We start from the raw sequence: 57,671 nt of genomic DNA on the forward strand, positions 1-57,671 counted from the left end.
CGCGGATAGATGACGTTATCGTACACCCATTTTTGAGTGACTCCCCTGCGTGTATGTTCGAGCGTGATTCGCTGGATCTCGCAGATACGTTCAAGTTTATTGCGTTTATTGTATCCCATGTCACAAAAATACTCTTTAATACCCGGCAATGCACCACAACTACGTGAAAAACAACACTCACAAGCATGATTTTTCGACTTTTGCCTTGTCTTTTCGCGAAAGGCAGAGTTAATAAACGATTGGTCGCGCAGCCAATGTTTGATTATTCATTCTTAATTATTGAATTTGAAAGATGAGTGTAAGTTATTCGCTTGCTCTAATGAGCACTAAGCCCGGTGATAAGGAGGCTAAAAAGATGTATTATGCCAAGGCGCAGGCCGATGGCGTGGTGACGATGGACGAACTGGCTGAAGAGATTTCGTATGCTACGTCGCTGACGGATGGGGATGTGCTGAACGTGGTTCGGGCACTGATCCGCCAGATGAAGGTGCAGTTGGCTGCCGGAAAGATTGTGAAGATGGAGAACTTCGGTACGTTTCAGATACAGCTCTGTAGTGAGGGTGCGGAAACGAAGAAGGGATTTACTGCAAGTAACATTACGGCGGCTCACATCCAGTTCCGCCCCGGCAAGGCGGTGAAAGCGGCTACCCGCAGTGAGGCACTGAGTTTCAGCCGTGTGTATGGCAAGAAGGAGGTGGCAACGGATGATCCTGCCGATCCGACATTACCGGACGACGGTGGGGGTGAATCGCCTGACCCGACGCTGTGAGAAATTACCTCGTAGTAATGTCGTCGTTACTACGAGGTAGATGAGTGACTACCCGGTAGTAATGGACCCACTACTACGGGGTAGTTTTTTTATTAACTTGAAACGATAAACTGAACGTATATGAAAGCTATTTATATGAGTGAACTGGCGCAACAGTATTTTCCACGTTCTACGGTGCGCAGTGCTTCTGCGCAGTTGCACCGCTGGATTGAACTGAATCCCGAACTGATGGCGCGGCTGAAGGAACTGCACTTCGTGCCCCGGCAGAGGGCACTTACACCGATGCAGTATGAGGCTATTATCTACTACTTGGGGGAGCCGGGGGAGTGATGGCGGGAAGCCTTCCTTAAAGGAATGGGAAGGTGGCAAACAAAAAGAGGATGTGTCTTTTAAGAAAGATACATCCTCTTTAAAATATACTTTAAAAGGATTTGTTTACTAATCATTAGAGAGTTTAATCTTTATAGTCATTACCAGACTTTCACTCTCATTTGATAGCTTTGATAACTGAACTGCTGTCAATTACCAATTGTCATTCTCATTTCCAACAAGACCATTCTTTACAGCCTCTTCTATTTTATCTATTACAACATTTGAGTAAGCATGGGCCATTACAAGTGCCTTTGACGAACTCTTTTTGGCTTTATATTGATCTTTTTCCTGGAATGGGAAACATTTTTCAATAGCCCACTTTTCTACGGATTTAACTGGTCTCGTACCACCCATAGCTCCCATAACGCCACCACCTATATATTTATCAACATCGTAGTTCTGAATGGTATAGGTTACGCGAATCTTAGAGTCTTTTATATCTACCCTTATAATGGGGCGAATACTGATTAAATATGAGTTCATCCCTCCCGCATGTGAAGCTATACCGGGAATAAAACCTTTTGCAATAATTACACCTGATTCTTTATCATTTAGCTGAATCACAGCGTCTGCATCATTAAAGGTTGCAGTAAACCAATAATTTAATGCAATATACAGATGTTCTTTGTCCTGGTTTGCACAGTCTATTACTTGGGCATAACTCAATGAATTGTTCTTATCCAATGCAATCTCTTTTCCAAGATTCATTGCTGCATCCGTCCATTTTTCTCCATACTTTTCAACTGCATACTTTTCAAGTTCTTCAGCTCTCATAATTTGCGCACTTGCACTAATTGCCATAACACAAAATAATGCACCAATAATAATTCTTTTCATAATTTTTCATTGTACTTTTAGCTCTCCGGTACGTTTGTCTGTTTGGAATATAACATAAAGAAAGAAAGAGTGAGCCTACTTATCCTTATCTCTTACCGATAAACTTAAAATTATCAATCTCTGCTTATTATGTAAATCCTTTATAGGAAGTTTCATAATTTTGCTATATAGATTCAAAATTTCAGGTATGAAATAAGAATAAACACTTTCTACATATAGTTTTGCGATTTTCAAAGGCGCAAAATTAAAGTTTTTTTTGCATTCAACCAAATATTGCGAGCTATGTTTTTATTTATAATTAGAAAGTCTACCTATTAAGGGCCTATTCTTGTATCTGTTTTATTTGTAATATCACCTTGTATAAATAGATTAATCAAAGAATATTTTCAATTTCCCTTTTTTAATTATCTGTATAAAACAATAATATGGCATATCGAAAAATCAATATGCCATATTATGCCAGATCAGGTGAAAACTTTTAGAGTTTACGCTTTAGTAATTGATGTTAAATCGATCTCTGATCTTGTTCTCCTTGCCTTGTAGCTTTTTGTCCTCTTCCGTCATTTCGGAAGGTGCTCTAAGCCTAGCCAGCTTGTCTCTGGACTGCTCCGCACGGGAATTGAGATTGTGCCACTCTTGTATCAGGTCGTCCGTCCGGCTGGAATGTGTGAGCAGGTCACATTTCACGAGCAATTGGCAGATTTCGTCCATCCGGGCTTCATCTTTCACGATGCGCTCTTCGAGTTGCTCCATTTCGCGTATGCGCAATGTCATCAGAGCAACGGATTCTTTTTGTAATCTTGTCATCTGCCCTCCTCCGGCCGTCTGCGACCGTTTCTTTTCCTCGGATGAGGGATTAATACTTCCAGTTCCAATTTTCCGCTCAAATATCGGGCAGCGTCACGGGCGGCGCAATAGGCGTCTTCGTCTTTATTTTGCTCCGTCGCTTGGCTGACGTAGCGTACAAATACCCATGCTTCGGTCCGATGGCCTTCCAAAACATCTGCCTGAATGATGCTCAACCGGTCGCCTTTTCGGCGCAGCAGCTCGACGGCTGTCGTTATTTCTTTTTCTTTTCTCATGTGTTTCTGCTTTTAATGTTCTGCTTTCAATATTCTGCTTTCAATGTTTCGTCAGATATCCTCTCCCCAATACCTACGGGCTTCTTCGCGCCAGATGTCATAATGTCCCAATGGTCCGATGAAGCGTCCTTTAGAAAAAGCCCTGAAGCCTTCGACGTAGATTTTCAGCGTTGCGTCGAACATGACACTCTTTGCGCTGCGTCCCGTGGGGAGGCGTCCGGTGGCGTGGCTGATGAAGATAAGCAGCTTGTCGCGGTGTTTTTCCTTGAATTCAATGTACTGGCGATAGGTCATCTGTGTGTATTGAAAACTGTCTATCACCACGAAGTCGGGACTTTTCTGGCGTTTGAGGCGAATGCTCAGATGCTCGATACTTTCATTGTCGAGCAATAGGAACCGGCGGTTTACTTCCTGCATATTGAAACGTATCAGCGTGTTCTGCATCGTAAGGCAAGCACCTTCCTCCATGCTATCGTAGGCCACACGCCCGAAGCGGCAAAGGGTTTTGCAGAGTTGCATCACGAAGGAGGTTTTTCCATTCCCGGAGTTACCCCAGATGAACCACACGCCACGGCGTTCGGGAGTGCCGAAAGCTGCTTGCCAGTCGCCTTCAAAAGGCAGGGTACTGAATTTCATCGAAAGTACATCGCGCACCCCTCGGGCACTGCGGATGAAGGCGGGTGCCTTGTCTGTGTTCTTGCTCATTCTCGCAACCCTCCTTCCCGCTTTTTGGCTTCAGAGATGCGCTTGCAAGCGTGTATCACACGTTTCACCCGACGCAGGTCGTACTCGCCCTGCATTGCCTCGCGCAATACTCGCTTTATCTCGGCCGGATCGGTCAGTCCGTTTGCCCGGCAAATGGCATACACATCCTGCTCGGTAGTTGCGCTCACGTCGAAAAACTTGCGACCAATACGGCTGTTTATCTCCTTATAGCCCTTCTTATTGTAACGTATGCCGTTCTCGATGCGGCGTTTGATGTAGTCGGTAGAGAGAAAAACAATTCCACACTTATCCTCCAGCCGGTTGTAGATGGAGATGAAATAGTTGAAAACAGAATCTGTGAGCTTATCGCCTTCGTCAAAGATAAGAATCGGGTTTTTAAGGAAAGCAATCATGCCGATGGCATACTCCAAAATGTCGCGCAAGTTTGTACCGTCCGCCGGAGCTCCCACCTGCTTGGCAATCTCGCGCACAAAGTCGCTCTTCCTCATGTCCTCCGAACAGAGGATGTAGAACACGTTGCGGTGCGCACGGCGGTATTCGATGGCAGCCGTGGTCTTGCCACATCCGGCATCGCCCACAAGCCAGGTGACGTTGCGGAAAGACTGCGCATCGGTCATGGCAAACGTAATTCGGGCAAAAGTCTGACTGTCGTGCAGCGTCCAGCGTTCGAGACTGTAGCCGATCTGCGTGGCGATGCGAACAAACATATCGTCGCTGATATTCAGGTACTTTCCGTTGCCAATCTGCGAAACGGTAGCAGCGCTCACTCCGTTCAGGCTCTCGCTGGCACGGTTCTGCGAAGGATAGTTGGCGCAATACTCCATCAGAGCGTCGCGAATAGCGTCCTTGTCTTGTTTGGTAAGTTCTTTCATTGGTTTGCTTGATATTTAAATAGTAATTAAATACAGATTAATCGGTTCACATCAATTCAGGAAACTCTCATACAGATCGATATCCGTGAGCTGAGAAGCCGCCTTGGTGAACTCTCCCACCGAAGCGATTCCGGGGCTTTCCTCCACGTCGGGCTCTGATGTGCCCGGACCTGTGCCCTGCGGATATTCTACCGGAGCTTTCAGCGTGCCTTCGGCATACGCCTCACGATAGCTGTTCATCGCCTTAGACGATACTCCTACGGGACGAGGAACTGCCAGACGGGTGTAGGCCTCGCTCATGCACTCTTCGAGCAACAACTCCTCGGAAGCAATGTGATGGGCCACCCGTGCACGCTCGTTGTTCCGCAACTGTGTGAAAAGGTAATCATTCTCCTCCTCCGTGCGGTCGGCAGTGGCACGGTGAATCTTGACTTTCGGAGTGGCGGTGGCCACATAGATTAATCCTGCTGCCGTAGGTTGCCACAACTCAATCACAGTCATGTCCTTCGGATCATAGCGATAACGGAAACTCTCGCCCACGTGCTGCATATGAAAATTAAGATCCACCTGCCCGTCGTCGGCATACACCTGATAACGGTACTCCCGCTTATCCATCTCGAAGCAAAATCCCTGCTTGCCATATTTCACGTCCGTGGTGGAGAACATCTTGAAAAGATCTGCCACTTCACAGTCGTCCAGCGTTTCCGCATTGGGGCTGGAGAGCGAGGTGTACATCTCCATCCGCGTCATCCCGGTTTCGGACGTGGGATGCTCCATCGCGTTCCACTCGTCACGGCACTTCACATACTGTTCCTTCATCTCCTCCAGTGTCGGCAAACGGTCGATATTCGCCATAATCAGGTCCAGATTGGCGTGACTGCTCTCCTTGACAGCCGTAATGTTCTGCCCCGTGAAATTATAAAGCCCATGAAGCACCTGCTGTTGGAAACGTCCGAAAGCACTCTCGATTGTTTTCGACTGACCGTTGTGAGGCATCGTCGTCTTGTGCAAACGACAAATCTTACCGAAAAAGGCTTGAGCAGCCTTCGTCTTATGACCACCCTGATTGTCGGTCACAATCTCATGAGGTTTCACCTTCCATAATTCCAAAGCCATACGGTAAGCCTCATATTGAGTAAGAAAGCTCTCACGACCAAACGAATATCCCAAAAAGACTTCTGTACAAGCATCCATCACCTCATAAACGTCGATCGTGCGAGCCACCATCCGCTTCTGACGCTTGTCATAATCCTTATAATAAAGGTTCAACTTCGTTCCGTCGCCATACCAAAGCGTATTGGGCAACTTCGGCAGTTGAGTATCGAACTGAGGCATAAACTCATTCTTGAAAGCCACCTCTCCATGAACAGACGCGTACCACCACAACCTGACAGCCGTCTTATAAAGGAAACCCGTCACCGTGTGAGGAGACTCAATCCGATTCAGTCCCTTTGCGGGAGCCAGACGATTGTACTCCTCAAAAATCTGCATATCTGTGTACACGGGAAACTTGCTGCGTTTCAGTCTCAACAAAAGCCGGCCCTCCTGCGGGCCTACCTTGCGGGCGGACTGATTACCCGTATTGCCATTAACTAAAACGACATAGCCATATTTCTTATAATCATTGAACTTCTCCATCAAACGCGATTTTGGCAAAGTATGTCCATAACGCTCGCGAAGGTGCTCGCACAAGCCGGTAATAGTGTCACGCACCAGTTTCGAATGACGGTATCCACTCTTACCGTGCATACCCTTCATGTCCATCTCTTTAGCCACCATAGCGTTCAACACCTTGGCATTCAGTACATACTCCGTTTGCCGCTCGATAGTAATCCTCGGCGTGTACCTACGGAAGAACTCAACAGCCTTTTCATCTCCTTTCAACCGCTCATTCAGTGGTATTTTAGGTGTTTGAAGCTGCTGCTTCGCCCCGGGATGCCTCGCGTCATAACGCGCACGAATGGCCTCGGGCATACTTTCGTAATCAACCAAAGCTTTACGACCATTGCCGCCTTTCCGCAAAACCGAAAACTTATTCTCACGCACGTGCTTGTCGAAGTTCGGCTTACTCATGATACCGTCTCTTACAAGCTCATCGTATGTCACGCATAATCTCTTCCCAAATATTTCCATAATCACATAGCTTTATAAATAAATGAAATACCGGGCTACATCTCGTCCGGCATCTTTTTAAGAATCATTTTAGAGAATGCTCCTCCGAAAAGAAACTATTAAAACAGATCTCCACTCTCAAACTGCTTTCCCAATCATAGAATTCATATCCTCACATTCCCTCCACATCATCTCCTATCTCCGAAATGCAATAAATATATTATCAAACACAAAGTCCTTTAAATTGGGAATGCGCAGCATAACATCATCGATAAAGAATACAAACTATAAGAAATACAAACTATAAGAAATACAAAAACGTCATCAAGAACAAAAGCTTTTAATCTCCGAATCAATAACAGTCTCCACTTCCTCTCATATATTGTCTGTTCTCTCATACATCCTTCACCCTCATATGCATTGTCTACCTTCTCATGAATTGTCTACTTTCTCATGAATTGTCCATTCTCATGAATTGGCTACCTTCTCATGAATTCTCCATTCTCTCATGCGTTCCTTCATTCTCTTTCACGCATTATCTAGTCCCTCATGAATTTTCCCCAACCCATCATTCAGCTCCTTTTTCGTCTTCCAAAGCTCGACCCAACAACATAGCTATGACCAAGACAATCAGCACACCAGCCGTGCAAGCCTCCTTAAACGTTATATCCAATTTGTCAGTCGTATTAAGAGCCACAATCATCCCAGCCACAGCAGCCACATTCTGAATCCATCTGATCGTTTTCATATTATTCTCTCTTTTAAATTAAGTACCACAACACAATTCAATCATAAGTGACCAATAACGGAGTGATTTTATCTGTCATTCAGACAACCGGAAGAAGTAAAAATCTCCTCTTCTTAAAACACAAAGAAGAAATTCTTCGCTACACTCAGAATGACTAATTATCAGCCAAATCTCAATTCATGAATAACATCCAATTTAGCAACATCTCATGAAACCATTATACTAAAAGGTTACCATCTCTCAACGAAAACCTTCTTTCTCCTCAAACAACTTTCCACCATGATTTAATGCCCAAGCCCGAATAAGCATAGCCAACGCACTACCGGTTTCAAACTTTAATGCGGCATAAACAGTCACAGTAGACACACCTTTAATCTTGGCAATCTCTTTTACTTTCTCTTTATCCAACTTAATGTACCTCTCTTTTTTAGCCATATCCTTGAATTATTAAATTACTATTTCTATCTTTGGAACCATCTTAATTCTTTAAGATATTGCAAACTTAGAAAATAATCTAACATAATACACGCCATTGTTAGGAAATAATCTAATTAATTTATTTTATTTAGAGTAAAATCTATGATAATACAAAGATTAAAAGAATATATCGATGCCAAAGGCATAAGCATATCAGCATTTGAAAAAAGTATTGGGATGTCAAATGCCTCCTTTGGAAAGTCGTTAAAAAACAATGGAGCAATAGGCTCCGATAAGCTGGAAAACATCTTGTCTGTTTATCCTGATATCAATCCGGAATGGCTTCTCACCGGTCGTGGTCTTATGCTCTGTGATCCCCAAACACCTAAAGAAAACAAGTTGGATGCCTCCCTAATCCCTCCCTCGATACCATCAATAGAAGAATCTATTATATATAAAATGTATGAGAAGAAAGATGAAGAAAACAAATCCCTGATTGAAGAACTGGGAGGCTTAAAAGAACGTATCCGTAGCCTCGAATCTAAAGTCCAGGAATACAAATCACTCTCCACCTCTTCAAAAGATAAATCTAAGGGTTTAGCCCTTGCGAAGAATGCTTCTATCGAAAAGCATTCTTCGCAGGATGTGGACAATGCAACCTCTGTGACTGCCCGATAAAAAACTCATTGAAAGAACAGGCACTAAAAAATAAGTACTCGAGAAAAAATTAATCCCTAGCCAGAATTATTATTCTTATCAACTTTAAACAACTAACTACACATTCAAAAAACGACCTAAAAGATATCCTGAGTACATCTGACCTTAATTTTATTTCCAAAAGCCAGTCACTGGTTTTCCTCACTTTGCTAGTCAGTTCTCCTCTTCAGCCTCAGCAACAAATGATATAATAAGCAATCGCACGCACCTTTATGCATGAAAAGCACACTAATTCACCCAATTTACCACTGTCTATTAACAGCTTACACTTTCTTTATAATCAGATAGCTGCCACTATACATCCGTAATATTTCCCAATAAATCAATCCTTAAACAACTAAGCACATATTAATCCGAGAAATACCACTATCAAGACAAGTAATACTAAGAATGTAAAAAGTATGTCCAGCTTTAACAAAACGAATATTTGCAACAAAAAAAGTATATCAACTTAGTATATCCAACAGTATACCCAACTATTTTTTGAATCATTTCCAACGCTCAATACAAATTCCTTAAATTACATCATTCTGATTTTGTTTTAATGACCATTAAAATAATTAAATAGTCACTCCAATAGTGTTGATAAAAAAGAAATCCATCTAAATCGTTATTCCAACTTTTCCAACCTACCTCCACATATATTTCGGCTCTTTTTTAGTTTGATTTCAACTTATGTTCTCTTTGAACCATTTAAATCCTGTTTAGTATAAAAGCACTTTAAAGCCATATAAACAAAATGATTTATTTCTCTTCTTTGTTATATTTCATTCAAACCTTCTATTTATTAGTATTTTAACAAAACTTAGATAAGACAGTAATCTACACAAACTCTTTTGGTTCTTATAGAAACTATATGCTCAACAGTCTATCTTTCGGCTGGTGGTTCGACCGTGTGTACACATTCAATGATGCCGACCATATCTTATTGTATAAACCGGAAGAAGCGGATAATTATAATGAAGGAGCGAATAGGGCAAGAATTACTTCGGCTGTCATCACCGGAATATATATGTTAGGTGATAACTTCAGTTCGAAAGGTTCTTTACCGGGAAATGAAACAGCCAGGAAAAAGGCAAAAGAATCGGTTATTCTCAAAATAAGCGTATCGAAGGAAAAGAATTATGGACCTCCACGCCTATTATTTCAGTTAATAAAAAACTGATCTATTCTGTTCCAACACAGGATGTTAAGACCTATCGAATCGATGCCAACCATAAAAAATGCAGGTAAGTAATAAGATATATAAGTAAACAGCTAAAACCAACCTGTTCAATGAATGAGTGGACTGGTTTTAGCTGTTTACTATAGCGCAGTAATAGTTACTGGTATTGTATTCTTCCTCTTCTCTATTACCTAATTCAATACTAATTACAAGGGGATATTAAGGATTAGAGTCTATTCCCATTTACATGTATAAACGGTTGTATAAGTCTCGGTATTGGTGCTCGACACATTTCTTTCATCTTCACCAATTACTCCATCACCATTTTTATCTTCAAATGAACGGCTACGAATTTCCACATCTTTATCTACTACAGTACAGCTTTCTACATATCCCTCACTATTTAATGTATAAGTAAATTTAATGGTTTCTTCATAAGTAGTTTCATATTTGCAAATTTCCTGGTAATAGTCATCATAATATTCACCTTTATCAATATATTTACTATAAATTTGGTCTGGTAGTTGAGAGTTACGCATTCCTGCCAATTCAGGATGTGCATAGAAAACCACATCCAAATTATCCCATACTTCATTGTCTAAACAAGGGAACCAACCTTTGCAAGTTTTTCCACTGTATGTATATTGATATTCACTTCCACCTTCTGTGGAATATTTCGTTATTTTATTATTCGCCCAAGTAAGAGTATTGGTATAAGATTCATTAGAGGAATGAGAACTAATTTCTTTAATTATAGACAAATTATTGGATGTATTGTAAGTATACGATGTACTATAACCATCTCCCTGACTTGTTCGCACTAAACCACCATTCAGGGTATATATTATGGATCTATTATCCTCTGTTGCTATAATACTATTGTTCCCCCAAGTAAAATTAGTAGTCTCACTACCACTGTTTTCTGAATCTTTTTCAACAGCAGATATTACTCTTCCTTTATTATCATAAGAAAATATCAACGTATTCGTTTCATCATCGTATGTTTCTTTAATCTCTATCAGTTTTTTCTGGTTGGTAATGATTCCGTCATCATTTTTAGCAGGAGTATCATCACCCTCTTCATCATCACTACATGCAACAAAGTTCACACACATCATCACAGCCACTAAAGCCATTCCTAATAACCTAAATGTTCTCATATGTTTTTATTTGTGCTTTCTGTACCCGCAGAATAGCAAATTTATTAAATAAAAAGATGTGGGTACCATATTTTCTTTATTCTACATAAGAATTATGAAGCCTAAATGCAGAATATAGTTTTAATAACACCTTTTCTTAATTATGTCTTTCAAATTCTTTAATACATTCAAAACGTTAATTAGTTACAAAACTAACAAAATATTTTAATACGCGCAAAGAATAACTAAAAGTTTTACACACATTCAAAAATATATAACTATATGAATGCACTATTGATTGTATTTCACTACAATCATTGCACAAGCAAAAGGATTCCGTGCAATATGACTTTCATTGAGATAAAAGAAAATGTAGCTGAATAAAAGACGATGTCCTTATGTAATCTCTTATTTATAACAGAATGGCATATAACTTTTAAAGCACTCCCTCACTACATAGATTATCTACTTTTGTAGCAAAAGCCTATTCGTTCCACAGATATGGAACGAAAGAATAACAGATATGGGACGAAAGGGAAACAACTGTGGAACTAAAAGGAAATATCTGTGGAACGAATTACTATTAACTACTAAACCAATAAACTTCAGTATATGAGTGCAATCTATGACCTTTTCGATACTCCTAGCCCTGACAAAGGAGAAAAACAACCGCTACACGCCCGCATTGTTTCTAAAGGAACTGTAGACAAAGAAGAATTTTTAGACCGCGTACACAAATTTACAGGTATCAGCCACAGTTTATTAACAGGTGCAATGGAAGCCTTTTCAAACGAGGCACGTGATTTACTGGCAGAAGGCTGGACGGTAGAGATCGGTAACTTCGGCTTCCTATCTACCTCATTGCAATGTCCTCCCATCAACGACAAAAAAGAAGTCCGCTCCACGTCCATCAAAATGAAAAACATCCATCTTCGTGCGAGCCGGTCATTCAAAAAAGAAGTAAGTGACAAAATGAGATTGCAACGTGGAGAATCTCTTACCCGACCGAAGAGAAACAGTATCTCCCGTGAAACTTGTCTTGTACATCTTAATCTATATTTAGCAACTCATTTATTCATTAGCCGGACAGACTACTGCCTTTTGACTGGTAGAAATAAAAAAGTCGCCATCACAGAATTGAATTCATTCATCACAGAGGGAATCATCCGAAGAGAAGGGGTAGGAAAATTAAGTGTATATATAAAGGTGTAAATTATTTCACTATTAATCAGCACTTTAGAAATTCATAAATTTGCTGTCGTTCATTGAACGTCATTAAAGCACCTCTGCGGCAATCGGCTGTTATATCTTTGCATCGTGATCACAAAGAGATATGTTAATTAAAAGTATTCATTAAAAAAACAAGATTATGTCATTAAAATATGTCATTAAAAAAAGAACCTTCGGTTTTGATAAAACTAAAACTGAAAAGTATGTAGCTCAAAATGTGATTACCAATACGGTGGATTTTAAAACCTTGTGCGATGAAATCACTAAGATAGGATTAGTTCCGAGCGGAGCAGTAAAATTTGTACTCGATGCCCTGATTGATACCCTGAACATGAACCTTAATAAAGGAATCTCCGTTCAGCTGGGCGATTTCGGATGTTTTCGTCCGGGGATAAATTGTGATAGCCAGGATGCGGCAAAAGATGTAGATAGCGATACCATCCGCAGGGTAAGAATCGTTTTCACTCCGGGATATAAATTCAAAGATATGCTGAATAAAGTCAGTATTCAAAAGTTAGTTACGTCTAATGATGGGACTTTGATTCCCGAAAATCCTGATCCGACTCCGAATCGGGGTGACGACAATGGAGAGTCTCCGGACCCGACTCTGTAATCAATTAATTATGCAAAAAACAGTATTCGCTTAAAAGCGGATACTGTTTGCAAACTCTATCATCAAACTCTTGACAACGCCTTAAAAATGTTGTATCTTTACTGTCTATTAACTTAAATAAAAATCAATATGAATTCAGCTATTTACGAATACGAAGAAGAAAAAAAACCATTTATTGTCAAAACGTATAAGAAAAAAGAATTAGCTTGCCTTTACAATCCGAATATTACTCCACGTTGCGCCATTCGAATGTTTACCAAATGGATCAAAATGAACAAGGAATTGTACACCCGTCTTGTGGCAACCGGCTACAATACACGTACTCGTACCTTTACCCCCTTACAAGTCAGAATCATAACCAATATTCTGGACATTCCTTAGGAATGCCCGGAATGCCTACATAAAGTGAAACTTATTATAGAGTGAGACTCAAACAATAGCCTTTTTAAATTGACGGAACTGCCACCACAACATCATCCCGGCAAGCAAACTCGCAATCAAATCAGAAATAGGCATACTCATCCATACACCTTCTTGCCCGTAAAACTGAGGTAGGATCAGCAGACAAGGAATCAAAATAAGAACCTGACGTGATACAGACAAGAAAATTGCCTTACTTGCCATACCGATACTTTGAAAGAAATTGGAAGCCACCATCTGAAAACCGACAATCGGGAAGAACATGACCACGATACGCAACCCTTTAGTAGAAATACGAATCAGTTCCTCGTCAGTAGTGAAGATAGAGACAGCCAGCCCCGGAATCAGCATTCCCATCAGGAAACCAACAGTGGTAATAACTGTTGCCGCATAAATTGTGATTTTCAATACTTTTGTCACCCGTTCATACTGACGCGCTCCGAAATTATATCCTGCAATCGGCTGCATTCCCTGATTCAGCCCCATGACAATCATTACAAACAGAAAGACCAGCCGATTGACAATACCGAAAGCTCCGATAGCCAAGTCACCGCCAAACTGTTTTAATCCTTTATTAATCAGAATTACGATAAAGCAGGCAGCCAGATTCATCAGAAAAGGAGCCATACCAATTGCAAGAGAATCAAACACAATCTTTTTCTTTAAACGAAAAATACCCTTATGAAAATGAAGCAATTCATTTTTATTAGAAAAAAGTTTGAACTGCCATATCAATGCAATCACCTGTGCTGCAATAGTTGCAATAGCAGCTCCCTGTATTCCCCAGCCAAAGCCATAAATAAACAAAGGATCGAGAATCGTATTAATAACTACTGTAGCAATCGTTGCATACATCGCCTTCTGCGGATGACCAGCAGAACGCAGTACAGCATTCAATCCTAAATAAAGATGAGTGACGACATTTCCCAGTAGAATAACTACCATATAATCGCGCGCATAACCGACAGTTGCCTCGCTACCGCCAAAGAAATAAAGAATAGGATCGAGGAAGATGAGGGCAAGAACAGTAAATACCAATCCAATAATAATATTTAAAACCAGCACATTGCCTAATACCCGTTGGGCTGTGTCATAATCTTTCTGCCCCAGTTTCACAGAAACCAATGTAGCTGCTCCCACCCCGACCAATGATCCGAATGCCGCAGCAAGATTCATCAATGGGAAGGTCAGTGCCAATCCCGAAATGGCCATTGCTCCTACTCCGTGACCAATGAAAATACTATCTACCATGTTGTAAAGAGAAGATGCCGTCATAGCGATAATTGCCGGAATGGCATATTGCATTAAAAGCTTTCCAATCTTTTCCGTACCCAGCGCAGTGGGTGTCTTTTGTCCTGTCATACCTATTACTTTGAGGATGCAAAGATACAAAAAAGAGACAGATTACGGGATATATGAGAAAAGTTTCGTATTTTTGCCTCCAAAATTGAGTTAATACATAACGAAATGAATATATTAGAACTAAGTGAACAGGAAATCATTCGACGCAACAGTTTGAATGAACTTCGTGCAATGGGAATTGAACCCTATCCTGCTGCAGAGTATATAACCAATGCTTTTTCCACAGACATTAAAGCTGAATTCAAAGATGACAGCGAACCGCGTCAGGTTTCTATAGCGGGCCGTATCATGAGCCGCCGCGTAATGGGCAAGGCTTCGTTCATCGAATTACAGGATTCAAAAGGACGTATCCAGGTATATATTACCCGTGATGACATCTGCCCGGGAGAAGATAAGGAAATGTACAATGCTGTATTCAAACGCCTGCTCGACTTAGGAGACTTTATCGGTATCGAAGGTTTCGTATTCCGTACACAGATGGGTGAAGTCAGTATCCATGCTCAGAAACTGACAGTACTTGCCAAGTCTATCAAACCACTGCCAATTGTAAAATACAAGGATGGGGTTGCTTATGACTCTTTTGAAGACCCGGAACTCCGTTACCGCCAACGTTATGTCGATCTGATCGTTAATGATGGCATTAAAGAAACATTCGAAAAACGTGCCACTATAGTGAAAACATTACGTAAAGCTTTGGATGAAGCAGGCTATACGGAAGTAGAAACTCCGATTCTGCAATCTATCGCCGGTGGTGCAAGTGCACGCCCGTTTATCACTCACCATAACTCACTGGATGTAGACCTTTACCTACGTATTGCAACAGAGCTATACTTGAAACGCTTGATTGTAGGTGGTTTTGAAGGCGTATACGAGATAGGAAAGAATTTCCGTAACGAAGGTATGGACAAGAACCATAATCCTGAGTTTACTTGTATGGAACTCTACGTTCAGTATAAGGACTATAACTGGATGATGGATTTCACGGAGAAACTATTGGAACGCATCTGTATTGCCGTAAACGGAAATACGGAAAGCGTAATCGATGGAAAGACTATCAACTTCAAAGCTCCTTATCGCCGTCTACCTATCTTGGATGCAATTAAAGAAAAAACAGGATACGACCTAAACGGTAAGAATGAAGAAGAAATCCGCCAGATCTGCAAGGAGCTTAAAATGGAAGAGATTGATGAGACAATGGGCAAGGGTAAGCTGATTGATGAAATATTCGGTGAATTCTGCGAAGGAACTTATATACAACCTACTTTCATCACCGACTATCCTGTAGAAATGTCCCCATTGACTAAAATGCACCGCTCTAAGCCGGGACTGACCGAACGTTTCGAACTAATGGTAAACGGTAAAGAATTAGCCAACGCTTATTCTGAGTTAAATGATCCGCTCGATCAGGAAGAACGCTTTAAAGAGCAAATGCGCCTGGCAGACAAGGGAGATGACGAAGCAATGATTATTGATCAGGATTTCCTGCGTGCTTTGCAGTATGGCATGCCGCCAACATCAGGTATCGGTATTGGTATAGACCGTCTGGTTATGTTGATGACCGGACAGACTACTATCCAAGAAGTATTATTCTTCCCGCAAATGCGTCCGGAAAAAGTAACTAAGAAAGATCCTACTGCCAAATATACGGAACTGGGTATTGCAGAAGATTGGATTCAGGTAATCCAGAAAGCCGGCTACAACACAGTAGAAGATATGAAAGATGTGAATCCGCAAAAATTACATCAAGATATTTGCGGTATCAATAAGAAATATAAATTAGAATTGACTAGTCCAACCGTGAATGATGTAACCGAGTGGATAAATAAACTTAAATAAATTAAGAATGGAGAATTAAGAATGAAGAATCGTTTCGGCTTTTCATTCATAATTCTTCATTCTTCATTCTTAATTTTTAATTAAAGAAATGAAACTACCCGGTAAGATAGCGATAATGGGCGGAGGAAGCTGGGCTACAGCAATTGCAAAGATGTGTCTGGCTCAAGAAGATTCTATCAATTGGTATATGCGGCGAGACGACCGCATTGCCGATTTCAAGAGATTGGGACACAATCCGGCTTATCTGACAGGTGTGAAATTCGACATGAAGCGTATCAATTTCAGTTCTAATATCAATGATATTGTGAAGGAATCGGATACGTTGATTTTCGTCACTCCCTCTCCTTATCTGAAAGCGCATCTGAAAAAGTTGAAGATGAAGATAAAGGATAAATTCATTATCACCGCTATCAAAGGAATCGTACCCGATGACAACGTAATCGTATCGGAATATTTCACCAAAGAATATGCTGTACCACCAGAAAACATTGCTGTGTTGGCAGGTCCATGTCATGCGGAAGAAGTTGCACTCGAACGGCTTTCTTATCTGACCATCGCTTGTCCGGACAAAGATAAAGCCCGTATTTTCGGTCGCCGTCTGGGAAGCAGTTTCATTAAAACTTCTGTGAGCGATGATGTGGCAGGAATAGAGTACAGTTCAGTATTGAAAAACGTATATGCTATTGCTGCCGGTATTTGTAGCGGTCTGAAATATGGAGATAATTTCCAGGCTGTATTAATCTCAAATGCCATTCAGGAAATGAACCGTTTCCTAAATACTGTGCATCCGTTGAACAGAAACGTAGATGACTCTGTTTATCTGGGAGATTTGCTGGTAACGGGATATTCCAACTTTAGCCGTAACCGGACTTTTGGCACCATGATTGGGAAAGGTTATTCTGTGAAGAGTGCACAAATTGAAATGGAAATGATTGCAGAAGGTTACTACGGTACAAAATGTATCAAGGAGATCAACAAGCATCATCATGTCAATATGCCTATCTTGGATGCCGTATACAATATCCTGTACGAACGCATATCACCAATGATCGAGATAAAACTGCTAACGGATTCTTTTAGATAATAATAAGTAGTAGTCACTACTAAATAAATATAACTATGATTAGCTTGAATATTGAAAAAACTTTTGGATTTATCTTCAAAGAAAAGGTTTTCGCCTACGAAGCTGAGGTAAAAGCCGCACAAGAAATGTTGGAAAAAGGAACAGGAAAAGGTAACGACTTCTTAGGATGGTTACATCTTCCTTCTTCTATCAGCAAAGAACATCTGGCTGACTTGAAAGCTACAGCGCAAGTATTGAAAGATAATTGCGAAGTAGTAATTGTTGCCGGTATTGGCGGTAGCTATTTGGGCGCACGTGCCGTAATCGAAGCTCTTTCTAACAGCTTCACTTGGTTGCAGGAAAAGAAAACTGCTCCTATCATGATATACGCGGGACACAACATCAGCGAAGATTATCTGTTTGAACTCACTGAATATCTGAAAGACAAGAAGTTTGGTGTTATCAATATCTCCAAGTCGGGTACTACTACTGAAACTGCGCTTGCTTTCCGTTTGTTGAAAAAACAATGCGAAGACCAACGTGGCAAAGAAACTGCAAAAAAAGTAATTGTAGCTATCACAGACGCTAAAAAAGGTGCTGCACGTATTACTGCCGATAAAGAAGGTTATAAGACTTTCATTATCCCCGATAACGTAGGCGGACGTTTCTCTGTATTGACTCCGGTTGGTTTATTGCCTATTGCAGTTGCCGGATTCGACATCGAAAAACTGGTTGCAGGTGCTGCTGAAATGGAAAAAGCTTGTGCCGCTGATGTTCCGTTTGCCAAGAATCCTGCCGCTATCTATGCTGCTACTCGTAATGAGTTATACAAGAGTGGCAAGAAGATTGAAATCTTAGTAAACTTCTGTCCGAAATTACATTATGTAAGCGAATGGTGGAAGCAGTTGTATGGAGAATCTGAAGGAAAAGACAACAAAGGTATTTTCCCGGCATCTGTAGATTTTTCTACCGATCTTCACTCTATGGGACAATGGATTCAGGAAGGTGAACGTACAATTTTCGAAACTGTAATCTCTGTAGAGAAAGTAGACCATAAACTGGAAGTGCCTTCTGACGAAGCCAATCTGGACGGTTTGAATTTTCTTGCTGGAAAACGGGTAGATGAAGTAAATAAGATGGCAGAGTTGGGAACTCAGTTGGCTCACGTAGACGGTGATGTACCTAATATGCGTATCGTTCTTCCTGAATTGAGCGAATACAATATCGGCGAATTGCTGTATTTCTTCGAAAAGGCTTGCGGAATCAGCGGTTATCTGTTGGGCGTGAATCCTTTCAACCAACCGGGGGTAGAAGCATACAAAAAGAATATGTTTGCATTGCTCAACAAACCGGGATACGAAGAAGAATCAAAAGCTATTCAGGCAAAGCTGTAAAGAAAACAGGCAAGTACTGAGAATATTTCAAACATAGATGACGCGGATAACCCGTATTTTTAAGAATTTAGATAATAAATTTAATCTTAAAAATCCGCGTCTATCCGCGTCATCTGCGTTTAAAATACAACATTCAGCCTCATTTCGAGCGTTTACTCTTGAGTTTTTTCCTCTTTTATCTTCAGCCCAATCATTTCCTGAGCACCCTCGCACTCTGCTTTTGAAGATAGATAAAAGGTTAATTGCACGTCTCCATTGGACTCAACTTTCTCAACTGTAGCTTGTACCATCACACTTGTTTTCGTTACTCCATCTTTAAAACGTAACTGTCCTTTTTCTGCATCTGTCAGATTCCCTTCGGTAGATACTTCTGTTTTGTTATAATGAAGTTCTGTCTTTACCTCAACGTCATTCTGAAGTTTGAAAGTTTTAAGTTCAGCTCCATTTCCATCCAAGGACAGAAATGCTTCTATTTTGTCACCTACTTTCAAAGCAGGAAGTTCGTCCATCCGATTTGCATAATCTTCCTTCACTACCTCCTCTGCCTGCGGATCAACGTTTATGTACAGCTTTTTAATCTCGATAAAGGGGCTTTCCCCACTATCAGAACAAGCGTAAAAAAACAAGGGCAACAGAAATAATGCTTTCTTTTTCATGCTATTAATATGTTTTATCATGCTATTGAAAGGTTTTACCATGCCACAAAAATACATATAATCTTCCAAACGGCAAATAATCATATTAAATATCCTTCGGTATCCTAATTTGCAATGTTCTTCTGCACGACTTCAGCCTTATCTTTCGTTTTTTATAACTATCTTTGCTACACATATTTTTTAATCGAAAAATACCGAACTCTAAATAAATAGAACTATGCGGAATTTACTGAAAAGATTCAATGGAGTGATGTTAATATTCAGCTTATCACTGCTAGTTATGCTAACGACCAGTTGCCGGGACGCCAAATTAAAAGTAGCAATTGAAAGTGCAAATAAACAATGCCCTGTGAAGATGGGTGAATTCGGAAAAATTACCAGTATTGTTTACGATGGACGTAACGTAATATATACTTTCAATGTGGACGAAATATATACTAATATCAAAGCTCTGAAAGAGCAACCGGAAAACCTGAAGTCATCTATGGCAATCATGTTCCAGAACCCTAATAAAGAGGTAAAAACATTGCTGGATCTTATCGTAAAATGCAATGCCGGGCTGCAAATGGTATATGTTGGCAAAAACTCCGGTGATAAAGTGGAATGCGAACTTACAGCAGGAGAATTGAATGAAGCTATCAATGCCAATATCAACTCATCAAAAAGCGACCTGATAAAACTGGAAACACAAATAAAAATGGCGAACTTACAGTTTCCGTTAAAAGCGAGTGAAGAAATAACTATCGAAAAGATGGAACTCAGTAATGAAGCAGTTATCTATTTGTGTAGCGTTGATGAGAAGGCGTGTAATATAGATTTAATTGAAGAGAACCATGAGACCGTAAAACAAGGTATCGTAGATGAGTTGTCCAATAAAACAGATCAGCCCACACAACTTTTTATAAAGTATTGTACCGATTGCAATAGAAACATCGTTTATAGATATATCGGTAATCAATCTGGCACTCAATATGATGTGGTAGTCACCGTACCGGAACTGAAAGAGTTATTGAAAAATAAATAAATATCACAGGAATTCCATCCAACCAGAAATTATGAAAAAGAAAATAAAAGCCGTCCTATTCGATATGGATGGCGTGCTTTTTAATTCCATGCCTTATCATTCCGAGGCATGGCATCAGGTAATGAAATCGCATGGGCTCAACCTCAGTCGTAAAGAAGCATATATGCACGAAGGACGAACAGGTGCTGCTACAGTGAATATCGTATTTCAACGCGAACTAGGCAGGGAAGCCTCGCAAGAGGAAATAGAAAACATATATAAAGAAAAAAGTATCCTCTTTAATACCCATCCGGACGCAGAGCGTATGCCCGGGGCATGGGAGTTACTTCAAAAAGTGAAAGGAGAAGGACTGATTCCAATGGTAGTGACAGGCTCCGGTCAGCTTTCGTTGCTCGATAGGTTGGAACATAATTTTCCGGGAATGTTCCATAAGGAATTGATGGTTACGGCTTTTGATGTGAAATACGGAAAGCCTGATCCCGAACCTTATCTGATGGCTTTGGAAAAGGGAGGTATTAAAGCCAGTGAAGCTGTTGTGATAGAAAATGCGCCTTTAGGAGTGGAAGCAGGTCACAAGGCAGGTATCTTCACTATCGCAGTAAATACGGGTCCACTGGATGGACAAGTATTATTGGATTCCGGTGCAGATTTATTACTGCCTTCTATGCAAGCACTTTGTGATGTTTGGGATCATCTGGATTTATAGTCAAAGCAAATTTCCGAGAAATAAAAGTCTATAAAAACAGAGTAAAAATCGGAAAGAAAATATATTAATACTATTTTTGTCTAAGTTTAATTCATAAGCAATGCATCATAATTAATTGATAATATACAAAGGGTTCTGTCATGCAAAAATTATTATCCTTACCTCCGAACTTAATCCACTGTTTTCATGAACTGGAAAATGTTGATCATACCAATTGGTTTTGTACATCGGACCCAATAGGAAGTAAATTAGGTTCCGGAGGTGGGGCAACTTGGCTCTTGAAAGCCTGCCATCAAAAATTTGCTCCGCAAGAACCTTTTAATCAATGGATAGGAAAAGAGAAAAGAATATTACTTCATGCGGGAGGACAGAGCCGCCGTCTACCGGGATACGCACCATCGGGCAAAATATTAACACCAATACCGGTCTTCAGTTGGGAACGGGGACAAAAACTCGGACAGAACCTGCTTTCATTGCAACTTCCTCTATATGAGAAGATCATGCAACAAACACCGGACGGTCTGAATACACTGATCGCAAGCGGGGATGTATATATCCGTTCGGAAAAACCTCTTCAAGAGATTCCTCAAGTAGATGTCGTATGCTATGGTCTATGGGTAAATCCTTCTTTGGCAACTCACCACGGCGTATTTGTATCCGACCGGAAAAGTCCGGAGGTGCTCGATTTCATGTTGCAAAAACCCTCCTTGGAAGAATTGGAAAACTTATCCAAAACACATCTTTTCCTAATGGATATCGGTATTTGGATATTGAGCGACCGAGCCATTGAATTACTAACGAAACGCTCATTCAAAGAAGGATCGGAAAATATCTGTTACTACGACCTGTATTCGGACTATGGACCGGCTTTAGGAAACTATCCTAAAATTAAAGATGAAGAGATAAATAAGCTTTCAGTAGCTATACTCCCTCTTCCCGGTGGCGAGTTTTATCATTATGGAACAAGTCGTGAACTAATATCTTCTACTCTGAGCATACAAGATAAAGTACGTGACCAAAGACGGATTATGCACCGGAAAGTAAAGCCCAATCCAGCCATATTCATACAAAATTCATGTACACAAACATCCTTATCTTCGGACAATGCAAATTTGTGGATCGAAAATAGTCATGTAGGAGAAGGCTGGAAACTCGGTTCCTGCCAAATTATCACAGGTGTTCCCAAGAATCACTGGGATATTAGCTTACCGGACGGAGTCTGCATTGATATCGTTCCGATAGAAGACAATAATTTCGTAGCAAGACCCTACGGCCTTGATGATAAATTCAAAGGAGCACGAAGTGACGAAAGGACCACTTTTCTTGGTAAGTCGTTTCTGCAATGGATGAAAGAAAGGGAACTCTTTACGGATGATTTAATCTCTTTTAATAATTTGAAAAAAGACGATATACAGGCCAGCCCCATCTTTCCTATTACGGCTTCGATAGAGGAACTAGGCATATTAGTACGTTGGATGACCGCCGAGCCTCATCTCGAAAAAGGAAAAAGACTTTGGCTGCAAGCAAAAAAACTATCGGCGGATGAAATATCGGCAAAAGCAAATTTAAAACGTCTTTATGCACAACGCACCTCTTTTCGTCGAAATAATTGGCAAAGACTGGCTGTCAATTATGAAAAAAGTATCTTCTACCAACTTGATTTGCAAGATGCTGCAATCGAATTTGTAGAACAGAATCTACCAATTCCCAGCATTGTAAAAGAAGAAACAGCTCCCATGATATGTATCCACAATCGAATGCTACGGGCACGAATCATGAAATTACGTAATGACAATGAGTATAAGGAAGAAGAAAGTGCTGCCTTCCAACTTCTTCGCGACAGCCTGTTAGGAGCAATTGCAGGGCGGAAGTATCAACCAAAGCTCAATGTACATTCAGATCAGATAGTATGGGGACGGAGTCCCGTACGAATCGACATTGCAGGTGGATGGACAGACACTCCTCCCTACTCTCTATATTCAGGAGGAAATGTAGTCAATCTTGCTATTGAGCTTAATGGACAGCCTCCGTTGCAAGTATATATCAAACCATGCAAAGAGTTTCACATTGTTCTCCGCTCCATCGATATGGGAGCTTTGGAAATTATCAGATGCTATGAAGAGTTACAGGATTATAAGAAAGTAGGTTCCCCTTTTTCTATCCCGAAAGCAGCACTTTCTTTAGCTGGTTTTGCTCCAATATTTTCAGCAGAAACTTTTGTTTCTCTAGAAGAGCAATTAAAATCCTTTGGTTCGGGACTTGAAATCACTTTACTAGCTGCTATACCGGCAGGTTCAGGCCTGGGAACGAGTTCTATATTAGCTTCTACCGTACTCGGTGCCATCAATGATTTTTGTGGATTGGCATGGGACAAGAATGATATCTGTAATTATACACTGGTATTGGAGCAACTATTGACCACGGGAGGCGGATGGCAAGATCAATACGGAGGAGTTTTCCCGGGAGTGAAATTACTCCAATCAGAAACAGGATTCGGACAAACACCATTAGTACGCTGGCTTCCCGAACAATTGTTCGTACAACCTGATTATCGAAACTGCCATCTGCTCTATTACACAGGCATCACCCGCACGGCTAAAGGTATTCTATCAGAAATAGTCAGTTCCATGTTTCTGAATTCCGGCACGCATCTTGGACTACTTGCGGAAATGAAAGCACATGCTTTGGATATGAGTGAGGCTATTCTACGCGGAGACTTTAACAGTTTCGGGCATTTAATCGGCAAAACCTGGACACAAAATCAGGCTTTGGACAGTGGTACGAATCCTCCGGAAGTAAAAGCTATCATCAAGCAAATCGAAGATTATACGTTAGGTCACAAGCTACCGGGTGCAGGAGGTGGCGGGTACTTATATATGGTAGCCAAAGACACGGAAGCTGCCGGTAAAATCCGACGGATACTAACGGAGCAAGCTCCAAATCCACGCGCACGCTTTGTAGAAATGTCATTATCTGACGAGGGACTTCAAGTATCCAGAAGCTAATAATAACAAACGGAGATATCCTTTAAAAGTTAAAGTTGAACCAACAAAAATATAATTTGCAACCAAATATAAAAAGTTCTATTTTCGCCTATTACAAATAGGTTTTAAAATAGAACTTTTTCTTATAACTTAATTTTATCCTTAAAAATAAGCAGATGATTTAAAGAAATGCCGTACTAATAAAGCAATGAATTATGCCAAGGCAAATCAGGATTGGCTTTTAGTTCTTGTTCATATTCCATATCTGCCTTAAATCTGCATAACTCGCTTTCTATAAATCCTGGTTCCTGATCCTCTTTTCTCATATCATAACTAATGAAGGTTTTCATGATATAACACCTATGGTGACAATCATCTATTTCTTTGCAAAAAGCAACTCCTTCATTAAAAGTTGCGGTAAGCTCTTCCTTTTCCTGAATGATACGCTTCTTAATGTAAAATGTATCATTCATTTTAATAAACTCTATGATCAGTGGGATGCCTTGAAGATCAATACCCACTCTCTCTGCATATCTTCTAAAAAAATGCGGAGTATAAATCATCAGTGAAGGAACACCCTCTGTTAATTGACGTATTAGCACAAATTTCCCGGCTTTGGTATCCTGAATACATGAACCATGAGTACAAATATCCCTGGCTATATCTTTTTTACTTTTAATATTCCAAACAAGCAGCCAATTGTTTTTTCTTTTAGTAGTTATCAAAGAATGAAGACACATAGGAAATAATTGAGACCTGAGAACTCTCTGCCTTACCTTTTCTTATTTATACTTTAAAACATTCATCATGTTTGGGACATCCGCCATAATCTCATCATATATTTGGTTGGGAGTCATTGAAGATACAATCATTGTAGTTTATCCCTTTATTTCATGAATCATCCCCCTTAAAAATGCATCAAACCCACAGTTAATCAATTGATCACCCATGGGTTTGATGTATTTTTCAAGACTTTATCTATAGTAGTGACCCCGGTGCGATTCAAACGCACGACCTTCAGAACCGGAATCTGACGCTCTATTCACTAAGCTACGGGGCCATTTCTTAAATGCGAATGCAAAAGTATAAAAAATCTTCTCATCTTCCTAATAAAATCCCTATTTTATCAGAATACTTACATTTCTCAAATACACAATAGCAGGAGTTATAAATGTTGCTATCTTTCACAATTTAACTCACTATTTAAACAGACTATTAATAAAAGAACTATTATCAGATGTTATTTATTACATTTACCACAAGTTCATCTTATATATCATATTGATATTTTGAATATATATAAGGTATATACTTTATCATATTGACAATATTTTAGAGAATATGCAATACATATATCGATATTATTTCTATCTTTGCCGACAATTAACATTCAATAAACCTATGAGTTACTTGATAAAACCTAAGAACTATAAACCATTGCTCGACCTTAAACAGACTGAGTTAGGAATAAAACAGATAAAAGAGTTCTTCCAGTTGAACTTGTCATCCGAGCTACGCCTGAGACGTGTGACGGCTCCCCTTTTCGTATTGAAAGGAATGGGTATCAACGATGACCTGAACGGAGTAGAACGTCCTGTTTCATTCCCAATCAAGGACCTTGGAGATGCACAAGCCGAAGTAGTGCACTCATTGGCAAAATGGAAAAGACTGACTTTAGCCGACTACCACATCGAACCGGGATATGGTATTTATACTGATATGAATGCTATTCGCTCGGACGAGGAATTGGGCAACCTCCACTCACTTTACGTAGATCAATGGGACTGGGAACGGGTTATCACCAACGAGAATAGAAACATCGATTTCCTGAAAGAAATTGTTAATCGCATCTATGCAGCTATGATTCGCACAGAATACATGGTCTATGAGATGTATCCGCAAATTAAGCCTTGCTTACCGCAAAAATTACATTTTGTCCACTCGGAAGAGTTACGCCAGCTATATCCAAACTTAGAACCCAAATGCCGTGAACACGCTATTTGCCAGAAATATGGAGCTGTATTTATCATTGGCATTGGTTGCAAGCTAAGTGACGGAAAGAAGCACGACGGACGGGCTCCCGACTATGATGACTATACCTCAAAAGGGTTGAATGACCTGCCGGGACTCAACGGAGACCTTTTACTTTGGGATGAAGTATTACAACGTTCTATCGAATTATCTTCAATGGGGATCCGTGTGGACAAAGAGGCTTTGCAACGCCAACTGAAAGAAGAAAACGAAGAAAAACGATTCGAACTTTATTTCCACAAACGATTAATGAGTGATACACTGCCGTTATCTATCGGTGGGGGTATCGGACAATCCCGTTTGTGTATGTTCTACCTCCGTAAAGCTCATATTGGAGAAATACAGGCTAGTATCTGGCCGGAAGATATGCGTAAAGAATGCGAAGAACTTGATATTCACCTTATATAATACTATAAATGTAATATAAAAGCTATGAATGTACAGATAGAAGATAGTTGGAAAATACATCTACAACCAGAATTTGAAAAAGACTATTTCCATACTTTAACTGAATTTGTTAAAAACGAATATAGTCAATATCAGATATTTCCTCCGGGAAAACTTATTTTCAATGCTTTTGATCTTTGTCCTTTTGACAAGGTAAAAGTAGTTATTATCGGACAAGACCCATATCATGGTCCGGGACAAGCACACGGGCTTTGCTTCTCTGTGAATGATGGAGTTCCTTTCCCTCCTTCTCTGATTAATATTTTTAAAGAGATTAAGGCAGATATAGGAACAGATACACCTACTACCGGAAATCTAACACATTGGGCTGAACAAGGTGTGCTATTACTAAACGCTACTTTAACGGTACGTGCACATCAAGCGGGCTCACATCAAAATCATGGTTGGGAAGCATTCACAGATGCTGCTATCCGCGCATTAGCAGAGAAAAGAGAACATATCGTATTTATCTTATGGGGAGCATATGCTCAACGTAAAGGTGCCTTTATCGACCGTAACAAGCATTTGGTACTTAACTCAGCACATCCATCTCCTCTTTCGGCTTATAATGGTTTCTTCGGAAACAAACACTTTAGTCGTACAAATGAGTATTTGAGTTCACATGGAGAAGCAGAAATTATTTGGTAAAAACATTCTCTACTCTCTCACCTTGCTCAATAATAAACATAAAGAAAATATGTCAGAATCCTACAATCACTATATTTCAGGCACGGATTACGCGAAACACGGTTTCCAGTCAATCAAAGAACCGTAAAATCCGCGTAATATCTCCCTAAATAGTTTTTGAACTGGCTTTTCTACTTCTGACACAGCTCCTTTAAAATTTACTCTTGTCACAAAAATAATAAAGTACCCTTTAAAAGTTGAACAAAAACTTCTAGAGGGTACTTCAATTATATACAATAGGAGGAGTGTTATTTTAAAAAGTTGTTGAGGTATTCTCGTTTTTTTCTAAAAGTAAAATTACTTCATTTTGGATATTTAGTCCATTTGTTTCTAATTACATTCACCTAAGGAAATTCAAAAATATTGGTTCCTCTTTACCCTATCGACAAGAAAATCAATAAGGAAAGTTTAATACCACTGAATATTACTCTGCGTCTGACTTCTCTGTTCATACTTCAAATCTTGCAAAATACTTGCATTGGCACGAATAGTAACATTGTAGTATTTCCAACGGCCGAAGGGAGAAAGGCTGGCTTGTATATTGAAACAGTGCAAGTCACGTGAAATCGTACATGAAGTTTGCGTTATCTCTTTTGCCTGGAAATCGTAACCAGTATTGAATGAAAGCGACCAGTTATTGGAGATCTTTACATTTCCATTTGCATTAATATTATGAGTGTAAGTAAACGGATATCGCATAGAATAACGATTAATAGGTTTTGTACGGTCTTCACGAATATTAAACGAATAACTAAAACTTAGAGACCATGGCAATTTAAATACCTGATAACCATCCGAGTCCGCTTGTGCTTTTTCAACTTTCTTCTCTTTCTTTCCTCCCTCTAAATCTTCAGAATTTTCATCTCCTTCTTCCGTATCATTTTTCTTATCATTTTCTACATCATCTTTCGGACCAAACCACTTTTTCCAGGAATCATTATTGAAAGTATAGTTAAAAGAAGAACCATATCCCTGAAAACGTCCGAAACGTCCATAAGACCATTCTGTACGATTGCCCGTCACTACATTACCATTTTTATCAAAGGTATAAGCATAAGTAGCAAATGATGCGTTCATATTAAAGGTATAGTTCTTAGTTAGCTTCATACGAATATTCATACTCAAATCACTCCAAGGTCTTTCCTTTGCAGCCATATTGTAAGACATACCCATACCAAAATCATCAATCAAACTCACTTTTTTTAATGTATCCTTTTTTGCATCATAATATTTCATTTCCAAGTTGTTCGATACAGAGAAACTAACTGTTCCTGAACCCTCCCGTGAAGGAACTCCGTATGGCTGTCCGCTAAAAGGTGAATAATACTGTGTTGCTCCATTATAATCAGTGTATTCTTCCCAATATTTACTAAAACCCGGTGCACCACTAAGACTAACCTGTGGAGTAAAGACGTGACGAATCTGTATCTCTTTTTTCTTCATGAAAAGAGGTTTATACATACCATAAAGCTTAGTACTCAAACTCAAACTTGCAGAATAGTTAGATACACGATAGAAACCGTTAATCGTATCATTCAATAGCGGATCTAATTTACGATTCTCCATATCATAAACCTGATCTACTTTACGAGTATACCAACGCTCGGTATAATTCACAGATGGAGAAATCTGGAAATACTTGAATAATGTGAAAGTAGCACTAACAGGAATATTATGGTTCATTGAATGCTCCCATTCATTAAAGCCCGCTTTGAATAAACGATCGTCTTTAGTACGAATACTATTCGTCAGACGTCCGGAATAGCTCACAGATATCTTCTCATACCAACGTTCCGCTCCTGCTGCTTTTTTTCGCTTGAATGGAAACAGACGGCTAAGGGATATATTAAGGTCGGGCAAAGTTACGGCGATAGAAGAATCACGCATGGTTTGCGCAATGTTACTGGTTCCTGAGAGTGTCAAACCCAAATCTGGAAAACTACGTGAATAGCTAATACTTGAAGTTTTGGTATTCTGAGTCAGTAACTGTGAATTATAAAGGTTATTGATATTAGAACGTTCGTAACTACTGGTTGAAAAGTTTACACTAGCTGAGAAGGTACTGTTGGGACTTGCCTTGGCATCCTGACGATGATTCCAGACAATCTTAAAGTCTTTGGCAACCGAATAATCAGGCATTCCCTTATCTCCGGTTTTAGTTACCTGATAATCTGCCTGCAAAGTACCGGAATATTTATAGCGTCTATTATAATTTGTCAATGCGGAAAGCCGCCATGAACCTTTAGTAAATATATCTCCCGTCAGCTTTAAGTCCATCATATCACTGATTGCAAAATAATATCCTCCCTCAGCCAAACCAAATCCGCGGCTGGAGTCATCCATATAAGTCGGCATAATGAAACCTGAAGAATAGCTACTGGAAAATGGAAAGAAAAAGAATGGTAGCGCCAAAGGCAAGGGGACATCCTCTACCACAAGATAAGCAGGTCCTGTTACTACATTCTTCTTGGGACGGACTTTAGCCTTAGTCAGCTGCATATAGAAGTGAGGATGATCATGATGGTCACAAGTCGTATACCGACCATCCTGCATAAAGATTTCATCATTAGCTCCTTTCTTTGCCTTATTACCCGTGACGTATCCTTCTCCCTGCTGGGTTACGATATCAGTGATCCCGGCTTTTTTTGACTTGAAGTTATAACGAATCGTTTCTGTATCATAAGCAGTATCTCCATCCTTAAATACAGGTTTTCCCTTTATTGCTTCTGTAGAGTCTTTAATTCCGTAAGCGTGAACAGTACTACTATCCAGATTCATCGAAATTACTTCTGCAGTAAGCTCTATATTCTGATAATTAACCTTTCCACTACCATATAGAGTAGCAGCACCTCCTAAAGTAAAAACAGTAGAGTCGTTAGATTCGTAAACAACCGGTGCGTCGAGCGGCTGCTTTTTCTTTGCTGGTAGTGAGTCAATACGTACTGTCACCGTATCTGCTCTCAGAGAATCATCCCTCTGTAAGGAATCCTTTTGTGCAGTGTTGGAGGTAACCATCCCTCTTCTTCGACGTTGGGACATAGCCTCGTCGGGAAGCATCAGTAAGACAATCAGCAGTATGAATGATATAATTATTTTTGCTTTCAATGGCGCCATTAACTAATAGTTTACGCTTGAAGTGGCAAAAGTACATAATCTTCATCAATAATGCGTGCGAATCTTTGTTATTTAATTATTTTTTAGGGCTATAAAAAGAGAGAACACCATCTATTAAACCGTATAAGACCTTCTTCACCATACTTTGCAATACTCTTCCGCGCCTTCTCCACTGATTTTTCTTCATCCAAACGCGTTTTTGAAAAGAACTTATCGGCAAAACAGATCAACTGCTCTTCCAAACTGACAGGAAGCATATCACGATGAGGGATAGGAAGTCGCTGTTCTATAATATCCTGCAAGGATAATCCCGCTCCCGTATGACGTTCACAAACCAATGCATGACGAGGAAATCCTTCACTACGCAACAAGTCGGCACCTAAATAACCGTGACAGATATAAGGATGGGAACCTAAACAATGTATAGTAGAAGCGTCAGTCTGAAAAATACCAATATCATGCAAAAGCGCAGCCTCTTTCACAAAATTACGATCCAGAGAAAGCTCGGGATGGGCATCTATTATCTTCATCGCTTTATGAACGACCGCATAACTGTGTATCAATAAAATAGACCTCAGGTTACTATCTTGGGGATAATATTTATCAATGATGGAATTTGGATTCATATTCTTTACTATTTATAACTTGGTTTCCTAGGGATAAATGAATATTTTTGTGCAATATTACAAAAAGTTACTGATATGCAAACAAGAATCGTCCTCATTCTTTCATTACTGGCATTCATCGCCTTTCCAACGTTGATTAGTGGCAAGGTAGTAATTACAGGAGCTGAACGTACCGAGCAATATCTGCCGTTACTCAAAGGAAAACGGGTGGGAATGGTCGTAAACCATACTTCTATCGTTGGTCCAAAATACACTCACTTATTAGACACTCTATTGAAGTTAGATGTTCAGGTGGTTCAGGTATTTGCACCAGAACACGGTTTTCGTGGAAACGCAGATGCAGGAGAAACTGTGAAAGACGGTAAGGACAGCCGTACCGGAATACCAATCGTTTCGCTTTATGGAAACAATAAAAAACCTACTGCTGTACAATTGAAGAACATAGATCTTATTTTATTTGACATCCAGGATGTAGGAGCGCGGTTTTATACATATATAAGTACTATGTTTTATGTAATGGAAGCCTGTGCCGAAAATCAAAAAGAACTAATTGTACTCGATCGTCCAAACCCATGTGATTACGTAGAGGGTCCCATATTAAAACCTGCCTATCAGAGCTTTGTGGGTATGTTACCCATTCCGGTCCTGCATGGTTGCACTGTAGGTGAACTGGCGAAAATGATTAATGGGCAAGGATGGATGACAACAACTAAAAAGACATGTCCGCTAACTGTTATTACAATGAAAGGATGGGAACATGGACAACCATACATACTCCCCGTAAAACCTTCTCCCAATTTACCGAATGCACAATCTATCCGATTATACGCTTCCCTCTGTCCTTTCGAAGCAACTCAAATAAGTGTAGGACGCGGAACAATTTTTCCTTTTCAAATATTAGGTGCACCTGATAAAAAGTATGGAAACTTCACTTTTACTCCCCAATCCTTACCCGGATTCGATAAGAATCCAATGCACAAAGGAATACTTTGTTATGGAGAAGATTTACGCAGCGTAGCAGATGTAAATGGATTTACACTCCGATATTTCCTTCATTTTTACCAACTATCCTGCAAAGGAGAATCTTTCTTTTCACGTGCCCGTTGGTTCGACTTACTCATGGGGACAGATTCTGTCCGTAAAGCAATCCTGAAAGGTGAATCAGAACAAGAAATCCAAAACAGCTGGAAAAAGGAACTACAAACGTATCAAATCATGAGGAAAAAATACCTATTGTACTAAAGAACGTTTACGCCATTTTTCAGCACTCTGTTCAAATTCTTCTGCTTTTTTCCCCGTCAGCCAGGGCATCTCTAATATTTCAGGGATGTCCTGACCCCGATCTAAGACCAGAATACCGGAAGCATTTTTTACAATCTGTATATCATCATATAACGAGTCATTTTCCAAGAATGCTTCCAGATGAAGAGTATCACCTTTTACATCAATATTCTGATAGAAACGATGATTGGTTCCGAAACGGTCATATTTATCATTAAATTCCAATCGATACCCTTTCGGAGAAGCATGACTTACTAAATAAACAGGAATAGTCATTTTACCATCACTTTCTTTATTTGTCATACGGGCATAGTTATGTTCATGCCCCTGAAGTACTAAATCAACTCCGTATTCTCTAAATAAAGAATCGAACATCCAACGCACCGGCAGATTATTCGTCTTTCCTTTAATAGAATATACGGGATGATGCAACATTACAATTTTCCATTTCTTATCTGAATTCTTCAATGTTTTTTCCAACCACTCACGTTGTGAAAATAAAAACCAAGGATCACGGTTGGTGTCGAGAGTAATAATGGTAGCATCCTTGTAATCGATAGAAAATACATTGTTATTCTTATATTCGGATTCTAACAAATAAGAAAAGGAATAATTAAAACGTTGCTCCAGAGTCCGTACAATTCCTTTGACATACTCATGATTTCCGGGAGAAACCAATAAAGGCTTACTGGGAGCGATGGAATCAACACTCCGATAGGCTTCCTCCCAATAGCAATTCATTGGACGTTCAACAAAGTCACCGGCAAACATATAAAAGTCTGTTTGTGGAAAACGATTACGTACGTTTTCTATAAAATCACGTGTCTTCCCACGTAATGTATCCTGCACATCACCTATAAAAATAAAAGAAAAATGATCCGTTGAATCAGGCTGCATCGTAAATGAGTACCAATCAGAAGCACGATCATCATTCCATACTCGATAGGAATAAGAGTCTCCATAAGCAAGATTCTTAAACTTTGCCCAATTAGCATAGCCAAAGCCACCTAAAGTTTTGAGAAATTTAGATGAACCATCAATTAGAAGAGTATCTCCTGAACCTATCTTTGTATATTCTAATTTTGCCTCTTTAGAAATTCCTCCACACACCCAACTTACGTTTCGAGAAAGTTCACCGTTATTTCCAAAAGTCAAAATCACCCGTTGTGGCTCATTGGTAAGCACGTAACTTATCTCAGGTATATTATAGAACCATACTTTCCAACGTATTTTACAAAGAATGCCTCCTGCGATTAATATGAGGAAAACAAATCCCCAGATTATTTTCTTCTTGCTTACTCTCATTGTCTTTTTTTTATAACTGGAACAAAGATAAAGATAGTGTTCTAGAAATCAGAGAAAATGTTCTTTTTTTAACCATTTTAATAGAAGAAATAGATCAAAACCAAACTTTCCGAAACAGGTTGTAAACATCATAAAAAGCCCCTATGGCAATTTTCATATTAAAATAAAGCAAATGTACCACAACCTTATCTTAAAAAAAGACTTTCCCGAAGCTTCCATTCGGATACCAATTGTTTTTACTTTTTCTGTAAATAAATTTATCCTTCACATTATTTAAAAAGTATATTAATAAAAATATAACCGTACATCGTTTCCATGAAAAATTAGACAATTGAGATAAAATATCCGTTATTCGGTGAACAAGCCAAACACATTTAAAAAGTCAGCCTTAGATTATCAGGCTATTAACAATATCTGATGTTAGTTGAAGTGATTTCAATAAATATAATCTTTTAAATTTCAGAGCAACATATACAAAAAACAGAAAGAAGAAAAAGGACCACAGAAAATTAAATATCAACAGTTTATCTTTATGATTTCATTTCTTTCTTTCGCTTTTTCCATAGCTGATAGCTATTTATAAGGTTTTGCCACAAGACATAAGATCCCGGGCCAACAGAAGCAAGAGGATTAAGATATGTATAAGCCATCCAAATAGCTAATACCGTATTTTTTTGTCCTAATGCTTGTCCACCACTAATACGTTCTTTATAGTACCCACCAATACGCTTTCCAAAATAGAACTGAACACAACAAGTAACTAATCCGGCCAAAGCAATAAGAAGTTTCACTGATCCTGCTGCATCACTATTAACCAGTGAACGAACAGTCTGACCGGATACAATTGCCAAAGCTATCCCCCAAAGATAAAAAGCCAAATTAGTGAAATTAGCCAAATATTCCCGCACTTTAGGTAAAAAAGTCCGAAGTAAACAAGCTACGATGAAAGGACAAAGTAATAATGGAAAGACTTTAATAAGAATACGTGAACAAGCTGTCAAAAAGCTAATATTTGTATGTACCTCAACAATTGGAAATAACAAAGGAACAATCACTGCTGCCAAAATATTAGACAGTAAAGTATAAGTAGTCAAACTTCCGGCATTCCCACCCAGTTTTCCGGTTATTACAGCTGCAGCCGTAGCTGTAGGGCAGATCAAACAAACCATTCCACCTTCAAACACTTCACGATACACTTCGGGCATCGGGACATAAACCAAAATTACTGCTACAAGCAAACAAGATACAAACTGAAACAGCAGTAACCACCAATGCCATGAAACAGGTTTCAATTCTCTAGGCTCAACTTTGCAAAATGTCAGCAGTAACTGAGCAAAAATTAAAAAGGGAGTCAAGACAGATACACTTGTCCACACTGCCGTTTTTGCCGGAGCCAGAAACGAAACGTGTGCAAACAGGAAATAAATAACTGTTCCTACCAGCATTGCAACGGGTAATGTCCAATTTTTCAAAAACTTAAGCATTGCTGTATTTTTTATCTTCGGGGCGCAAAGTAACGGAGTTTTCAGGAAAAAAGCTACCATTAAACCGAAAAAAACACAAAACTTAATAGTAAATCATAAGTTTTCTGCAAAATTCTACTACATTTGCACCGTATTTAAATATGAAACTAAATAGATCCTACATATTATATATATCTGTTTGCCTTTGGCTACTTACATTTCCCCTATGTACCAGCAACCTATGGGGGCAAAATTTTACTGTCGTTATCGATGCCGGACATGGAGGACATGACCCCGGTGCTATAGGGAAAATATCTAAAGAAAAAAATATCAATCTGAACGTCGCACTGAAACTGGGTAATCTGATAAAAAGGAATTGTGACGATGTGAAATTAATTTATACACGTACAAAAGATGTCTTCATCCCATTGGACCGCCGAGCTGAAATTGCCAATAATGCTAAAGCCGATCTTTTTATCTCCATTCATACCAATGCTTTAGCTAACAATCGAACCGCAAAAGGTGCCTCTACTTGGACATTAGGTTTGGCTAAATCCGAGGCTAATCTGGATGTAGCAAAACGAGAAAACTCTGTAATCCTTTATGAGAGTGATTATCAGACCCGTTATGCCGGCTTTAATCCGAACTCTGCAGAATCATATATTATCTTTGAGTTTATGCAGGACAAATATATGGAGCAAAGTGTGCATTTAGCTTCATTGGTACAGAAGCAGTTTCGTCATACTTGTAGCCGAGTAGACCGAGGAGTACACCAAGCAGGTTTTCTTGTTTTAAAAGCCAGTGCGATGCCAAGTATACTTGTAGAACTAGGTTTTATCTCCACCCCGGAAGAGGAGCGTTATCTAAATTCTGATAACGGAACAAGCATATTAGCAAAAGGGATTTATAATGCTTTCTTAAACTACAAAAGAGAACATGAACTACGACTGACCGGAACTAGTAAAACCATTATCCCGACCGAGCAGGAAGAACATGAAAATGAACCGGTTATTGTTCAAACAACCAATGATTCGGAAAACGTTGTATTAACCGAGGAACTTGTAGCCGAAACTAAAACTCGTCCTGCTACCTCTAAAACGACCTCATATCCTGTGGCATCAGAGAGCACAACAAATGACAGTGAGATAACGTTTAAAGTACAAATTCTCACTTCTTCAAAGCCTATCTCAAAAAACGACAAACAGTTGAAAGGACTAAAAGAAGTAGATTATTACAAAGAGAAAGGGATTTATAAGTATACCTACGGTGCCTCTACTGATTATAATAAGGTATTGCGTACCAAACGTACTATTACTCCACAATTCAAGGATGCATTTATAATTGCTTTCAGGAATGGCGAGAAAATGAATATCAATGAGGCAATTGCCGAATTTAAAAAGAGAAAAAATAAATAAAAAATAAAATGAAGTACATTACAAAAGAAGTCAGAATAGGTATTGCAGGTATCGTAGCTCTATGTGTGCTTGTATATGGAATTAATTGGCTAAAAGGAATCCAGATGTTTCATCCTTCAACCTATTTTTATGCCAAGTTTAATAATGTAAATGGATTGACCAAATCAAGTCCAGTATTTGCTGATGGCGTTCGTGTAGGTATCGTACGAGAAATTTATTATGACTATTCCAAGCCGGGAAACGTAATTGTGGAAGTTGAACTCGATACAGAATTACGTATTCCTAAAGGAAGTACTGCCGAACTTGTATCGGAATTGATGGGAGGTGTCCGCATGAATATTCTTTTGGCAAATAATCCACGAGAGAAATATGCTATAGGAGATACCATTCCGGGAACATTAAATAACGGAATGATGGAAAATGTAGCCAAACTTATGCCCAAAGTAGAGCAGATGTTACCCAAATTAGATTCTATCCTTACTTCCTTAAATAATACTTTAAACGACAAGAGTATTCCTGCGACTCTACATTCGATGGAAACAATTACAGCCAATCTTGCTGTAGTTAGTTCACAAATGAGAGGATTTATGAGCAAAGATATCCCACAGCTCACAGGAAAGCTGAATACTATTGGGGATAATTTTGTAACTGTCAGTAATAATTTAAAGGGTATAGACTATGCTGCCACTTTTAAACAGATAGACGAAACGCTAGCAAACGTAAAAGTTCTTACAGAGAAGTTAAATAGCAAAGACAATACATTAGGTTTATTATTTAATGATCCATCTTTATATAATAACTTAAATGCAACCTCCGTTAATGCTGCAAGTTTGTTGGAAGATCTAAAGGCACATCCTAAACGCTATGTCCATTTTTCATTATTCGGTAAAAAAGACAAGTAGTAGCAGATTTCTTATGTAGAATTACTCTAAATAAAGAAATACTATATAAAAAAAGACTAATAAGCTGAAATGTCTATCTATAAACCGAAACAATATTCTTAAACAAGTATAGAGTAGTAAAAAAAACGAAAGGAAATAAGTATATAACAAAATAGCAATCAAGCACTTACAATAGTACAATTGCGATCAGTCAGAGAGCTTTCAGACAGAGAAAGATAAGTCACTGAAAGTAAACGTATTATTAATTGTTCAATAAAAACAAGAAAAAATTGATTTGTTTATTTCGAATAAGATTCCCAATTTTGCAACCGTAGAAGTTTTGCTTAATTAATAAAATGTATTAAAGTCACTATGATTGAATCAAATCATGCCGTGCTTTGGAACCGCTGTCTCAATATCATAAAAGACAATGTTCCCGAAACGACATATAATACGTGGTTTGCCCCCATCGTTCCATTAAAATATGAGGACAAAACATTAATCGTACAGATCCCAAGCCAGTTTTTCTATGAGATACTGGAAGAAAAATTCGTGGACTTGTTACGAAAAACATTATATAAAGCCATTGGCGAAGGCACTAAGTTGATGTATAATGTCATGGTGGACAAAACTTCGATTCCGAATCAGACCGTGAATCTCGAAGCAAGCAATCGTTCTACAGCTGTCACTCCCAAAAGTATTACTGATGGTAATAAAGCGCCAAATTTCCTGAAAGCTCCTGTTATTCAGGATTTAGATCCACATTTGAATCCGAACTATAATTTTGAGAATTTCATTGAGGGTTATAGTAATAAACTTTCCAGAAGTGTAGCCGAGGCGGTTGCACAAAAGCCTGCGGGCACAGCCTTCAATCCATTATTCCTTCATGGTTCTTCTGGTGTGGGGAAAACCCATTTAGCAAATGCAATCGGAACTAAAATTAAAGAATTATATCCCGAGAAAAGAGTATTGTATGTTTCAGCACATCTGTTTCAGGTACAATATACAGACTCAGTACGTAATAACACTACCAATGACTTTATCAACTTCTACCAAACAATTGATGTCTTAATCATTGATGATATTCAGGAATTTGCCGGAATGACCAGAACGCAAAATACATTCTTCCATATCTTCAATCATCTGCACCAGAATGGAAAACAATTGATATTGACCTCTGACCGTGCTCCTATCTTATTGCAGGGTATGGAAGACCGTCTGCTTACGCGTTTTAAATGGGGTATGGTAGCAGAGCTTGAGAAACCGACTGTGGAATTACGCAAAAATATCTTACGAAACAAGATACACCGTGACGGATTACAATTTCCATCGGAAGTTATTGATTACATTGCAGAGAATGTGAACGAAAGTGTGCGTGACTTGGAGGGTATTGTTATCGCCATCATGGCGCGTTCTACTATTTTCAATAAGGAGATAGATTTAGACTTGGCACAACATATTGTGCATGGGGTAGTTCACAATGAAACTAAAGCAATTACAATTGATGATATCCTCAAAGTAGTGTGTAAGCACTTCGATCTGGAAGCGTCAGCTATCCACACTAAATCCAGAAAAAGAGAAGTGGTTCAAGCGCGTCAGATTGCTATGTACCTAGCTAAAAATCACACAGACTTCTCAACTTCAAAGATTGGTAAGTTCATTGGAAACAAGGATCATGCAACAGTGCTTCATGCCTGCAAAACTGTAAAGGGACAGTTAGAGGTAGACAAAAGTTTCCACGCAGAAGTAGATGAAATCGAATCGCTACTAAAAAAAAGAAATAAAGAATAAATAAGTAATAAAATATTTAGGCACGGAAATATAATTCTTCAGTTTTTTATATTATCCGTGCCTAAATATTACAGAAATGCCACAAGTAAATACTGTCCTACCTGATTCTTATTTCAGAAATCCTTGCTGACGAAGTACCTTTAACAAATTCTCGGACATAAATTCATTATCCTTCTTCGTATAACGAACGTCTGTAAAAACCTGAGCCAGAGTTTTCTTCTTATTTTCTTCTACAAATTGTTTATTTTCCTGCAGCGACTCCCTATAAGTATATATTTGGTTAATATCCTCTGGAGTATAGTCATGGAACACTTCCTGGTGCACAGTTGCTTCTAAAGGCAAACGATCAACCTGTGCAGGAATACCGTCAGGATAACCTACCGTTATCGTTGTAATAGGAAATACCAACTCCGGCAACTGAAGGGTATCAATAATCATTTGGGGATTGTAAGTAGTCGTTCCTAAATAACAGATACCCAGCCCAGCCTCTTCTGCCAATGTACAGAAAGTCTGTGCAACGAGCAAAGTATCCATTGATGCATTCATAAAAGACATTAAATTATTATATCCCGGCACTGCATTCCGTTGTTCGCACCATTTACTAAAACGTCGGATATCCGCACAAAAAGTAAGCACAACCGGTGCATTTTTTACCATGGGCTGATTAAAATGAGCAGGAGAAAGTTTCTCTTTCATTTCAGCATCACGAGTCACAATTATACTATAAAGTTGCATCCCTCCCATCGTAGAAGCACGGAAAGAGGTTTCGAGCAAATCATTTAACATTTTAGGAGCGATATCTTTAAGAAGATATTGCCGGATAGTTCTTCTATTCTTTACGGTCTCAAACATATCTTTTTTTTGCAAAGATAGAAAAAGAAAAAATTATTTCGTCACATCAATGAAAAAGATTAATTTTCTTTTTGGAGAACTTTAGGCATTGAACAAAAACATAATTTCATTGTTAATCAAATACTTAACATTAACAAACAGTAAACTTGCAACCTGTTAATAAAATATTTCATTTTTACTTTGATAGATGAAAAAACATTCTTAGCTTTGCACCCACGTTTGTTAATGATAAGTAAGCTTCTACAAATTACTTATTAAAATAATGAAATCTAAGACACATTGCATCGTGGAAAAACTAATTTATTCTTATGATGAAGCCTTTGAAGAATCTTTACGATATTTTCAGGGTGACGAGTTGGCTGCCAGGGTATGGGTGAATAAATACGCAGTCAAAGACTCTTTCGGAAATATTTACGAGAAGTCTCCGGAAGATATGCATTGGAGAATTGCCAATGAAGTAGCACGAATTGAAGCAAAGTATTCGAACGCTTTAAGTGCACAGGAACTTTATGATTTACTAGATCATTTCAAATACATCGTTCCTCAGGGAAGCCCAATGACAGGTATAGGTAACGACTATCAGGTAGCTTCGTTATCCAATTGTTTTGTAATCGGTGTAGATGGTTCTGCAGATTCTTATGGTGCAATTATTAAAATTGACGAGGAACAGGTTCAATTGATGAAAAGACGCGGAGGCGTAGGACATGACTTGTCACATATCCGTCCTAAAGGATCACCCGTTAAAAACTCAGCACTTACTTCTACAGGCCTTGTTCCTTTCATGGAACGTTATTCCAATTCTACACGTGAAGTAGCACAAGACGGACGCCGTGGGGCATTGATGTTAAGTGTCTCCATCAAGCATCCGGATTCAGAAGCTTTCATTGATGCAAAGATGACTGAAGGTAAAGTAACCGGAGCCAATGTTTCTGTAAAATTGGATGATGCTTTCATGCAGGCTGCTGTCGAAGGGAAACCTTATATTCAACAATATCCGATTGATGCTGTCAATCCGACTACGACTAAAGAGATAGATGCTTCTACATTATGGAAAAAAATTGTGCACAATGCATGGAAATCAGCCGAGCCGGGTGTATTATTCTGGGACACTATCCTCCGCGAATCAGTACCAGATTGTTATGCTGATTTAGGTTACAAAACTGTATCTACTAACCCTTGTGGTGAAATACCATTGTGTCCATATGATTCCTGCCGCTTGTTGGCTATCAATCTATATTCATATGTAGTAAATCCATTCAAAGCAGATGCTTATTTTGACTTCGAGCTCTTCAAGAAACACGTCGCCTTGGCTCAACGCATTATGGACGATATTATCGATCTCGAACTGGAAAAAATTGAGCGTATTATGCACAAAATCGAGGCAGATCCGGAAACAGAAGAGGTGAAACGTGCTGAACTCGTACTGTGGGAAAAGATTTATAAAAAAAGTGGTCAAGGCCGGCGTACCGGGGTAGGAATTACTGCAGAAGGCGATATGCTTGCAGCATTAGGATTGCGTTACAGCACAGAAGAAGCTACAGAGTTTTCTGAAAAAGTACATAAGACTGTCGCACTCGGTGCTTACCGCTCTTCTGTAGAAATGGCGAAAGAACGTGGTGCTTTTGAAGTTTATGACAGCGAACGCGAAAAAAATAATCCATTCATTCAACGTCTGGCTGAAGCAGACCCGGAACTGTATGAAGATATGAAAAAGTATGGACGTCGTAATATTGCGTGTCTGACAATCGCTCCTACAGGTACTACCAGTTTGATGACACAGACTACTTCGGGCATTGAACCGGTATTTTTGCCTGTTTACAAACGTAGAAGAAAAGTTAATCCAAATGATACAAATGTACGCATTGATTTCGTTGATGAAACGGGTGACGCATTTGAAGAATATATTGTATTCCACCATAAGTTTGTGACATGGATGGAAGCTAACGGATATAATCCTTCTAAGCACTATACTCAGGAAGAAATTGATGAACTTGTTGCCAAATCTCCTTATTATAAAGCCACTTCCAACGATGTAGATTGGTTGATGAAGGTGAAGATGCAAGGAAAAATTCAAAAATGGGTAGACCATTCCATCAGTGTAACCATCAATCTGCCGAATGATGTAGATGAAGATCTAGTAAATCGTCTATATGTGGAAGCTTGGAAATCCGGTTGTAAAGGATGTACCGTTTATCGTGACGGTTCACGTTCAGGTGTACTAATTTCTACCAAATCTGATAAAGACAAGAAAGAAGAACTTCCTCCTTGTAAACCACCAACGGTAGTAGAAGTACGTCCTAGAGTATTAGAAGCAGATGTCGTTCGTTTCCAAAACAACAAGGACAAGTGGGTAGCATTTGTCGGATTATTGGACGGTCATCCATATGAGATCTTTACAGGTCTACAGGATGACGACGAAGGTATCTTGTTGCCAAAGAGCGTAACCTCCGGACGCATCATCAAGAATGTAGATGAAGATGGAAATAAACGTTACGACTTTCAATTTGAAAACAAACGTGGCTATAAAACAACGATTGAAGGTTTGTCAGAGAAATTTAATAAGGAATACTGGAACTATGCAAAATTGATTTCCGGTGTACTCCGTTACAGGATGCCGATTGAACAAGTGATTAAGTTAGTCGGTTCATTGCAGTTGAACAGCGAAAGCATTAATACTTGGAAGAATGGCGTTGAACGGGCATTGAAAAAATACATTCAAGATGGAACAGAAGCCAGAGGCAAGAAATGTCCGAATTGCGGCAACGAAACATTGGTTTATCAGGAAGGCTGTCTGATTTGTACCACTTGTGGTGCTTCCAGATGTGGATAATCCTCTGATGTATGTTAATTAATATATAAACAAAAGGTTAAAAGGAGTCCTTCAAGGCTCCTTTTATTTTTTATTCAAAAAGAAAATCTTATACTTGCACCTTCATAGATATATCGAATCAAAATCTAATTTATGAATCTATCATTTAATATCGAATACCGCACCAACTGGGGGGAAGAAGTAAGGATTGCAGGATTGTTTCCTGAATCCATCCCCATGCACACAACGGATGGCATATATTGGACAGCGGAAATTGAACTCGATGTCCCCAATGAAAGAATAACTATAAGCTATAGTTACCAAATAGAGCAAAATGGAGTAGTAACGCGCAAAGAATGGAACAGTTTTCCGCGACAACTACATTTGTCGGGTGTAGCCCAAAAAAAATACATAATCAATGACAATTGGAAAAATATCCCCGAACAACTCTATTTTTACAGTTCTGCTTTTACAGAAGTTTTATTGGCACATCCTTTAAAAGCAGAGATTCCTATTGGCTATAAAAAAGGATTGATTATCAAAGCCTATGCTCCACGTATAAACAATGAATATTGCCTTGCTATCTGCGGTAACCAAAAAGCGTTAGGAAATTGGAATCCGGAGCAAGCTGTCCTCATGAGTGATGCAAATTTTCCTGAATGGCAGATAGAACTGGATGCAAGCAAATTAAAGTTTCCGCTGGAGTATAAATTTGTTCTTTATCATAAGGGAGAAAAAAGAGCAGATTGCTGGGAGAACAATCCCAATCGCTATCTTGCCGATCCCGAGTTGAAGATCAATGAGACATTAGTTATTTCGGATCGCTATGCCTATTTCGACACACCAGTATGGAAAGGAGCAGGTATAGCCATACCCATCTTTTCCCTGAAATCAGAAAAGAGTTTTGGCGTAGGAGATTTTGGTGATCTAAAAGGTATGATTGACTGGGCTGTCAGTACCAACCAAAAGATAATACAGATTCTGCCCATCAATGATACAACTATGACTCACAAGTGGACGGATTCTTATCCTTATAACAGCATTTCCATTTATGCTTTCCACCCGATGTACGCGGACATTGCTCAAATGGGAACATTAAAGGATAAAATCACTATGTCTCAATTCAATAAGCGGCAAAAAGAGTTGAATAGCTTACCGGCTATTGATTACGAAGCTGTCAATCAGGCTAAATGGGATTTTTTCCGTCTCATCTTTCAACAGGAAGGAGAGAAAGTATTAGCTTCCAACAACTTCAAAGAGTTTTTCAGCATTAACAAAGAATGGCTACAGCCTTATGCCGTATTCAGTTATTTGCGAGACACTTACAAGACTCCTAATTTTCGTAAGTGGGCTAAATATTCGGTTTACAATCAGCAAGAAATAGAGATGATATGCCAACCTGAATCAATAGATTATCCACATATCACCCTCTATTATTATATTCAATATCATCTGCACCTGCAATTGCAGTCCGCGACGAAATATGCCCGTGAACACGGAGTTGTATTGAAAGGAGATATTCCAATCGGGATTAGCCGCAATAGTGTTGAAGCATGGACAGAACGTCACTACTTCAATCTCAACGGACAGGCAGGAGCTCCTCCCGATGACTTTTCGGTAAACGGACAAAACTGGGGATTCCCTACATACAATTGGGATATCATGGAAAAAGATGGCTATCGTTGGTGGATGAAACGCTTCCAGAAGATGGCAGAATATTTTGATGCTTACCGCATTGACCACATTCTCGGTTTCTTCCGCATCTGGGAAATACCTATGCATGCTGTACATGGATTATTAGGTCAATTCGTTCCTTCTCTCCCCATGAGCAGGGAAGAAATTGAAAGTTACGGCTTTCCCTTTCGCAAAGAATATCTGTCGCCTTATATTCACGAATCATTTCTCGGACAATTATTCGGTCCGCATACTGAATATGTAAAAGGAACATTTATTCAACCTACAGATACCCCTGATATCTATTCTATGAAACCGGGATTTCGGACACAGAGGGAAGTAGAAACGTTTTTTACTGGAAAGAATGATGAAGACAGTGTATGGATTCGTGAAGGACTTTATACATTAATCAGTGACGTTTTGTTTGTTCCGGACATTAAAGAGGAAGGAAAATATCATCCACGAATCAGTGTACAGCGTGATTTTATTTTCCGTTCACTGAATCAAGAAGAAAAGAATGCCTTCAACAAGTTATACGATCAATATTACTATCATCGTCACAATGAATTCTGGCAACAACAAGCTATGAAAAAGCTGCCACAGCTTACTCAATCTACCCGGATGCTAGTTTGCGGAGAAGACCTTGGGATGATTCCTGCTTGTGTCGCATCAGTCATGAATGATCTTCGTATTCTTAGTCTTGAAATCCAACGAATGCCTAAAAAACCAATGTATGAATTCGGTCATCTAGACGAATACCCGTATCGCTCAGTTTGTACGATCTCTACGCATGATATGTCTACTTTACGTGGCTGGTGGGAAGAAGATTACCAGCAAACACAACGCTATTACAACTCGATATTGGGGCATTATGGTGCAGCTCCTTCTGTTGCAGCTCCTGGACTATGTGAAGAAGTAGTACGTAATCATTTGAGCAGCAACTCTCTACTTTGCATTCTATCTTTACAGGATTGGTTGTCTATCGACGGAAAATGGAGAAATCCGAACGTGGAAGAAGAACGGATTAATATACCGTCCAACCCTCGAAATTATTGGCGTTATCGCATGAATATCACTTTAGAGCAACTGATGACAGCCGATGAACTTAATAAGAAAATATGTGAACTCATTAAATACACAGGTAGAAATCCAAAGAAGTAAAATATAAGGCAATCATTACATTAAACTTACAGGAAGTGCTTACAAATCAGTATTAAGTATTTTATAGGTTCGAGTTTCGTAAAATTCATATATTTTAAAATACATGAATTTTACGAAACTTGCACTTTAAATAGTTCCAGTCTCACTCCTATTTCACTCTAAGTAATCTCTTATTCATTCCATACAATTTTTTAATTTTTCCTGACGAGATAAATATCAGAAATAATCATAATGCACAAATTAATGCAGACAATCTAAATCATTTATTTTCTTCCATTTCATATTTATTCCCAATTAATCAAGTATCTTTGCAACTGAAACAAAACAAAGGGAAACTTAATGGGAGACAAGAAACACGAACGCATTGATTTTGTGGATCTAACGAAAGGAATTTGTATCATCCTAGTAGTTATGTCACATATTGGGGGAGCTTTCGATCAGCTTGATTATAATTCCATGTTATCATGTTTCCGTATGCCTCTCTACTTCTTTATTTCAGGTATTTTCTTTAAATCCTATGAAGGATTGTTTGGCTTTGTTATTAGAAAAATAAACAAACTAATCATCCCCTTTGCCTTTTTCTATTTAAGTTCATTTCTCCTAAAATATATTGTTTGGAAAATAGCTCCCGAAACATTCCATCTTCCTGTATTATGGAAAGAATTGCTGATTGTTTTTGATGGACATGATCTCATTCGATTCAATCCTCCGCTCTGGTTTCTGATTGCCTTATTCAATTGCAACATAGTATTCTATTTTATCCACTTTCTACGTGACAAACATTTATCTATCATGTTTTTATCAACTTTGCTAATAGGGGGCATCGGATTTTATCTGGGAAAACAGCAAATCGTACTTCCTATGTATCTGGATGTCGCCATGACAGCATTGCCATTCTATGTTGCCGGTTTCTGGATTCGACGATACAACTTCTTTCTCTTTCCTCATCATCGTTTTGACAAAGTCATTCCTGTCTTTATATTATCAGCATTAGTCGTGATGTACTTCACTGCTACTTCCATTGGCATGCGTACTAACAATTACCCGGGAAATTTTTTCGAAGTGTATATCGCGGCTTTTGCCGGAATATTCATAATTATGTTGTTATGTAAGAAAATAAAAAGGTTGGCTGTGATTTCATATTTAGGACGATATTCAATTATCACACTCAGTATCCATGCTCCTATCTTACACTTCGTCAGTCCATTACTGGGACATTATATTCATAATAGTTGGGTACAGGCTATTCTACTATTGTTACTGACGCTATTTATCTGCTTCCTACTGACTCCTGTTATTCTAAAAGTAATGCCACAGTTAGTAGCACAAAAAGACTTACTAAAAATTAACTTCCACAAAAGGAACTCCTTGTAGTTTTGCAGCTCTTTTAGCAAAACCACTTTTATACATTTTACCAGTCACTAGCAAATAGATCTTTTTAGAATGTGACAATACAAAGAAGTCGAGGAATGTTTTCATATGTACAGCAATACCCTGCTCTGATCCGTGGTCCATATGTCCTACTCTGCCCGGAAGCAAATAGACAAAATCCATTTTCGCTATTTCTTTGAGAAAATGTTCACTATCAGCCGTTACCAATATCTTATTTACTTGGGGATGTGCATCATGCAAAGACTGAATTTTTGCTATACACTTATCAAGTAATGCTTTCTGTTCTTCTTGTGAATAAACAGTACTTCCATCGGCAAAGTCACCAAACAAGTTCTGGAAACGAAAACTCAATGAAATGTAATGGTTTCCAAGTTTAGACAAATTCTCATCAATCCACATTTGTAAGACAGGGGCCGGCTTAAAAAGTTGGCTGAACAAATATCCGAATTCATCATCTGCAAAATACATATTTGTATATACATGAATCTGCTTATAATCCTTACTTAACATTTTTTCCGCCATCTTACGCTGAAAGATCATATCAGCCTCCGGGTAATGACTCGAATCAATATATACAGGAAGTGAAAAGGATGAGTTATAAGAAATCTCATCATCACGAATTTCCCAATCATATGCATTGGGAACTAGCAAATCTCTTAATTCAAAAGGACTTGTAAAATGAATACGAAACTCCAGATTATGTTCCAAACAATACTTATATGTCGAAACTATGCCGCGAAGACGATCTGCCAATCCACCATGCCTTTTGCGTCCGTCGGCCATGAAAATAATTATTTTCTTCTCATTCTTTCCGGCAGGAGCCTGTTCACTATAGTAAGGAGACAAATGTTTTTTCACCTTCCGATTCAGCCTATATTCACGATATAACAAATTGTTCAAATCTGATTTTATAAAGTCCTTCAGTCCCATAGAATTATATTATTAGCGAACAAAAATAGTGAAAATGTTCTATAAAAAGAAATAAAGCTTTACCTTTACTTCCACAGAAATAAAAAAATTATGAAAATAAACAGTAGCCATATCTTTTTAGAAAACGTCCGTTGTTACGCTTATCATGGCGTAGCAGCACAAGAGAATCTTATCGGGAATGAATATATTATAAATTTGAAACTAAAAGTAGACATTAGCCAAGCGAGCACAACAGATGAGGTTCTGGATACAGTTAATTATGCCGAAGTATATGAAGTGATAAAAAATGAAATGTCCATACCTTCCAAACTACTGGAACACGTATGCGGACGAATTGCCTCAAAACTTTTCGTAGTATTTCCTTGCATTGAAGAGTTAGAAATCAGCCTTTCTAAACGAAATCCTCCGATGGGAGCCGATATAGATGTAGCCGGAGTCACCTTACTTTGCAGCAGATAATCTCCCTACTTCTCTTCACATCTTATTTTGATTAGCTATCCGTCACCACTACATTTTTAACCTTAACTATCTAAAAAAAATGATTAATAGTGTGACGGAAAGCTGTGAAGGCGGTGTGATAACAATATTTTCGTCACATAACATATCAAATCAGATACTCTCCCATATACACATTTTTGGTTACATATATTGGATTTTTTGGTTTCATAGTTAAAAGCTATCTTCTAAAAATAACAAAGATAAAAGCATACGGTAATAGGCAATTCCTCTGATAGTCATAGTAGTATTCAGCAGTTGCCATACAAGTAAAAGCAGTTTTAGAGAACTGAATAATATACAACGTGGGATGTCTCCTAATGAAGTTATAGCTATTTTAGGTATTCCTAAGCTTCGGAATTTTAATGATAAAGGTAAAAGCTTGGAGTTTTACTATCATAAAGTATGGGCAGTTCCCAAAATAGTTAAGGTCTGGTTTGTTAATGATAAGGTAGTTAATATGAGTAGTCGTTATGATACGGATGATGACAACTGCATCAAAAAAATAAAGACGACTGAAGATAAAAAAGAGGATACATCCTCTGGAATACGAATAACTACAGACGGCCACCAACTAATAAAACAAGGTTCACTCATTACTACACCGGAGGGAACAATCGAAATGGTAGTGAGTGATAATGGTGGATTGATTATTACCGCATCGGGCAAACACATACACACACATTAAATATAATGCTCTCAATTACAATACATTAACAATCACATATGTATTTAGGATGAAAAAACAGATAGGAACTGAATTCTAAATTCTCTCCAAATAGTCTGTAATACCATTCTGTCATTCTGAACGGAGTGAAAAATCTCTTTTTTGATACATTAAATAGCCGATCCTTCGGCTTCGCTCAGGATGACAGAGCAAAATGATAGTATACAATCACTTTTCAGACAGCATCTATCTGCTGCACCTTTACTTTCTTAAGAATCAAAACGTTAATTACCATTTTGTTACAGATGGCAGATACTTCTCACATAATATATGAGAGAGAAAATAATATTCCAATTCAAACAGCATATAATCTGAGCACTGCCTCAAACTTATTTTTTCCTCTTCCTTTTATTTACAGATTCCACAGCCTCCGTTACCACAGGTTTACCTTGGAATCGTTTCGTATAACCAGAATAATCAGGGTGAGTACGCTCATAAGCAGGGTCCATAAACAACGGACTGGAAATGATATGATCTGCCGTCGAGCGGTTACAACAGAATATAATATTTTCCACACCCGCCAAACGTGTCAATGCTTTCACATCCGTATCATGTGGTTGCAATGTCATTGGATCAGTAAAAAAGAAAAGATAATCAATCTGTCCTTCCACGATTCGAGACCCCATTTGTTGGTCACCTCCCAATGGACCAGACTTCAAAATAGTGAAATCCCATTCCACTTCCGGATGTTTCTCTTTCAATGCTTCCACTATCAAAGTACCTGTAGTACCTGTACAATAAAATTTATGCCCCATCAATAATTCTGAATTCCACAAAACCCATTCAATGAGGTCTTTCTTCATAGCATCATGTGCAACCAGCCCGATGCCTCTTCTAGCCTTTGGTTCCATTTTGTAATCCTTTTAAATCCGACAATTGAGAGAAACGCTTACATCCTCTCACATAAAACTGCCACAAGATACTACTTTTTATTTGTTCAGGTATCGGTTTCAGTAAATTTTTTCTAATATTTTCTTCACGAGAAGAAGAAAAAGAATAACAAATACGTTTATATTCTTTTCGTGCTTGGATTACGGCACGTGCATTATCCAACTGTCCTTTTAATAGAAAAACAAGTGCAGCCACATAGTCTAACCATACCCGGACACGCATCACTTTATTTAACTCTGTCTCCGGAAGATTCTTGTAAAGCATGACAAGATTATTACGAAAATTGAGGAAGGTCTTACGAGGATTCTCTTTTTTCAGCGTAGCTCCTCCCACATGATATACTACGCTTTGGGGAATGCAAACAATTTTCCGACTACGGGAACGTAAACGCCAACACAAATCAATTTCTTCCATATGAGCAAAGAAACGTCCGTCCAGCCCACCTGCCTCTTGATAATCCGTATGGCGAATAAACAAAGCTGCACCTGTAGCCCAGAAAATAGGGATCATCGTATTATACTGTCCCTCATCTTTTTCAACTACTCCCAAAATACGCCCACGGCAGAAAGGATAACCATATTTATCCATAAATCCACCTGCCGCTCCGGCATATTCAAAATATTCTTTCTGTCGTTGGCTACGTATTTTAGGTTGGCAAGCCGCTACTTCCGGATGGTTATCCAAATAATCAATCATAGGCTCAAGCCAATGTTCAGTCACCTCAACATCAGAATTTAAAAGAACCACATATTCCGATTCTACTTGCTGCAAAGCCTGATTATAACCATCAGCAAAACCATGATTATGTTCCAATAAAATCGTCCTGACAGATGGAAACTCTTTCCGAAGCATTTCTACTGAAACATCTGTAGAACCGTTATCAGCCACACATACCTCTATCCCCTCTCCTTCTGAATACCGGACAACGGATGGAAGAAAATTACGGAGCATATCGCATCCGTTCCAATTCAAAATAACAACCGATACTTTCATTATTTCAGTTCCTCTCACATTCTGATTTCGAAGCCTTCCAACGCTTATGAGACCATAGCCAATAAGCCGGCTCCCGACGAAGCGTCTCTTCAAGGTAATGGGCAAACATTTCCGTGATTTCCCCTTCAGCAGTTTCTTTAGGATTGTCTGTCATCAACTTAAACTCTGCCTCACAATATCCTCTGCGGGTCTTTGTCAGTTCACAATAAAAGACAGGAAAGTTCATCATTTTAGCAATACGTTCCGCTCCGTTCAAGAAAGCAGTCTCCTGCCCCAAAAAACGAGTCCAGTACTTTTCACTTCCGCTAGGCCATTGGTCGGTAATCAATCCGACTACCATTTTTTTTCCTTCGCGCTTTAGTCTGATAATTTCACGTGCCGTAGAATGTTTCGGAATATTATAACCCCTGAAACGGGAACGAATTCGTTTGAACAACTCATTCAGATATTTATCTCTCAGAGGTTTATATACTTGTATCGGCACATCCCCCGGTTTCATTACCGCTCCCATACCGATCAACCATTCATAATTGGCATAGTGAGGAATCATCACAATAATGCCTCCAAATTTCTCTGTCAATTCCAAATATTGTTCTGTATTCTTATAAGTCATTCTCCGGTAAAGGTCCTCCGCCGACATATGCAACATTTTCAAATCCTCGAGCATATAATCCGAAAGATACCGATAAAAATTGCGTTCAATCTGCAACCGCTCTGCATCGCTCTTATCCGGAAAAGACTTTTTTAGATTATCCCGAACAACTTTACGCCGATATCTTCCGGCATAATACATTAACCAATAATTGAAATCCGAAAGCACATACAATACTTTGAACGGAAGTGCCGAAAACAACCACATGACGGCATATACCAACCAATAGACTACTCTAGATTTCATTATCCTACAGAATTACACCTTTAAGCGCTGTCTTATCTTCATTAAAATCTCCCAAACGAACAGAGAGTACCTGATTATCGAGCGAATCATCTGTTGCCACTTCTACACGAATATAATTTTCCGTAAATCCATGCATCGGATTACCAACCTTCGATTTTTCCATCAACACAGACAGCGTCTGCCCAATATACCGTATATAGAAAGCTTGCGTCTTTTCATCCGAAAGATTCAAAAGTCGCTGGCTACGTTGATGTTTCTCTTCAGGCGAAACAATATGTTCTATCTTCAAAGCCTGTGTTCCGGGACGTTCGGAATAACTGAACACGTGCAACTGCGTCACATCCAGTCCCGCAATAAATTTATAAGCTTGTTCAAAATATTCTTCGGTCTCCCCACGGGTACCCACAATTACGTCCACGCCGATAAACGCATCCGGCATCACCTCTTTTATCTTCTTTACTTTCGAAGCAAAAAGAGCTGTATCATAACGACGGCGCATTAATTTCAATACTTCATCGCTACCGGATTGCAACGGAATATGAAAATGAGGCATAAACCGACAGGATTGAGCCACAAATTCTATGATTTCATCTGTTAGCAAATTAGGTTCAATAGATGAAATTCGATAACGTTCGATACCCTCTACCCGATCCAATGCCTTCAACAAATCAAAAAAAGATTCTCCGGTAGTCTTACCAAAATCTCCGATATTAACCCCCGTCAGTACTATTTCTTTTCCTCCTTCCGCAGCAGCCAGTTCTGCCTGCTTCACCATCGAGGCAATAGTACCGTTACGGCTACGTCCACGTGCTAAAGGTATGGTGCAATACGAACAGAAATAATCGCAACCATCCTGTACTTTTAAGAAAAAGCGGGTACGATCCCCTCTCGAACAAGATGGTGCAAACGAACGAATATCCTTTGTAGTGGTAGTGATTGCTTCTCCTTCTTCATGCTTATGCAAATCACCCAGATACTGCAACAAATCATTCTTTTGTTCGGCACCCAACACCACATCAACACCTTTTATCTTTGCCACATCACCGGGCTTCAACTGTGCATAACAGCCGGTCACCACAACAAAGGCATCGGGATGCTGTTTCACCAACCGATGAATTGCCTGACGGCATTTCTTATCTGCCATCTCGGTCACTGAACAAGTATTAACCACACAAATATCTGCTTTTTCTCCTTTACGCGCAGTCCGGATTCCTGCTTCACGCAGGATTTTACCGATAGTTGAAGTCTCTGAAAAATTCAATTTACAGCCTAATGTATAATATACGGCTGTCTTATTTTGAAATACAGTGGTATCTATCATAATCTGTTTTAACGCATATTTCGTGCAAAGTTACACATTATTATTAGTAAAACACTTGAGGATACAAAAGTTTATTCCTATTTTTGCACAATTTACTAAAAAACGTGCAATGATTAAAGAGAATTTCATTAAACTATATGAGAATAGTTTTCGTGAGAATTGGGATTTACCCTGTTATACCGATTATGGTGAAGATACTAAGTATACCTACGGTGAAGTAGCTGAAAAAATTGCGCACCTGCATCTGTTATTCAAGCATTGCAGCCTCCGTAGAGGAGATAAAATATCGGTGATCGGCAAAAATAACGCCCATTGGTGCATAGCCTATATGGCAACAATTACTTACGGTGCAATTGTCGTACCTATCCTGCAAGATTTCACCCCAAACGATGTTCATCATATCGTTAATCATTCTGAGTCCATCTTTCTGTTTACCAGCGACAGCATTTGGGAAAATCTGGAAGAAGAAAAGCTAACCGGACTGCGTGGAGTTTTCTCCCTGACGGATTTTCGTTGCCTTTATCAACGGGATGGAGAAACCATACAGAAGTTTCTAAAGAACCTTGATAATGAGATGCACATCAATTATCCGAAAGGTTTCACACAGGATAATGTTCAATATACTACTCTGTCCAACGACAAAGTAATGCTCCTAAACTATACTTCCGGAACAACAGGTTTCAGTAAAGGTGTAATGCTGACTGGAAACAACCTTGCCGGCAATGTTACTTTCGGCATCCGGACCGAACTATTAAAAAAAGGAGATAAAGTCCTCTCCTTCCTTCCACTAGCACATGCCTATGGCTGTGCTTTCGACTTCCTGACCGCAACAGCCGTCGGCACCCATGTCACCCTACTGGGGAAAACACCTTCTCCTAAAATTATCATGAAGGCTTTTGAAGAGGTGAAACCAAACCTTATTATCACTGTTCCATTGGTTATCGAGAAAATATACAAGAATATTATTCAACCTCTCATCAACAAAAAAGGAATGAAATGGGCATTGAATATCCCTCTACTCGATACCCAAATCTATAACCAAATACGCAAGAAATTGATTGACGCCTTGGGTGGACGTTTCAAAGAAATCATCATCGGCGGCGCAGCAATGAATGAAGAAGTAGAAGAATTTTTCTACAGAATTAAATTCCCATTCACTATCGGATACGGAATGACAGAATGCGGACCGCTCATCAGCTATGCTCCCTGGAATGAATTTGTACTAGGTTCTTCGGGAAAAATATTGGATATCATGGAAGCACGTATATATAAGGAGAATGCTGAAGCTGAAATTGGAGAAATTCAAGTTCGAGGCGAAAACGTGATGGTGGGATATTATAAAAACCAGGAAGCTACTGACGAAGTCTTCACTGAAGATGGTTGGTTATGCACAGGAGACCTTGGGACAATAGACGTCAATGGAAACATTTTCATTCGCGGCCGACTTAAAAGTATGATTTTAAGTTCAAGCGGACAGAATATCTTTCCAGAAGAATTGGAAGCCAAACTTAATAATCTTCCGTTTATTCTTGAGAGTCTTGTCATTGAACGAAATAAAAAATTAGTAGCTCTAGTCTATGCTGATTACGAAGCTTTGGATTCTCTCGGACTAAACAATCCAGACAATCTGAAAACAATTATGGATGAGAATCTCAAAAGCCTGAATAATAGTGTAGCTACCTACGAAAAGATCAGCCAGATTCAACTCTATCCTACTGAATTTGAAAAGACTCCAAAACGTAGTATCAAAAGATATCTATACAACAGCATCACAGTTGATTAATATGTTGTAAAACATAGCTTTAAGAGAGAAAAGCACCTATCTTCGAAAAAAAATATAAAAAAAGTTGGGTTTTCGAGAACAACATATTGAAAAAGTACATACCTTTGCATCGTTTTAATAAAGCAATTGATTGTATTACGTTTTAAAAAGCAAAGAAAATGAAAAAATTAGTTTTGATGGCAGTAGCTATCGCAGCAGTATCATTCGCATCATGTGGTAACAAAGCAGCTGACGCTCAGAAAGCTCAACAAGATTCTATCCGTATTGCTGACTCAATCGCAGCAGTAGAAGCAGCAGCAGCTGAAGCAGCTGCAGCAGCAGAAGCTGATACAACTGCAACTGATAGCTTGACAGTAACTGAAACTATAGTAGCTGAATAATAAGAAACTACTTAGAGAGAATTGAAAGTCTGACATACGAAAGTATGCACAGACTTTTTTTATGCCTTTATTTTTATACATAAAAGAAAATATAATTTATAAAAATAAAAATGCATTAGTCCAATATCATAAAAAGAATCACACTACTTAATTATTCTTCCCCCAAAAATTCCATCAGGCTTCCCATATAAACTATTACAAAACTTATGGCAAAAATAAGAAAAGCGGTTTACCCTGAAACAGGATAAACCGCTTTTAAATATCTTTCGATAAAAATTATTCAGCTACTACTTCAAAAGGAATTTCTACAGAAACCTCCTTATGCAATTTTACAACAGCTTTGTAGTTACCGATTTCTTTCACAGCGTCTTTCACAACGATGATCTTTCTGTCTACTTCATGACCTAATTTAGCCAAAGCTTCAGCAATCTGAATATTACCAACAGAACCAAAAATAGTACCAGTTGAGCTCACTTTAGTTGCAATAGTCAAAGATACACCTTCCAACTTAGCAGCCATAGCCTCAGCATCTTTCTTGATTTTCTCAAGTTTATGAGCACGTTGCTTCAGCTCTTCAGCCAACATTTTCTTTGCAGAAGGAGAAGCGATGATAGCTTTTCCCGTCGGGATTAAGTAATTACGACCGTAACCAGACTTAACGTTTACGATATCATTCTTATAACCCAAGTTTACTACGTCTTCTTTTAATATAATTTCCATACTTTTCCTCCTTCTTATTTCATCATGTCAGTTACATATGGCAACAATGCCAAGTGACGAGCTCTCTTCACAGCCTGCGCGATACGACGTTGGAACTTCAAAGAAGTACCTGTGATACGACGCGGAAGGATTTTACCCTGTTCATTCAAGAATTTCTTCAAAAATTCAGGATCTTTGTAGTCAATGTACTTAATACCGCTCTTTTTGAAACGGCAATATTTTTTCTTCTTAACGTCTACTGAGGGCGGAGTTAAATATCTGATTTCTGATTGAACTTGTTGTGCCATGATTAATCCTCCTTTTTGTTTGATTTAACACTTCTTCTCTTAGCAGCATATTCTGCAGCATACTTATCCATTCTGAAAGTCAAGAAACGGATTACACGTTCATCACGACGGAAGTTTAGTTCCAACTTGTCAATCACAGTAGGATCTGCATTGAACTCAATCAGCTGATAGAATCCTGTAGACTTCTTCTCAATCGGATAAGCCAATTTTTTCAGTCCCCAGTTCTCTTCATTGATAATCTCAGCACCTTCTTCTTGAAGAATGCCTTTGAATTTTTCTACCGCTTCCTTCATCTGAACATCAGATAAAACGGGAGTTAAAATGAAAACGGTTTCGTATTGATTCATACTCGTTTAATTAAATAAATAAATTATTTTATTTTAAATGCGGGTGCAAAGTTAGGCATTTTATTTTGAACTACAAATTTTTAATCTTTTTTTATACCCTACTTTAGGAATTATCCAAGAAGTAGTTTACCTTTGCAAGGTTGTTTAAACAATAATTTCATGATAGAGCAATTTAACTTTGACATCCGGCTTATTTTTGCCATATTAAATGGTAAAGTTTCCGCAGCCATAAATCGGAAGCTATATCGTAATTTTCGTCAGAATGGACTGGAAATCAGCCCAGAACAATGGACTGTATTGATTTTCTTATGGGAAAAAGATGGTGTTACTCAACAAGAGTTGTGCAATGCAACTTTTAAAGATAAGCCCAGCATGACCCGCCTCATAGATAATATGGAACGGCAACATCTGGTAGTACGGATTTCAGACAAAAAAGATCGTCGGACAAATCTCATTCACCTTACTAAAGACGGAAAAGAGTTAGAAGAAAAAGCACGTATCATTGCGGGACAAACACTAAAAGAAGCTCTTCAAGGCATCACTCTCGATGAGTTAAGTATCGGTCAGGAAGTGCTGAAAAAAGTTTTCTTTAATACGAAAGATTAACCTGAATAATAAATCATATAATTCATAAAATCCACTAAATCGGTCTCAATAATGGATTTTTTACCTAATTTATTTCGCCCGTTGAAGAATTATGCTTTAATTTGTGACTAATAAATGAAT

At 38.9% G+C, this 57,671-nt stretch carries 52 protein-coding genes and 1 tRNA gene; 27 read left to right on the plus strand and 26 right to left on the minus strand.

The annotated features are described in order from the left end of the window. Positions 1 to 292 precede the first annotated feature (292 nt). Complete coding sequence (locus tag PHO71_RS17455; RefSeq protein WP_300205770.1) at positions 293 to 769, plus strand: HU family DNA-binding protein; 477 nt, start codon at positions 293 to 295, stop codon at positions 767 to 769. A gap of 120 nt (positions 770 to 889) precedes the next feature. Next, the gene (locus PHO71_RS17460; RefSeq protein WP_300205772.1) at positions 890 to 1,099 is read left to right on the plus strand and encodes a DUF4248 domain-containing protein; all 210 of its coding nucleotides are present in this window, start codon (positions 890 to 892) and stop codon (positions 1,097 to 1,099) included. A gap of 192 nt (positions 1,100 to 1,291) precedes the next feature. On the opposite strand, the gene PHO71_RS17465 is transcribed toward PHO71_RS17460, so the two are convergent. The 8 genes from PHO71_RS17465 to PHO71_RS17500 form a co-directional block, all read right to left on the minus strand. Beyond that, the gene (locus PHO71_RS17465) at positions 1,292 to 1,978 is read right to left on the minus strand and encodes a DUF4468 domain-containing protein (protein ID WP_300205774.1); all 687 of its coding nucleotides are present in this window, start codon (positions 1,976 to 1,978) and stop codon (positions 1,292 to 1,294) included. A gap of 492 nt (positions 1,979 to 2,470) precedes the next feature. Next, positions 2,471 to 2,785 (minus strand): hypothetical protein, encoded by a 315-nt coding sequence (locus PHO71_RS17470; RefSeq protein ID WP_300205776.1) that lies wholly within the window; start codon positions 2,783 to 2,785, stop codon positions 2,471 to 2,473. Next, the gene (locus PHO71_RS17475; protein ID WP_300205778.1) at positions 2,782 to 3,060 is read right to left on the minus strand and encodes a hypothetical protein; all 279 of its coding nucleotides are present in this window, start codon (positions 3,058 to 3,060) and stop codon (positions 2,782 to 2,784) included. The genes PHO71_RS17470 and PHO71_RS17475 overlap by 4 nt, the downstream gene beginning before the upstream one ends. A gap of 51 nt (positions 3,061 to 3,111) precedes the next feature. Continuing rightward, entirely contained in the window at positions 3,112 to 3,765 is a 654-nt protein-coding gene (locus tag PHO71_RS17480; protein WP_300205780.1) for a hypothetical protein, read from the minus strand. Further along, complete coding sequence (locus PHO71_RS17485) at positions 3,762 to 4,658, minus strand: AAA family ATPase (protein ID WP_300205781.1); 897 nt, start codon at positions 4,656 to 4,658, stop codon at positions 3,762 to 3,764. Before PHO71_RS17485 ends, PHO71_RS17480 begins: the two co-directional genes overlap by 4 nt. A gap of 51 nt (positions 4,659 to 4,709) precedes the next feature. Beyond that, positions 4,710 to 6,731 (minus strand): hypothetical protein, encoded by a 2,022-nt coding sequence (locus PHO71_RS17490; protein WP_300205783.1) that lies wholly within the window; start codon positions 6,729 to 6,731, stop codon positions 4,710 to 4,712. 607 nt (positions 6,732 to 7,338) lie between these two features. Further along, the gene (locus tag PHO71_RS17495) at positions 7,339 to 7,518 is read right to left on the minus strand and encodes a hypothetical protein (RefSeq protein ID WP_300205785.1); all 180 of its coding nucleotides are present in this window, start codon (positions 7,516 to 7,518) and stop codon (positions 7,339 to 7,341) included. Between the two features lie 240 nt (positions 7,519 to 7,758). Then, positions 7,759 to 7,953, minus strand: coding sequence for a hypothetical protein (locus PHO71_RS17500; RefSeq protein WP_300205787.1), 195 nt, complete (start codon positions 7,951 to 7,953; stop codon positions 7,759 to 7,761). Positions 7,954 to 8,097: 144 nt separating this feature from the next. On the opposite strand from PHO71_RS17500, the gene PHO71_RS17505 reads away from it, so the two are divergent. After that, the gene (locus PHO71_RS17505) at positions 8,098 to 8,613 is read left to right on the plus strand and encodes a transcriptional regulator (RefSeq protein WP_300205789.1); all 516 of its coding nucleotides are present in this window, start codon (positions 8,098 to 8,100) and stop codon (positions 8,611 to 8,613) included. A gap of 895 nt (positions 8,614 to 9,508) precedes the next feature. Then, complete coding sequence (locus tag PHO71_RS17510) at positions 9,509 to 9,817, plus strand: hypothetical protein (protein ID WP_300205791.1); 309 nt, start codon at positions 9,509 to 9,511, stop codon at positions 9,815 to 9,817. A gap of 233 nt (positions 9,818 to 10,050) precedes the next feature. On the opposite strand, the gene PHO71_RS17515 is transcribed toward PHO71_RS17510, so the two are convergent. Further along, positions 10,051 to 10,977, minus strand: a complete 927-nt coding sequence (locus tag PHO71_RS17515; RefSeq protein WP_300205793.1) for a hypothetical protein — start codon at positions 10,975 to 10,977, stop codon at positions 10,051 to 10,053. A gap of 591 nt (positions 10,978 to 11,568) precedes the next feature. Between PHO71_RS17515 and PHO71_RS17520 the strand changes: the two genes are divergently transcribed. The 3 genes from PHO71_RS17520 to PHO71_RS17530 all read left to right on the plus strand — a co-directional run bounded on the left by PHO71_RS17520 (position 11,569) and on the right by PHO71_RS17530 (position 13,180). Further along, positions 11,569 to 12,168 (plus strand): DNA-binding protein, encoded by a 600-nt coding sequence (locus tag PHO71_RS17520; protein WP_300205795.1) that lies wholly within the window; start codon positions 11,569 to 11,571, stop codon positions 12,166 to 12,168. 157 nt (positions 12,169 to 12,325) lie between these two features. Further along, positions 12,326 to 12,799 (plus strand): HU family DNA-binding protein, encoded by a 474-nt coding sequence (locus PHO71_RS17525; protein ID WP_300205797.1) that lies wholly within the window; start codon positions 12,326 to 12,328, stop codon positions 12,797 to 12,799. 129 nt (positions 12,800 to 12,928) lie between these two features. Next, complete coding sequence (locus PHO71_RS17530; protein ID WP_300205799.1) at positions 12,929 to 13,180, plus strand: DUF4248 domain-containing protein; 252 nt, start codon at positions 12,929 to 12,931, stop codon at positions 13,178 to 13,180. 48 nt (positions 13,181 to 13,228) lie between these two features. Here the strand turns inward: PHO71_RS17530 and PHO71_RS17535 are convergent, their stop codons facing one another. Next, positions 13,229 to 14,611, minus strand: coding sequence for an MATE family efflux transporter (locus PHO71_RS17535; RefSeq protein WP_300205801.1), 1,383 nt, complete (start codon positions 14,609 to 14,611; stop codon positions 13,229 to 13,231). Positions 14,612 to 14,686: 75 nt separating this feature from the next. Between PHO71_RS17535 and lysS the strand changes: the two genes are divergently transcribed. The 3 genes from lysS to PHO71_RS17550 all read left to right on the plus strand — a co-directional run bounded on the left by lysS (position 14,687) and on the right by PHO71_RS17550 (position 18,874). After that, complete coding sequence (gene lysS / locus PHO71_RS17540) at positions 14,687 to 16,417, plus strand: lysine--tRNA ligase (RefSeq protein ID WP_300205803.1); 1,731 nt, start codon at positions 14,687 to 14,689, stop codon at positions 16,415 to 16,417. Between the two features lie 88 nt (positions 16,418 to 16,505). Next, complete coding sequence (locus tag PHO71_RS17545; RefSeq protein WP_300205805.1) at positions 16,506 to 17,501, plus strand: NAD(P)H-dependent glycerol-3-phosphate dehydrogenase; 996 nt, start codon at positions 16,506 to 16,508, stop codon at positions 17,499 to 17,501. Between the two features lie 35 nt (positions 17,502 to 17,536). Further along, on the plus strand, positions 17,537 to 18,874 hold the full coding sequence (locus PHO71_RS17550; protein ID WP_300205807.1) for a glucose-6-phosphate isomerase: 1,338 nt from the start codon (positions 17,537 to 17,539) through the stop codon (positions 18,872 to 18,874). 152 nt (positions 18,875 to 19,026) lie between these two features. Here PHO71_RS17550 and PHO71_RS17555 read toward each other — a convergent pair whose 3' ends face one another. Continuing rightward, on the minus strand, positions 19,027 to 19,530 hold the full coding sequence (locus PHO71_RS17555) for a DUF5035 domain-containing protein (RefSeq protein ID WP_300205809.1): 504 nt from the start codon (positions 19,528 to 19,530) through the stop codon (positions 19,027 to 19,029). 217 nt (positions 19,531 to 19,747) lie between these two features. Here PHO71_RS17555 and PHO71_RS17560 point away from each other — a divergent pair, with 217 nt between their 5' ends. The 3 genes from PHO71_RS17560 to PHO71_RS17570 all read left to right on the plus strand — a co-directional run bounded on the left by PHO71_RS17560 (position 19,748) and on the right by PHO71_RS17570 (position 24,265). Continuing rightward, entirely contained in the window at positions 19,748 to 20,554 is an 807-nt protein-coding gene (locus tag PHO71_RS17560; RefSeq protein WP_300205811.1) for a hypothetical protein, read from the plus strand. 31 nt (positions 20,555 to 20,585) lie between these two features. Then, complete coding sequence (locus PHO71_RS17565) at positions 20,586 to 21,260, plus strand: HAD family hydrolase (RefSeq protein ID WP_300205813.1); 675 nt, start codon at positions 20,586 to 20,588, stop codon at positions 21,258 to 21,260. Positions 21,261 to 21,400: 140 nt separating this feature from the next. Next, positions 21,401 to 24,265, plus strand: a complete 2,865-nt coding sequence (locus PHO71_RS17570) for a bifunctional fucokinase/fucose-1-phosphate guanylyltransferase (protein WP_300205815.1) — start codon at positions 21,401 to 21,403, stop codon at positions 24,263 to 24,265. A gap of 176 nt (positions 24,266 to 24,441) precedes the next feature. Here PHO71_RS17570 and PHO71_RS17575 read toward each other — a convergent pair whose 3' ends face one another. Both PHO71_RS17575 and PHO71_RS17580 read right to left on the minus strand, forming a co-directional pair. Further along, positions 24,442 to 24,969 (minus strand): hypothetical protein, encoded by a 528-nt coding sequence (locus PHO71_RS17575; RefSeq protein WP_300205817.1) that lies wholly within the window; start codon positions 24,967 to 24,969, stop codon positions 24,442 to 24,444. 262 nt (positions 24,970 to 25,231) lie between these two features. Then, a tRNA-Arg gene (locus tag PHO71_RS17580) sits at positions 25,232 to 25,304 on the minus strand. 341 nt (positions 25,305 to 25,645) lie between these two features. On the opposite strand from PHO71_RS17580, the gene asnA reads away from it, so the two are divergent. Then, the gene (gene asnA / locus PHO71_RS17585; protein ID WP_300205819.1) at positions 25,646 to 26,683 is read left to right on the plus strand and encodes an aspartate--ammonia ligase; all 1,038 of its coding nucleotides are present in this window, start codon (positions 25,646 to 25,648) and stop codon (positions 26,681 to 26,683) included. A 24-nt stretch (positions 26,684 to 26,707) separates the two neighbouring features. After that, complete coding sequence (locus tag PHO71_RS17590; RefSeq protein ID WP_300205821.1) at positions 26,708 to 27,370, plus strand: uracil-DNA glycosylase; 663 nt, start codon at positions 26,708 to 26,710, stop codon at positions 27,368 to 27,370. A gap of 447 nt (positions 27,371 to 27,817) precedes the next feature. On the opposite strand, the gene PHO71_RS17595 is transcribed toward PHO71_RS17590, so the two are convergent. Both PHO71_RS17595 and PHO71_RS17600 read right to left on the minus strand, forming a co-directional pair. Next, on the minus strand, positions 27,818 to 30,523 hold the full coding sequence (locus PHO71_RS17595) for a putative LPS assembly protein LptD (RefSeq protein WP_300205823.1): 2,706 nt from the start codon (positions 30,521 to 30,523) through the stop codon (positions 27,818 to 27,820). A gap of 89 nt (positions 30,524 to 30,612) precedes the next feature. After that, entirely contained in the window at positions 30,613 to 31,149 is a 537-nt protein-coding gene (locus PHO71_RS17600; RefSeq protein ID WP_300205825.1) for an HDIG domain-containing metalloprotein, read from the minus strand. Positions 31,150 to 31,224: 75 nt separating this feature from the next. On the opposite strand from PHO71_RS17600, the gene PHO71_RS17605 reads away from it, so the two are divergent. Next, positions 31,225 to 32,391 (plus strand): DUF1343 domain-containing protein, encoded by a 1,167-nt coding sequence (locus PHO71_RS17605; protein WP_300205827.1) that lies wholly within the window; start codon positions 31,225 to 31,227, stop codon positions 32,389 to 32,391. Here the strand turns inward: PHO71_RS17605 and PHO71_RS17610 are convergent. Both PHO71_RS17610 and PHO71_RS17615 read right to left on the minus strand, forming a co-directional pair. Further along, on the minus strand, positions 32,380 to 33,735 hold the full coding sequence (locus tag PHO71_RS17610) for a metallophosphoesterase family protein (protein ID WP_300205829.1): 1,356 nt from the start codon (positions 33,733 to 33,735) through the stop codon (positions 32,380 to 32,382). The genes PHO71_RS17605 and PHO71_RS17610 overlap by 12 nt on opposite strands. Before the next feature lie 530 nt (positions 33,736 to 34,265). Further along, positions 34,266 to 35,279: a transporter gene (locus PHO71_RS17615; RefSeq protein ID WP_300205831.1), complete on the minus strand. Its 1,014-nt coding sequence runs from the start codon at positions 35,277 to 35,279 to the stop codon at positions 34,266 to 34,268. A gap of 80 nt (positions 35,280 to 35,359) precedes the next feature. Between PHO71_RS17615 and PHO71_RS17620 the strand changes: the two genes are divergently transcribed. The 3 genes from PHO71_RS17620 to dnaA all read left to right on the plus strand — a co-directional run bounded on the left by PHO71_RS17620 (position 35,360) and on the right by dnaA (position 39,285). Then, entirely contained in the window at positions 35,360 to 36,613 is a 1,254-nt protein-coding gene (locus tag PHO71_RS17620) for an N-acetylmuramoyl-L-alanine amidase (protein WP_300205833.1), read from the plus strand. An 8-nt stretch (positions 36,614 to 36,621) separates the two neighbouring features. Next, the gene (locus PHO71_RS17625) at positions 36,622 to 37,515 is read left to right on the plus strand and encodes an MlaD family protein (protein WP_300205835.1); all 894 of its coding nucleotides are present in this window, start codon (positions 36,622 to 36,624) and stop codon (positions 37,513 to 37,515) included. A gap of 351 nt (positions 37,516 to 37,866) precedes the next feature. Continuing rightward, entirely contained in the window at positions 37,867 to 39,285 is a 1,419-nt protein-coding gene (dnaA, locus tag PHO71_RS17630; RefSeq protein WP_300205837.1) for a chromosomal replication initiator protein DnaA, read from the plus strand. Between the two features lie 108 nt (positions 39,286 to 39,393). Here the strand turns inward: dnaA and PHO71_RS17635 are convergent, their stop codons facing one another. Then, positions 39,394 to 40,137 (minus strand): NADPH-dependent oxidoreductase, encoded by a 744-nt coding sequence (locus PHO71_RS17635; RefSeq protein WP_300205839.1) that lies wholly within the window; start codon positions 40,135 to 40,137, stop codon positions 39,394 to 39,396. Between the two features lie 286 nt (positions 40,138 to 40,423). On the opposite strand from PHO71_RS17635, the gene PHO71_RS17640 reads away from it, so the two are divergent. The 3 genes from PHO71_RS17640 (at position 40,424) to PHO71_RS17650 (ending at position 47,155) form a co-directional block, all read left to right on the plus strand. Further along, positions 40,424 to 42,967 (plus strand): adenosylcobalamin-dependent ribonucleoside-diphosphate reductase, encoded by a 2,544-nt coding sequence (locus tag PHO71_RS17640; protein ID WP_300205890.1) that lies wholly within the window; start codon positions 40,424 to 40,426, stop codon positions 42,965 to 42,967. 132 nt (positions 42,968 to 43,099) lie between these two features. Further along, on the plus strand, positions 43,100 to 45,781 hold the full coding sequence (locus tag PHO71_RS17645) for a 4-alpha-glucanotransferase (protein WP_300205841.1): 2,682 nt from the start codon (positions 43,100 to 43,102) through the stop codon (positions 45,779 to 45,781). A 339-nt stretch (positions 45,782 to 46,120) separates the two neighbouring features. Continuing rightward, a complete protein-coding gene (locus PHO71_RS17650) occupies positions 46,121 to 47,155 on the plus strand; it encodes an acyltransferase family protein (RefSeq protein WP_300205843.1) in 1,035 nt (344 codons plus the stop codon). Here PHO71_RS17650 and PHO71_RS17655 read toward each other — a convergent pair. Continuing rightward, a complete protein-coding gene (locus PHO71_RS17655; RefSeq protein ID WP_300205845.1) occupies positions 47,120 to 48,103 on the minus strand; it encodes a hypothetical protein in 984 nt (327 codons plus the stop codon). The genes PHO71_RS17650 and PHO71_RS17655 overlap by 36 nt on opposite strands. 90 nt (positions 48,104 to 48,193) lie before the next feature. Here PHO71_RS17655 and folB point away from each other — a divergent pair, with 90 nt between their 5' ends. Beyond that, positions 48,194 to 48,562, plus strand: a complete 369-nt coding sequence (gene folB / locus PHO71_RS17660; RefSeq protein WP_300205847.1) for a dihydroneopterin aldolase — start codon at positions 48,194 to 48,196, stop codon at positions 48,560 to 48,562. 346 nt (positions 48,563 to 48,908) lie between these two features. Then, the gene (locus tag PHO71_RS17665; RefSeq protein WP_300205849.1) at positions 48,909 to 49,286 is read left to right on the plus strand and encodes a hypothetical protein; all 378 of its coding nucleotides are present in this window, start codon (positions 48,909 to 48,911) and stop codon (positions 49,284 to 49,286) included. Between the two features lie 368 nt (positions 49,287 to 49,654). On the opposite strand, the gene PHO71_RS17670 is transcribed toward PHO71_RS17665, so the two are convergent. From PHO71_RS17670 to mtaB, 4 genes are read right to left on the minus strand one after another with little or no spacing between them, the layout of a single operon-like run. Then, the gene (locus PHO71_RS17670; RefSeq protein ID WP_300205851.1) at positions 49,655 to 50,176 is read right to left on the minus strand and encodes a methylglyoxal synthase; all 522 of its coding nucleotides are present in this window, start codon (positions 50,174 to 50,176) and stop codon (positions 49,655 to 49,657) included. Continuing rightward, positions 50,160 to 51,209, minus strand: coding sequence for a glycosyltransferase family 2 protein (locus tag PHO71_RS17675; RefSeq protein ID WP_300205853.1), 1,050 nt, complete (start codon positions 51,207 to 51,209; stop codon positions 50,160 to 50,162). The genes PHO71_RS17670 and PHO71_RS17675 overlap by 17 nt, the downstream gene beginning before the upstream one ends. Positions 51,210 to 51,213: 4 nt before the next feature. Then, positions 51,214 to 52,107, minus strand: a complete 894-nt coding sequence (locus PHO71_RS17680) for a lysophospholipid acyltransferase family protein (RefSeq protein ID WP_300205855.1) — start codon at positions 52,105 to 52,107, stop codon at positions 51,214 to 51,216. A gap of 4 nt (positions 52,108 to 52,111) precedes the next feature. Then, entirely contained in the window at positions 52,112 to 53,428 is a 1,317-nt protein-coding gene (gene mtaB, locus PHO71_RS17685) for a tRNA (N(6)-L-threonylcarbamoyladenosine(37)-C(2))-methylthiotransferase MtaB (RefSeq protein ID WP_300205857.1), read from the minus strand. Positions 53,429 to 53,537: 109 nt separating this feature from the next. Between mtaB and PHO71_RS17690 the strand changes: the two genes are divergently transcribed. Together PHO71_RS17690 and PHO71_RS17695 are read left to right on the plus strand one after the other, a co-directional pair. Then, positions 53,538 to 55,211, plus strand: coding sequence for a long-chain fatty acid--CoA ligase (locus PHO71_RS17690; protein WP_300205858.1), 1,674 nt, complete (start codon positions 53,538 to 53,540; stop codon positions 55,209 to 55,211). Between the two features lie 158 nt (positions 55,212 to 55,369). After that, positions 55,370 to 55,591, plus strand: a complete 222-nt coding sequence (locus PHO71_RS17695) for a hypothetical protein (protein WP_300205860.1) — start codon at positions 55,370 to 55,372, stop codon at positions 55,589 to 55,591. Positions 55,592 to 55,867: 276 nt separating this feature from the next. On the opposite strand, the gene rplI is transcribed toward PHO71_RS17695, so the two are convergent. The 3 genes from rplI to rpsF are packed head-to-tail and all read right to left on the minus strand — an operon-like array spanning position 55,868 to position 56,945. Continuing rightward, positions 55,868 to 56,311 carry a 50S ribosomal protein L9 gene (gene rplI, locus PHO71_RS17700; RefSeq protein ID WP_300205862.1) on the minus strand — a complete coding sequence of 148 codons (444 nt, stop codon included), beginning with the start codon at positions 56,309 to 56,311 and terminating at the stop codon, positions 55,868 to 55,870. A gap of 14 nt (positions 56,312 to 56,325) precedes the next feature. Continuing rightward, positions 56,326 to 56,598: a 30S ribosomal protein S18 gene (gene rpsR / locus PHO71_RS17705; RefSeq protein WP_004307964.1), complete on the minus strand. Its 273-nt coding sequence runs from the start codon at positions 56,596 to 56,598 to the stop codon at positions 56,326 to 56,328. 2 nt (positions 56,599 to 56,600) lie between these two features. Further along, the gene (rpsF, locus tag PHO71_RS17710) at positions 56,601 to 56,945 is read right to left on the minus strand and encodes a 30S ribosomal protein S6 (RefSeq protein ID WP_077153229.1); all 345 of its coding nucleotides are present in this window, start codon (positions 56,943 to 56,945) and stop codon (positions 56,601 to 56,603) included. Positions 56,946 to 57,104: 159 nt separating this feature from the next. Between rpsF and PHO71_RS17715 the strand changes: the two genes are divergently transcribed. Further along, positions 57,105 to 57,551, plus strand: a complete 447-nt coding sequence (locus tag PHO71_RS17715) for a MarR family winged helix-turn-helix transcriptional regulator (RefSeq protein WP_300205867.1) — start codon at positions 57,105 to 57,107, stop codon at positions 57,549 to 57,551. The last annotated feature ends 120 nt before the right edge of the window (positions 57,552 to 57,671 follow it).

The organism is Bacteroides sp. (assembly GCF_028690125.1).
GTDB lineage: Bacteria > Bacteroidota > Bacteroidia > Bacteroidales > Bacteroidaceae > Bacteroides.

Excerpts from the sequence above, each read along its gene's own strand:
- PHO71_RS17695 (WP_300205860.1), top strand. The coding sequence starts at position 55,370 with ATGAAAAAATTAGTTTTGATGGCAGTAGCTATCGCAGCAGTATCATTC.
- PHO71_RS17510 (WP_300205791.1), top strand. The coding sequence starts at position 9,509 with ATGCTCAACAGTCTATCTTTCGGCTGGTGGTTCGACCGTGTGTACACA.
- PHO71_RS17620 (WP_300205833.1), top strand. The coding sequence starts at position 35,360 with ATGAAACTAAATAGATCCTACATATTATATATATCTGTTTGCCTTTGG.
- rpsR (WP_004307964.1), bottom strand. The coding sequence starts at position 56,598 with ATGGCACAACAAGTTCAATCAGAAATCAGATATTTAACTCCGCCCTCA.
- PHO71_RS17515 (WP_300205793.1), bottom strand. The coding sequence starts at position 10,977 with ATGAGAACATTTAGGTTATTAGGAATGGCTTTAGTGGCTGTGATGATG.
- PHO71_RS17545 (WP_300205805.1), top strand. The coding sequence starts at position 16,506 with ATGAAACTACCCGGTAAGATAGCGATAATGGGCGGAGGAAGCTGGGCT.
- PHO71_RS17625 (WP_300205835.1), top strand. The coding sequence starts at position 36,622 with ATGAAGTACATTACAAAAGAAGTCAGAATAGGTATTGCAGGTATCGTA.
- PHO71_RS17555 (WP_300205809.1), bottom strand. The coding sequence starts at position 19,530 with ATGAAAAAGAAAGCATTATTTCTGTTGCCCTTGTTTTTTTACGCTTGT.
- dnaA (WP_300205837.1), top strand. The coding sequence starts at position 37,867 with ATGATTGAATCAAATCATGCCGTGCTTTGGAACCGCTGTCTCAATATC.
- PHO71_RS17650 (WP_300205843.1), top strand. The coding sequence starts at position 46,121 with ATGGGAGACAAGAAACACGAACGCATTGATTTTGTGGATCTAACGAAA.
- PHO71_RS17645 (WP_300205841.1), top strand. The coding sequence starts at position 43,100 with ATGAATCTATCATTTAATATCGAATACCGCACCAACTGGGGGGAAGAA.
- asnA (WP_300205819.1), top strand. The coding sequence starts at position 25,646 with ATGAGTTACTTGATAAAACCTAAGAACTATAAACCATTGCTCGACCTT.
- PHO71_RS17610 (WP_300205829.1), bottom strand. The coding sequence starts at position 33,735 with ATGAGAGTAAGCAAGAAGAAAATAATCTGGGGATTTGTTTTCCTCATA.
- PHO71_RS17560 (WP_300205811.1), top strand. The coding sequence starts at position 19,748 with ATGCGGAATTTACTGAAAAGATTCAATGGAGTGATGTTAATATTCAGC.
- PHO71_RS17485 (WP_300205781.1), bottom strand. The coding sequence starts at position 4,658 with ATGAAAGAACTTACCAAACAAGACAAGGACGCTATTCGCGACGCTCTG.
- PHO71_RS17665 (WP_300205849.1), top strand. The coding sequence starts at position 48,909 with ATGTCTCCTAATGAAGTTATAGCTATTTTAGGTATTCCTAAGCTTCGG.
- mtaB (WP_300205857.1), bottom strand. The coding sequence starts at position 53,428 with ATGATAGATACCACTGTATTTCAAAATAAGACAGCCGTATATTATACA.
- PHO71_RS17615 (WP_300205831.1), bottom strand. The coding sequence starts at position 35,279 with ATGGTAGCTTTTTTCCTGAAAACTCCGTTACTTTGCGCCCCGAAGATA.
- PHO71_RS17690 (WP_300205858.1), top strand. The coding sequence starts at position 53,538 with ATGATTAAAGAGAATTTCATTAAACTATATGAGAATAGTTTTCGTGAG.
- PHO71_RS17465 (WP_300205774.1), bottom strand. The coding sequence starts at position 1,978 with ATGAAAAGAATTATTATTGGTGCATTATTTTGTGTTATGGCAATTAGT.
- PHO71_RS17470 (WP_300205776.1), bottom strand. The coding sequence starts at position 2,785 with ATGACAAGATTACAAAAAGAATCCGTTGCTCTGATGACATTGCGCATA.
- PHO71_RS17590 (WP_300205821.1), top strand. The coding sequence starts at position 26,708 with ATGAATGTACAGATAGAAGATAGTTGGAAAATACATCTACAACCAGAA.
- PHO71_RS17495 (WP_300205785.1), bottom strand. The coding sequence starts at position 7,518 with ATGAAAACGATCAGATGGATTCAGAATGTGGCTGCTGTGGCTGGGATG.
- PHO71_RS17565 (WP_300205813.1), top strand. The coding sequence starts at position 20,586 with ATGAAAAAGAAAATAAAAGCCGTCCTATTCGATATGGATGGCGTGCTT.
- PHO71_RS17715 (WP_300205867.1), top strand. The coding sequence starts at position 57,105 with ATGATAGAGCAATTTAACTTTGACATCCGGCTTATTTTTGCCATATTA.
- PHO71_RS17500 (WP_300205787.1), bottom strand. The coding sequence starts at position 7,953 with ATGGCTAAAAAAGAGAGGTACATTAAGTTGGATAAAGAGAAAGTAAAA.
- PHO71_RS17570 (WP_300205815.1), top strand. The coding sequence starts at position 21,401 with ATGCAAAAATTATTATCCTTACCTCCGAACTTAATCCACTGTTTTCAT.
- PHO71_RS17655 (WP_300205845.1), bottom strand. The coding sequence starts at position 48,103 with ATGGGACTGAAGGACTTTATAAAATCAGATTTGAACAATTTGTTATAT.
- PHO71_RS17670 (WP_300205851.1), bottom strand. The coding sequence starts at position 50,176 with ATGGAACCAAAGGCTAGAAGAGGCATCGGGCTGGTTGCACATGATGCT.
- PHO71_RS17550 (WP_300205807.1), top strand. The coding sequence starts at position 17,537 with ATGATTAGCTTGAATATTGAAAAAACTTTTGGATTTATCTTCAAAGAA.
- PHO71_RS17635 (WP_300205839.1), bottom strand. The coding sequence starts at position 40,137 with ATGTTTGAGACCGTAAAGAATAGAAGAACTATCCGGCAATATCTTCTT.
- folB (WP_300205847.1), top strand. The coding sequence starts at position 48,194 with ATGAAAATAAACAGTAGCCATATCTTTTTAGAAAACGTCCGTTGTTAC.
- PHO71_RS17680 (WP_300205855.1), bottom strand. The coding sequence starts at position 52,107 with ATGAAATCTAGAGTAGTCTATTGGTTGGTATATGCCGTCATGTGGTTG.
- PHO71_RS17505 (WP_300205789.1), top strand. The coding sequence starts at position 8,098 with ATGATAATACAAAGATTAAAAGAATATATCGATGCCAAAGGCATAAGC.
- PHO71_RS17460 (WP_300205772.1), top strand. The coding sequence starts at position 890 with ATGAAAGCTATTTATATGAGTGAACTGGCGCAACAGTATTTTCCACGT.
- rplI (WP_300205862.1), bottom strand. The coding sequence starts at position 56,311 with ATGGAAATTATATTAAAAGAAGACGTAGTAAACTTGGGTTATAAGAAT.
- PHO71_RS17455 (WP_300205770.1), top strand. The coding sequence starts at position 293 with ATGAGTGTAAGTTATTCGCTTGCTCTAATGAGCACTAAGCCCGGTGAT.
- PHO71_RS17530 (WP_300205799.1), top strand. The coding sequence starts at position 12,929 with ATGAATTCAGCTATTTACGAATACGAAGAAGAAAAAAAACCATTTATT.
- rpsF (WP_077153229.1), bottom strand. The coding sequence starts at position 56,945 with ATGAATCAATACGAAACCGTTTTCATTTTAACTCCCGTTTTATCTGAT.
- PHO71_RS17525 (WP_300205797.1), top strand. The coding sequence starts at position 12,326 with ATGTCATTAAAATATGTCATTAAAAAAAGAACCTTCGGTTTTGATAAA.
- PHO71_RS17490 (WP_300205783.1), bottom strand. The coding sequence starts at position 6,731 with ATGAGTAAGCCGAACTTCGACAAGCACGTGCGTGAGAATAAGTTTTCG.
- PHO71_RS17595 (WP_300205823.1), bottom strand. The coding sequence starts at position 30,523 with ATGGCGCCATTGAAAGCAAAAATAATTATATCATTCATACTGCTGATT.
- PHO71_RS17600 (WP_300205825.1), bottom strand. The coding sequence starts at position 31,149 with ATGAATCCAAATTCCATCATTGATAAATATTATCCCCAAGATAGTAAC.
- PHO71_RS17675 (WP_300205853.1), bottom strand. The coding sequence starts at position 51,209 with ATGAAAGTATCGGTTGTTATTTTGAATTGGAACGGATGCGATATGCTC.
- PHO71_RS17520 (WP_300205795.1), top strand. The coding sequence starts at position 11,569 with ATGAGTGCAATCTATGACCTTTTCGATACTCCTAGCCCTGACAAAGGA.
- PHO71_RS17605 (WP_300205827.1), top strand. The coding sequence starts at position 31,225 with ATGCAAACAAGAATCGTCCTCATTCTTTCATTACTGGCATTCATCGCC.
- lysS (WP_300205803.1), top strand. The coding sequence starts at position 14,687 with ATGAATATATTAGAACTAAGTGAACAGGAAATCATTCGACGCAACAGT.
- PHO71_RS17475 (WP_300205778.1), bottom strand. The coding sequence starts at position 3,060 with ATGAGAAAAGAAAAAGAAATAACGACAGCCGTCGAGCTGCTGCGCCGA.
- PHO71_RS17480 (WP_300205780.1), bottom strand. The coding sequence starts at position 3,765 with ATGAGCAAGAACACAGACAAGGCACCCGCCTTCATCCGCAGTGCCCGA.